This window comes from Streptomyces sp. NPDC093097, from assembly GCF_044754325.1.
Classification (GTDB): domain Bacteria; phylum Actinomycetota; class Actinomycetes; order Streptomycetales; family Streptomycetaceae; genus Streptomyces.
On record NZ_JBIVOW010000034.1, the window covers coordinates 1 to 57363 of the forward strand.

Annotated in this window: 49 protein-coding genes (1 of these 49 only partly in view); 18 read left to right on the forward strand and 31 right to left on the reverse strand. The window is 72.7% G+C overall.

From position 1 onward, the window contains the following. The first annotated feature begins 595 nt into the window (after positions 1–595). On the forward strand, positions 596–1645 hold the full coding sequence (trpS, locus tag ACIQE0_RS35985; RefSeq protein WP_402339881.1) for a tryptophan--tRNA ligase: 1050 nt from the start codon (positions 596–598) through the stop codon (positions 1643–1645). A 276-nt stretch (positions 1646–1921) separates the two neighbouring features. Here trpS and proC read toward each other — a convergent pair whose 3' ends face one another. Beyond that, positions 1922–2734 (reverse strand): pyrroline-5-carboxylate reductase, encoded by an 813-nt coding sequence (gene proC, locus ACIQE0_RS35990; protein ID WP_366332386.1) that lies wholly within the window; start codon positions 2732–2734, stop codon positions 1922–1924. A gap of 382 nt (positions 2735–3116) precedes the next feature. On the opposite strand from proC, the gene ACIQE0_RS35995 reads away from it, so the two are divergent. Continuing rightward, positions 3117–4535 carry a M1 family metallopeptidase gene (locus tag ACIQE0_RS35995; protein ID WP_402339884.1) on the forward strand — a complete coding sequence of 473 codons (1419 nt, stop codon included), beginning with the start codon at positions 3117–3119 and terminating at the stop codon, positions 4533–4535. A gap of 30 nt (positions 4536–4565) precedes the next feature. Here the strand turns inward: ACIQE0_RS35995 and sigJ are convergent, their stop codons facing one another. Next, on the reverse strand, positions 4566–5522 hold the full coding sequence (sigJ, locus tag ACIQE0_RS36000) for an RNA polymerase sigma factor SigJ (RefSeq protein ID WP_366332388.1): 957 nt from the start codon (positions 5520–5522) through the stop codon (positions 4566–4568). A gap of 347 nt (positions 5523–5869) precedes the next feature. Here sigJ and ACIQE0_RS36005 point away from each other — a divergent pair, with 347 nt between their 5' ends. Then, entirely contained in the window at positions 5870–6829 is a 960-nt protein-coding gene (locus tag ACIQE0_RS36005) for a hypothetical protein (protein ID WP_402339961.1), read from the forward strand. 25 nt (positions 6830–6854) lie between these two features. On the opposite strand, the gene ACIQE0_RS36010 is transcribed toward ACIQE0_RS36005, so the two are convergent. Next, the gene (locus ACIQE0_RS36010) at positions 6855–7370 is read right to left on the reverse strand and encodes a hypothetical protein (protein WP_366332390.1); all 516 of its coding nucleotides are present in this window, start codon (positions 7368–7370) and stop codon (positions 6855–6857) included. A 54-nt stretch (positions 7371–7424) separates the two neighbouring features. After that, on the reverse strand, positions 7425–7754 hold the full coding sequence (locus ACIQE0_RS36015) for an SH3 domain-containing protein (RefSeq protein ID WP_366332391.1): 330 nt from the start codon (positions 7752–7754) through the stop codon (positions 7425–7427). Between the two features lie 181 nt (positions 7755–7935). On the opposite strand from ACIQE0_RS36015, the gene ACIQE0_RS36020 reads away from it, so the two are divergent. Further along, complete coding sequence (locus ACIQE0_RS36020; RefSeq protein WP_366332392.1) at positions 7936–10194, forward strand: protein kinase domain-containing protein; 2259 nt, start codon at positions 7936–7938, stop codon at positions 10192–10194. Between the two features lie 173 nt (positions 10195–10367). Here the strand turns inward: ACIQE0_RS36020 and ilvD are convergent, their stop codons facing one another. The 3 genes from ilvD to ACIQE0_RS36035 form a co-directional block, all read right to left on the reverse strand. Next, positions 10368–12218, reverse strand: coding sequence for a dihydroxy-acid dehydratase (gene ilvD, locus ACIQE0_RS36025; RefSeq protein WP_366332393.1), 1851 nt, complete (start codon positions 12216–12218; stop codon positions 10368–10370). A 168-nt stretch (positions 12219–12386) separates the two neighbouring features. Continuing rightward, the gene (locus ACIQE0_RS36030; protein ID WP_366332514.1) at positions 12387–13199 is read right to left on the reverse strand and encodes a sugar phosphate isomerase/epimerase; all 813 of its coding nucleotides are present in this window, start codon (positions 13197–13199) and stop codon (positions 12387–12389) included. 226 nt (positions 13200–13425) lie between these two features. Continuing rightward, positions 13426–14352 carry a Ppx/GppA family phosphatase gene (locus ACIQE0_RS36035; protein ID WP_402339889.1) on the reverse strand — a complete coding sequence of 309 codons (927 nt, stop codon included), beginning with the start codon at positions 14350–14352 and terminating at the stop codon, positions 13426–13428. Positions 14353–14409: 57 nt separating this feature from the next. On the opposite strand from ACIQE0_RS36035, the gene ACIQE0_RS36040 reads away from it, so the two are divergent. Further along, positions 14410–15306, forward strand: coding sequence for a hypothetical protein (locus tag ACIQE0_RS36040; RefSeq protein ID WP_384103965.1), 897 nt, complete (start codon positions 14410–14412; stop codon positions 15304–15306). A gap of 105 nt (positions 15307–15411) precedes the next feature. Here the strand turns inward: ACIQE0_RS36040 and ACIQE0_RS36045 are convergent, their stop codons facing one another. Then, on the reverse strand, positions 15412–17259 hold the full coding sequence (locus ACIQE0_RS36045; protein WP_402339892.1) for a sigma-70 family RNA polymerase sigma factor: 1848 nt from the start codon (positions 17257–17259) through the stop codon (positions 15412–15414). 233 nt (positions 17260–17492) lie between these two features. Between ACIQE0_RS36045 and radA the strand changes: the two genes are divergently transcribed. Both radA and disA read left to right on the forward strand, forming a co-directional pair. After that, positions 17493–18905: a DNA repair protein RadA gene (gene radA / locus ACIQE0_RS36050; RefSeq protein WP_402339895.1), complete on the forward strand. Its 1413-nt coding sequence runs from the start codon at positions 17493–17495 to the stop codon at positions 18903–18905. A gap of 121 nt (positions 18906–19026) precedes the next feature. Next, on the forward strand, positions 19027–20151 hold the full coding sequence (disA, locus tag ACIQE0_RS36055) for a DNA integrity scanning diadenylate cyclase DisA (protein WP_366332398.1): 1125 nt from the start codon (positions 19027–19029) through the stop codon (positions 20149–20151). Between the two features lie 224 nt (positions 20152–20375). On the opposite strand, the gene ACIQE0_RS36060 is transcribed toward disA, so the two are convergent. Both ACIQE0_RS36060 and ACIQE0_RS36065 read right to left on the reverse strand, forming a co-directional pair. After that, the gene (locus tag ACIQE0_RS36060) at positions 20376–21185 is read right to left on the reverse strand and encodes a hypothetical protein (protein ID WP_402339898.1); all 810 of its coding nucleotides are present in this window, start codon (positions 21183–21185) and stop codon (positions 20376–20378) included. A 209-nt stretch (positions 21186–21394) separates the two neighbouring features. Continuing rightward, complete coding sequence (locus ACIQE0_RS36065) at positions 21395–21934, reverse strand: pyridoxamine 5'-phosphate oxidase (RefSeq protein WP_366332401.1); 540 nt, start codon at positions 21932–21934, stop codon at positions 21395–21397. A 168-nt stretch (positions 21935–22102) separates the two neighbouring features. Between ACIQE0_RS36065 and ACIQE0_RS36070 the strand changes: the two genes are divergently transcribed. The 5 genes from ACIQE0_RS36070 (at position 22103) to cseC (ending at position 27058) form a co-directional block, all read left to right on the forward strand. Then, complete coding sequence (locus ACIQE0_RS36070) at positions 22103–23062, forward strand: A/G-specific adenine glycosylase (protein WP_366332402.1); 960 nt, start codon at positions 22103–22105, stop codon at positions 23060–23062. A gap of 517 nt (positions 23063–23579) precedes the next feature. After that, complete coding sequence (locus ACIQE0_RS36075) at positions 23580–24131, forward strand: SigE family RNA polymerase sigma factor (protein ID WP_366332516.1); 552 nt, start codon at positions 23580–23582, stop codon at positions 24129–24131. 241 nt (positions 24132–24372) lie between these two features. After that, positions 24373–25026 (forward strand): hypothetical protein, encoded by a 654-nt coding sequence (locus tag ACIQE0_RS36080; RefSeq protein ID WP_402339903.1) that lies wholly within the window; start codon positions 24373–24375, stop codon positions 25024–25026. 8 nt (positions 25027–25034) lie between these two features. Next, on the forward strand, positions 25035–25745 hold the full coding sequence (gene cseB, locus ACIQE0_RS36085) for a two-component system response regulator CseB (RefSeq protein ID WP_366332404.1): 711 nt from the start codon (positions 25035–25037) through the stop codon (positions 25743–25745). 8 nt (positions 25746–25753) lie between these two features. Beyond that, entirely contained in the window at positions 25754–27058 is a 1305-nt protein-coding gene (cseC, locus tag ACIQE0_RS36090; RefSeq protein WP_366332405.1) for a two-component system sensor histidine kinase CseC, read from the forward strand. A 214-nt stretch (positions 27059–27272) separates the two neighbouring features. Here cseC and ACIQE0_RS36095 read toward each other — a convergent pair whose 3' ends face one another. Continuing rightward, entirely contained in the window at positions 27273–28880 is a 1608-nt protein-coding gene (locus tag ACIQE0_RS36095; RefSeq protein ID WP_402339907.1) for an MDR family MFS transporter, read from the reverse strand. A 204-nt stretch (positions 28881–29084) separates the two neighbouring features. Here ACIQE0_RS36095 and ACIQE0_RS36100 point away from each other — a divergent pair, with 204 nt between their 5' ends. Next, positions 29085–29672, forward strand: a complete 588-nt coding sequence (locus ACIQE0_RS36100) for a TetR/AcrR family transcriptional regulator (RefSeq protein WP_402339910.1) — start codon at positions 29085–29087, stop codon at positions 29670–29672. A gap of 11 nt (positions 29673–29683) precedes the next feature. On the opposite strand, the gene ACIQE0_RS36105 is transcribed toward ACIQE0_RS36100, so the two are convergent. Together ACIQE0_RS36105 and ACIQE0_RS36110 are read right to left on the reverse strand one after the other, a co-directional pair. Beyond that, positions 29684–30376 (reverse strand): M23 family metallopeptidase, encoded by a 693-nt coding sequence (locus ACIQE0_RS36105; protein WP_402339913.1) that lies wholly within the window; start codon positions 30374–30376, stop codon positions 29684–29686. 1330 nt (positions 30377–31706) lie between these two features. After that, positions 31707–34232: an ATP-dependent Clp protease ATP-binding subunit gene (locus tag ACIQE0_RS36110; protein ID WP_366332409.1), complete on the reverse strand. Its 2526-nt coding sequence runs from the start codon at positions 34230–34232 to the stop codon at positions 31707–31709. 497 nt (positions 34233–34729) lie between these two features. Here ACIQE0_RS36110 and ACIQE0_RS36115 point away from each other — a divergent pair, with 497 nt between their 5' ends. Beyond that, complete coding sequence (locus ACIQE0_RS36115; protein ID WP_402339917.1) at positions 34730–35410, forward strand: SCO3374 family protein; 681 nt, start codon at positions 34730–34732, stop codon at positions 35408–35410. Here ACIQE0_RS36115 and ACIQE0_RS36120 read toward each other — a convergent pair. The 10 genes from ACIQE0_RS36120 to ACIQE0_RS36165 all read right to left on the reverse strand — a co-directional run bounded on the left by ACIQE0_RS36120 (position 35341) and on the right by ACIQE0_RS36165 (position 44256). Then, positions 35341–35673 (reverse strand): Lsr2 family protein, encoded by a 333-nt coding sequence (locus tag ACIQE0_RS36120; RefSeq protein WP_067348362.1) that lies wholly within the window; start codon positions 35671–35673, stop codon positions 35341–35343. The genes ACIQE0_RS36115 and ACIQE0_RS36120 overlap by 70 nt on opposite strands. Positions 35674–35830: 157 nt before the next feature. Further along, the gene (locus ACIQE0_RS36125; RefSeq protein WP_366332411.1) at positions 35831–36349 is read right to left on the reverse strand and encodes an amino-acid N-acetyltransferase; all 519 of its coding nucleotides are present in this window, start codon (positions 36347–36349) and stop codon (positions 35831–35833) included. A 9-nt stretch (positions 36350–36358) separates the two neighbouring features. Continuing rightward, positions 36359–36829: a BlaI/MecI/CopY family transcriptional regulator gene (locus tag ACIQE0_RS36130; RefSeq protein WP_402339965.1), complete on the reverse strand. Its 471-nt coding sequence runs from the start codon at positions 36827–36829 to the stop codon at positions 36359–36361. Between the two features lie 169 nt (positions 36830–36998). Further along, the gene (locus ACIQE0_RS36135; RefSeq protein WP_366332413.1) at positions 36999–37178 is read right to left on the reverse strand and encodes a hypothetical protein; all 180 of its coding nucleotides are present in this window, start codon (positions 37176–37178) and stop codon (positions 36999–37001) included. A 60-nt stretch (positions 37179–37238) separates the two neighbouring features. Next, positions 37239–37970 carry a hypothetical protein gene (locus ACIQE0_RS36140; protein ID WP_402339922.1) on the reverse strand — a complete coding sequence of 244 codons (732 nt, stop codon included), beginning with the start codon at positions 37968–37970 and terminating at the stop codon, positions 37239–37241. Positions 37971–38096: 126 nt separating this feature from the next. After that, complete coding sequence (locus tag ACIQE0_RS36145) at positions 38097–38894, reverse strand: type III pantothenate kinase (RefSeq protein WP_366332414.1); 798 nt, start codon at positions 38892–38894, stop codon at positions 38097–38099. Between the two features lie 109 nt (positions 38895–39003). Continuing rightward, a complete protein-coding gene (nadC, locus tag ACIQE0_RS36150; RefSeq protein WP_402339925.1) occupies positions 39004–40035 on the reverse strand; it encodes a carboxylating nicotinate-nucleotide diphosphorylase in 1032 nt (343 codons plus the stop codon). Then, on the reverse strand, positions 40032–41843 hold the full coding sequence (locus tag ACIQE0_RS36155; protein ID WP_402339927.1) for an L-aspartate oxidase: 1812 nt from the start codon (positions 41841–41843) through the stop codon (positions 40032–40034). The genes nadC and ACIQE0_RS36155 overlap by 4 nt, the downstream gene beginning before the upstream one ends. After that, complete coding sequence (gene panC / locus ACIQE0_RS36160; protein ID WP_366332417.1) at positions 41840–43042, reverse strand: pantoate--beta-alanine ligase; 1203 nt, start codon at positions 43040–43042, stop codon at positions 41840–41842. Before panC ends, ACIQE0_RS36155 begins: the two co-directional genes overlap by 4 nt. Next, the gene (locus ACIQE0_RS36165; protein ID WP_402339930.1) at positions 43039–44256 is read right to left on the reverse strand and encodes a DUF2520 domain-containing protein; all 1218 of its coding nucleotides are present in this window, start codon (positions 44254–44256) and stop codon (positions 43039–43041) included. The genes panC and ACIQE0_RS36165 overlap by 4 nt, the downstream gene beginning before the upstream one ends. 293 nt (positions 44257–44549) lie before the next feature. On the opposite strand from ACIQE0_RS36165, the gene ACIQE0_RS36170 reads away from it, so the two are divergent. Then, positions 44550–45887 carry a threonine aldolase family protein gene (locus tag ACIQE0_RS36170; protein ID WP_402339933.1) on the forward strand — a complete coding sequence of 446 codons (1338 nt, stop codon included), beginning with the start codon at positions 44550–44552 and terminating at the stop codon, positions 45885–45887. Between the two features lie 371 nt (positions 45888–46258). Here the strand turns inward: ACIQE0_RS36170 and ACIQE0_RS36175 are convergent, their stop codons facing one another. Then, positions 46259–46597, reverse strand: coding sequence for a hypothetical protein (locus tag ACIQE0_RS36175; protein WP_402339936.1), 339 nt, complete (start codon positions 46595–46597; stop codon positions 46259–46261). A gap of 99 nt (positions 46598–46696) precedes the next feature. Between ACIQE0_RS36175 and ACIQE0_RS36180 the strand changes: the two genes are divergently transcribed. Next, positions 46697–47806, forward strand: coding sequence for a DUF5937 family protein (locus tag ACIQE0_RS36180; RefSeq protein WP_366332421.1), 1110 nt, complete (start codon positions 46697–46699; stop codon positions 47804–47806). A 275-nt stretch (positions 47807–48081) separates the two neighbouring features. On the opposite strand, the gene ACIQE0_RS36185 is transcribed toward ACIQE0_RS36180, so the two are convergent. From ACIQE0_RS36185 to ACIQE0_RS36200, 4 genes are all read right to left on the reverse strand, one after another. Beyond that, positions 48082–48792, reverse strand: coding sequence for a glycoside hydrolase family 75 protein (locus ACIQE0_RS36185; RefSeq protein ID WP_384103903.1), 711 nt, complete (start codon positions 48790–48792; stop codon positions 48082–48084). A gap of 304 nt (positions 48793–49096) precedes the next feature. After that, positions 49097–49765, reverse strand: coding sequence for a response regulator transcription factor (locus ACIQE0_RS36190; protein WP_366332423.1), 669 nt, complete (start codon positions 49763–49765; stop codon positions 49097–49099). 136 nt (positions 49766–49901) lie between these two features. Beyond that, positions 49902–50333 carry a hypothetical protein gene (locus ACIQE0_RS36195; protein ID WP_366332424.1) on the reverse strand — a complete coding sequence of 144 codons (432 nt, stop codon included), beginning with the start codon at positions 50331–50333 and terminating at the stop codon, positions 49902–49904. Between the two features lie 294 nt (positions 50334–50627). Continuing rightward, complete coding sequence (locus ACIQE0_RS36200; protein ID WP_402339940.1) at positions 50628–51833, reverse strand: sensor histidine kinase; 1206 nt, start codon at positions 51831–51833, stop codon at positions 50628–50630. Positions 51834–52109: 276 nt separating this feature from the next. Between ACIQE0_RS36200 and ACIQE0_RS36205 the strand changes: the two genes are divergently transcribed. Both ACIQE0_RS36205 and ACIQE0_RS36210 read left to right on the forward strand, forming a co-directional pair. Then, positions 52110–53306, forward strand: a complete 1197-nt coding sequence (locus ACIQE0_RS36205) for an SAM-dependent methyltransferase (protein ID WP_402339943.1) — start codon at positions 52110–52112, stop codon at positions 53304–53306. Positions 53307–53391: 85 nt separating this feature from the next. Next, positions 53392–54534, forward strand: a complete 1143-nt coding sequence (locus ACIQE0_RS36210) for an NADH-quinone oxidoreductase subunit D (RefSeq protein WP_366332427.1) — start codon at positions 53392–53394, stop codon at positions 54532–54534. Positions 54535–54796: 262 nt separating this feature from the next. Here the strand turns inward: ACIQE0_RS36210 and ACIQE0_RS36215 are convergent, their stop codons facing one another. The 3 genes from ACIQE0_RS36215 to ACIQE0_RS36225 all read right to left on the reverse strand — a co-directional run. Further along, on the reverse strand, positions 54797–55951 hold the full coding sequence (locus ACIQE0_RS36215) for a coiled-coil domain-containing protein (protein ID WP_402339947.1): 1155 nt from the start codon (positions 55949–55951) through the stop codon (positions 54797–54799). Positions 55952–56015: 64 nt separating this feature from the next. Then, positions 56016–56993: an ABC transporter substrate-binding protein gene (locus ACIQE0_RS36220; protein ID WP_402339950.1), complete on the reverse strand. Its 978-nt coding sequence runs from the start codon at positions 56991–56993 to the stop codon at positions 56016–56018. A 24-nt stretch (positions 56994–57017) separates the two neighbouring features. Further along, positions 57018–57363: the final stretch of an ABC transporter permease gene (locus ACIQE0_RS36225; RefSeq protein WP_402339952.1), read on the reverse strand. It continues 386 nt past the right edge of the window; only the last 346 of its 732 coding nucleotides appear in the window; the start codon falls outside the window, past its right edge; its stop codon occupies positions 57018–57020.

The window sequence follows — 57363 nt, forward strand, 5'->3', positions numbered from 1 at the left end:
TCGCCGGTGCGATCCGGCCTTTCGGCTTTCTCGCGGTTCCAACCGTACCAGATCCGTTTCCGTCTCCGGCCCCCTGTTGGAGCAGGGTTCGGCCGATTCGCTTTCGCTTCTCGACCTTTCCGACTTTATCAGATCTTCTTTCCGTTCCGGTCCACATCTCAGTGAGATGCGAGCGGTTCGAATTTCGATCCGATTCCCCGTCGGCGGGGTGTCCACTACGTTAGCGGAATTCCTCGGTGACGCCTAATCAGGCGCCCGGAATGAATTTCGACATGCGGAATTCGATCCCGTTGAGGGGCCGTGCAGTAGTGAGGTGCCGCGATGCGGCGGGATGGCTGCCCGGGGCCTTCGGCTCCGTGACAACTCGGAGAACCCTACACGAGGGCGCGGAGTGGTTCAAACGCATGCGGAGAGAGGGGCGGCCGGGTACGTTGGGGGCCATGACCGCGCATGTGCTCGTACAGCAGTGGTGGCCCGCCTGACGGCGGCCGCCCAGCAGCACATGCATGACTACGGCCGCCGCCTCGGCGGCCGTTCGCGTATCTCCTTCCGTAACCGGCCGGTACAGGCGGCGGTCTCGTTGAGAGAGGGACGGATGAGCGCGATGGTCGAGACGGCGGGGACGTTCGGCGAGGCCGCGACGCGGGTGTTCAGCGGGGTGCAGCCGACGGGGCACCTGACGCTGGGGAACTACCTCGGGGCGGTGCGGCAGTGGGTCGCCAGGGAGCAGCACCGGGCGGACGCGCTGTTCTGTGTGGTGGACCTGCACGCGTTGACCGTGGACCACGATCCTGCGCGGGTGCGCCGGCTCAGTCGTCAGGCGGCGACGTTGTTGCTGGCCGCGGGGCTGGATCCGGCGCGGTGCACGGTGTTCGTGCAGAGCCACGTCGGTGAGCACACGCGGCTGGCGTATCTGATGGAGTGCACCGCCGGCGTCGGCGAGATGCGGCGGATGGTGCAGTACAAGGAGAAGGCCGCGCGCGAGGAGGCGGCCGGGGTGCGGCTGTCGCTGCTGACGTATCCGGCGCTGATGGCGGCGGACATCCTGGCGTACGGGACGGACGAGGTGCCCGTGGGCGAGGACCAGGCGCAGCACGTGGAGCTGACACGGGATCTGGCGGAGCGGTTCAACCGGCGGTACGGGCCGGTGTTCGTGGTGCCGCGGGCGACGCTGCCGCAGGTGGCGGCGCGGGTGATGGACCTTCAGGATCCCCGGTCGAAGATGGGGAAGAGCAGCGCTGCGCGGAACGGTGGGGCCGGGGTGATCCATCTGCTGGACGAGGCGGATGTGGTGCGGCGGAAGGTGATGCGGGCCGTGACGGACGCCGGGACGGACGTGGTGTACGACCGGGAGGCGCGGCCGGGGGTGGCGAACCTGCTGGATGTGCTGGCGGCCTGCCAGGGGGATGCCGATCCGGCCGGGTTGGCGGCGGCGTACGGCTCGTACGGGACGCTCAAGCGGGACGTCGCGGATGCGGTGGAGGAGGTGCTGCGGCCGGTGCGGGAGCGGCATGCGGAGCTGGCGGCCGATCCCGGTTACGTCGACGGGGTGTTGCGGGCGGGGGCCGAGCGGGCCCGGGGCCTGGCGCGGCCGCGCGTGGACGCGGCGTATGAGGCGGTGGGGTTGTTGCCTGTTGGGGCGTAGGGGGTCACAGGGCCGTAAGGCTCCTTAAGGCCCCGTAAGGGGGAGGGGAACGGATCCCGTAGGGGTCAGGAGCGCCCCCTACGGGGCCACAACGGTGTGGGGAGGGGTGGTATTCCCGCTGGGGGCCGGGCTGTTGGCTGATCGCGGTCGGGCATCGGCCAACGGACGGCCGGCGGCTGTGGTTGCGGCCGGCGGTGGCGGCTGCCGGCCGTCGATGGTGACTAGCGGCGGGCGGTGGTGGCGGCCGGGGCTGGTGCCGGGCGCCGGTGCGGGCTGTCAGCCGCCGTTGCCCGTGGCCAGTTCGCGGCTGCGGTCGCGGGCGGCTTCGAGGGCGGCGATCAGGGCGGCGCGGACGCCGTGGTTCTCCAGTTCGCGGATGGCGTTGATGGTGGTGCCCGCGGGGGAGGTGACGTTCTCGCGGAGCTTGACGGGGTGTTCGCCGCTGTCGCGGAGCATCACCGCGGCGCCGATGGCGGCCTGGACGATGAGGTCGTGGGCCTTGTCGCGCGGGAGGCCGAGGAGGATGCCGGCGTCGGTCATGGCCTCGACCAGGAAGTAGAAGTAGGCGGGGCCGGAGCCGGAGAGGGCGGTGGCGGCGTCCTGCTGGGACTCCGGGACGCGCAGGGTCTTGCCGACCGTGGAGAAGATCTCCTCGGCGAGGGTGAGGTGCGCCGCGGTGGCGTGGGTGCCGGCGGAGATGACGGACATCGCCTCGTCGACGAGGGCCGGAGTGTTCGTCATGACCCGGACGACCGGGGTGCCGGGGGCCAGCCGCTCCTCGAAGTAGGAGGTCGGGATGCCGGCGGCGCCGCTGATGACCAGGCGGCCGGTGGGGATGTGCGGGGCCAGTTCGGTCAGCAGGGCGCCCATGTCCTGGGGCTTGACGGTGAGGATCAGGGTGTCGGCGGCCTCGGCGGCCTCGGCGTTGCTGACCGCTTCGACGCCGTAGCGGGTCCGCAGCTGTTCGGCGCGTTCCTGGCGGCGGGCGGTGACCAGCAGGTCGGAGGGTGCCCAACCGCCCCTGATCATGCCGCTGAGCAGGGCCTCGCCGATTTTTCCGGTGCCGAGTACGGCGACCTTCTGGGGCATGCGTTCACCTCGCCGGTGGTGCGTGGTCGGTTCGGGGCCATCCTCGCACTGGTGGTGGGGCGGGGTGCCGGGGTGTCCACGGAGCGGGCGGTTCCGTGGAGTGGGCGGTTCCACGGCGTGGACAGTTCAGCCCCCGCAGTTCGGTCCTCCCATGGCCCGGCGCTCCCATAGCCCGGCGCTCCCATGGCCCAGCGCTCCCGTGGTCCGGTCGTCGGACTGCTGTGGGGGCGTGCTCCGTTGGGGCGTGTTCCGTGTCGGGGGCGGGCCGTGGCAGGAGGGGGCGTTGGGGCCTTTGCCCGACGGGAGCGGTCGGTGCGGCGGAAATGACCGTAAGGTCAGGGAACTTGTGTTTGCACCATCCGTACTCGGCCCGAGGAGTGCCGTGCGTCGCCGTTCCCCGCGCAGATGCGGTGCCATAGCCGCGCTGTCCGTCGCCCTGCTGCTGTCGTCCTGCTCGCCCGGGGGCACGGTCGTCGAAGGGGCGGCGGGCAGCGGTGGGCTGGGCGATCCGCTGTTCCCCAAGCTGGGCAACGGCGGCTACCACGTCAGCCACTACGGGCTCGACCTCCGCTACGACGTGGCCCAGCGGCACCTGGACGGCACCGCCGCGATCACCGCCAAGGCCGGTGCGGACCTGCGGTCCTTCCAGCTCGACCTCCAGGGGATGACGGTGACCGGCGTCCGGGTCGACGGCGCGGACGCCGGGTTCAGCCGCAAGGGGCACAAGCTGGTGGTCCGGCCGGCCGCCGGGATCGGCAAAGGCAAGGTGTTCCGGACGACCGTCCACTACCGCGGGACGCCGCAGGAGATGCGGGACGCGGACGGGGCGTCGGAGGGCTGGGTGAAGACCGCCGACGGCGCGTTCGTCGCCGGGGAGCCGGCCGGGTCGATGACGTGGTTCCCCGGCAACAACCACCCCAGCGACAAGGCCGCCTACGACTTCTCGATCACCGTGCCGCGGCGCTACACCGCGGTCGCCAACGGGGAGCTGCGGGCGAAGCGGACGGCCGGCGGGTGGACCACCTACGAGTGGCACAGCGCGGAGCCGATGGCCAGTTACCTCGCCACCGCGACGATCGGGACGTTCGACGTCCAGGAGTCCCGTACGCCGCAGGGCCTGCCGCTCTACGTCGCGGTGGACCCCAAGGAGGCCGAGGCGAGCCGGAAGCCGCTGGCCCGGCTGCCGGAGATCCTCGGGTGGGCGACCGAGCTGTTCGGCCCGTACCCGTTCTCGTCGGCCGGCGCGATCGTGGACCACACCCCGGCCCGGGTCGACTGGGTGGCGCTGGAGACCCAGACCAAGCCGATCTACGCCGGGGCGCCGGACACCGTCACCGTCGTGCACGAGACCGCCCACCAGTGGTTCGGCGACTCGGTGACGCCGAAGAGCTGGCGGGACACCTGGCTCAACGAGGGGTTCGCGACCTACGCCGAGTGGCTCTGGGAGGAGCGCGAGGGCGGCGACAGCCCGCAGGACCGCTTCGACGCCCTCTACGACTCGGACGAGGACCACGCGCGCTGGGAGTTCCCCCCGGGCACACCGGACACCGCGGCGGACGTCACCGGGCAGCCGGTCTACGAGCGCGGCGCGATGGTCCTCCAGCAGCTGCGGAACGCCGTCGGGGACAAGGCGTTCTTCTCGATCCTCAAGGAATGGCCCGCGAAGTACCGGCACGCGGGCGCCGACACCGACGACTTCATCGCGTTCTGCCAGGACCGCACCGACGAGGACCTGACCGATCTGTTCGACGACTGGCTCTACGGGGACGGGCAGCCGGAGTGGGAGTACGACGCCGCCTGAGGCCGCCGGGGCCGGGGCCGAGGGCCGGGCTCATTCCTCGGCGAGGTCCAGGTGGCCGAGCTTGTCGGGATTGATCACGGCGTCCACCTCGGTGATCTTCCCGTCGTGGACGGTGAAGGCGAAGACCCCGGACGGGTAGCCGCCCGTGGTGTCCGCGAAGACCATCCCCAGGGCGCCGTTGACGTCCCTGACGACCAGCCGCATGGTCGCCGGGTCGAGCCTGCGGGTGACCATGCCCCAGACGTAGCGGGCGACCTTCTCCCGGCCCAGCACCGGCCGGCGGGCCGCGCTGACCTTGCCGCCGCCGTCCGAGCGCCACACCACCTCCGGGTCGAGGACGGCCAGCAGCGCCTCGAAGTCCCCGCCCGTGACGGCCGACAGGAACGCCTCGACGGTGCGCCGGTGCTCGGCCCGGTCGACGGTGCGGCGCGGCGCCTCGGCCCGCACCCGGCGGCGGGCGCGCGAGGCCAGCTGCCGGACCGCCTCCGGGGTGCGGCCGACCGCCTCGGCAATCTCCGGGAACGGCACGGCGAAGACGTCGTGCAGGACGAAGGCGGTGCGCTCGGCCGGGGTGAGCCGTTCCAGGACGGTCAGCAGGGCCATGCCCACGGACTCGTCGAGGGTCACCCGGTCCTCGGGGCCGACCGGAGCGCCGGCCGGGCCGGTGCCGGCGGCCCCGTCGAGCACCGGTTCCGGCAGCCACGGCCCCACGTACAGCTCGCGCCGGGACCGGGCCGAGCCCAGCAGGTCGTAGCAGATCCGGCTCACCACGGTGGTGAGGAAGGCGCGCGGGCTCTCCACGGGCGGGTCCTCGGGGAGGGCCTGCCAGCGCAGCCACGCCTCCTGGACGACGTCGTCGGCGTCGCTGACCGTCCCCGTGATCCGGTACGCCACGCCCCACAGCCGGGCCCGCTGCTCCTCGAACCGCGCCAGCCGCGCGGCCCCGCCCCGCACGTCCGCCGTCGTCCCGTGGTCCCGCTCCGCCATGTCCGCTCCCGCCTCTCCGGTCGCGGGCCGCGGTCCGTGCGCCGGCGGCCCCGGAAGGAGGACGACGCCGAGGGGCGGGGTGTGACAACCGGGCGGCTTCGGAGGCTGCACGGCGGCATCCTGCCCCGGAACGGTGCCGTCCGTGCCACTGCCCATGAGACCGGCGGCCCGCGGGCCCAACTGCCCGCGGGACGACGGCTGTCGGGGCGTTCCGCACGACCGCGATCGCGTGGATTCCGGCCCGGACGGGACCGCCCTGCTGGAGAATCGGCCCGATGGCCGGTGCGGACCCGGCCGGCGCCGTGGCCCGGCCCGCCGGCCGCACGACGGGGGAGACGAGGAGCGGCATGCGCGCACGCGGCATCAACTACGACACCGGGTTCCTGCCCGGGGACGAGCTCACGCGGAAGAGCTTCACCGAGGCGGTGGTGCGCCGGGACATGGGCGTGATCGCCGGGGAGCTGCACTGCGACGCGGTGCGGATCTCGGGCGGGCGGCCCGAGCGGCTGAGCACCGCGGCGCGCTGCGCGGCCGACGCCGGGCTGGAGGTGTGGTTCGCGCCGTTCCCCGTGGACCGCACGCCCGAGGAGCTGCTGCCGTTCCTCGCGGAGTGTGCCGAGCGGGCGGAGGAGGTCCGGCGGGCCGGGGCCGAGGTGGTCTTCGTCACCGGGTGCGAACTGAGCGCGTTCTGCGCCGGCTTCGTCCCCGGGGACCGCTACCGCGACCGGCTGACGGCGATGGCCACCGCCGACCTGGACTGGTGGATGGCGCTCGGCCCGGTGCAGGAGCGGCTGAACGCCTTCCTCGCCGAGGCCGCCGGGGTCGTCCGGGAGCGCTTCGGGGGCCGGATCAGCTACGCCGCGGGGCCCTGGGAGGCGGTCGACTGGACGCCGTTCGACATCGTCGGGGTGGACGCGTACCGGGCCGCGTACAACGCCGACACCTACCGGGAGGAGCTGCGCGGGCACGCGGCGCACGGGAAGCCGGTCGCGGTGACCGAGTTCGGGACGTGCCCCTACGAGGGTGCCGGCGCGCTCGGCGGGACGGCCTGGCAGCCGCCGGCGGACGCGGTGCCCGACGAGGGCGAACAGGTGCGGTACTTCGGCGAGCTCCTCGACGTCTTCGAGGAGGAGGGGGTGGACACCGCGCTGTGGTTCACCTTCGCCTCCTTCGGCAAGGTGGGCCCCGCCGACCTCTCCTCGTACGGCGTGGTGCGGATGCTCGACGAGGAGGCGCACTGGGAGCCGCACGCGGTGTTCGGCGCCCTGGCCGCGCGCTACGCCGCCGCCCGGCGGGCGGGGGCGTGACGCCCCGGGGCCGGTCAGAAGCGCCCTAGCGGCGCTTCTTCCCCTTGGGGGTGCGGGCCGCCGGGTTGCCCGCCCGGGTCTCCCGGCGGCGGGCGTAGCGCTCCCGCGCCGCCTCGTACTCGCCGCGGCGGAGCTTCTCGCCGGGCGCCTCGACCAGGCTGCGGCAGAAGTACGCCAGCAGCGAGCCGATGAAGCCGATCAGCATCAGGCTCTGCGCCGACCGCTCGGCGGCGCTGTCGGCGGCCAGGTCCGGGCGGCGCACGAACCCCTCCCAGGTGCGGCGGAAGGCCAGCGCGTTGCAGATCGCGAAGCCGGCCACCACCAGGATGTTGACGAACGAGCCGACGGCGGCGATCTCCAGGCCCTGGAAGGCGAACCGCAGCACCAGCGCGCCGACGGCGGCCAGGACCAGCGAGCCCACCGCGACCCCGGCCCGGCGCAGGCCGTAGCCGCCGTGGTGCTCGACCCAGGTGGTGCCGAAGAAGCGGATCTCCTCCGGCTCCGGGCCGCCCGGGGTCTCGGTCCGCTGCGCATCGCTCATGGCATCGATTATCCCCGGGGGCCCGCCGGCCCCGCCGTGCGGCCGACCGCCGCGTCAGCTCATGCAGCTGGGGGCGACCATGCCGCTACTGCCGGTGCGCACATAGGCGTCGGAGACGTACTGGCCGGGCCCGATGCTGTCCCAGAGGTTGGTGGTGCCGCAGGGGCCGGTGACCCACTCGCCGCGCTGCTGGCAGCGGATGGTGATCTGGGCGCCGACCGGCAGCTGGCGGACCATCGGGGTGTTGGTGCCGGGCCCCTGGCGGACGTTGACGCGGTAGCCGGCCGCGACGGGATAGCTGGACGCGGCGAGCGACGCACGAAGCGGTACCGGCTCCCCCGCGGTGTCCGCCGTGCCGTCCTGCTGGAATTCCTGCGTGGTCATGACTGTTCCCCCCGTGTCGGATGGCCGTCCGATGGCGTCGGACGGTGCGCTGCCGGGCGCCTGTTCGACTCCCTTGACGCGCACGCTAGCAAGCCTCCCCCGTCCGGGACGCGCCATCGACTAGGCTCCGCGCGTCGCACTTGCGACCGATTTGGTAGGGGACCGACACGGGGGTGGAACGATGCCGCCGCTGCGCGACTCCGGGCCCGGCCCGGAAGCGGAGCGTCCGGAATACGCCGGGCACTACCGCCTGGAGGCGCGGCTGGGCTCCGGGGGCATGGGCGTGGTCCATCTCGCCCGGTCCTCCTCCGGACTGCTGCTCGCGGTCAAGGTCATCCACGCCGATTTCGCCCAGGACCCGGAGTTCCGGGGGCGGTTCCGGCAGGAGGTGACCGCCGCCCGGCGGGTCAGCGGTGCCTTCACCGCCCCCGTCGTGGATGCCGACCCGGACGCCGACCGCCCCTGGATGGCGACCCTCCACATCGCCGGCCCGACGCTCTCCGAGCATGTGAAGCGGAACGGCCCGCTGGCCCCCGCCGAGGTGCGCCAGTTGGGCGCGGGCCTGGCCGAGGCGCTGCGCGACATCCACCGGGCGGGCGTGGTGCACCGCGACCTCAAGCCCGGCAACGTCCTGCTCGCCGCCGACGGGCCGAAGGTCATCGACTTCGGGATCTCCCGGCCGTCCGACAGCGAGATGCGCACCGAGACCGGGAAGTTGATCGGCACCCCGCCGTTCATGGCCCCCGAGCAGTTCCAGCGGCCGCGCGAGGTCGGCCCGGCGGCGGACGTCTTCGCCCTGGGGTCGGTGCTGGTGCACGCCGCCACCGGGCGCGGCCCGTTCGACTCGGACAGCCCCTACCTCGTCGCGTACCAGGTGGTGCACGACGAGGCGGACCTCTCCGGGGTGCCGGCGGAGCTCGTCCCGCTCGTCGAGAGCTGCCTGGCCAAGGACCCGGCCCGCCGCCCGACCCCGGACCGGCTGATGCAACTGCTGTGCACGGACGCGCCGATGACGGTGCCGGCCGACCTGGTGCCGGCCGCCGACGCGATACCGGACACGGTCCCCGGCGACACCCGGGTGCCCGGCCCGCGGCAGCCGCTGCGCGCCGAGTCCGACCCGCCGCGCGCCGAGACCACCCACGTCCGCGCCCGCACCCCGGACGCCGCCCGCGTGCCCGCGCCCTCCACGGAAGAGGCGCCCGCGGCCGGCCCGCACCGCACCCGCCCCCGCCGTCGTCTCCTGTGGGCCGCCACGGCTCTCGTCGTCCTCGCCGGCGCGCTCACCGCCGCCTGGGCCCTCACCCCCGGCTCCCCCGACGACCCCGCGCTCCAGACCCACGCGCCGACCGGCCCGCGTGCCGCCTTCCACCCCTGGCGCACCACGATCGTCAAGCGCCCCGCCGGTTCCGCCGCCGAGATGCCGTACTGCACGGTCGGCGCCGGCGCCGTCTTCTGCGGCCAGTCCGGTCTGCCCGCGGCCCGCCTCTCCCCCGGCTCCGGCGAGGTGGCCTGGCGCCACAAGGGCGCCCCCACGGGCCCGGTCGCCAACGCCCCGACCGCCCCGGTCCTCTCCGGCGGCCGGCTCTACGTCTTCGCCGACGGCGGCAAACGCCTGCTGGCCCTCGACCCGTCCGCCGGCGGCAACGGCGCGGTCCGCTGGAGCCTGGACGTCTCCGGCTACGCGGGCGGCGCGGCGGTGGTCGGCGACCGCATCCTCCTGACCGCCGGGGACGGCACCGTCACCGCCCTCGACTCCACCACCCACGCCACCCGGTGGCGCAAGCGCTTCCCCGACCACCGCTTCCCCCACTTCACCTCGTACGGCGACCCGCACACCGCGTACGCCGCCGAGACCCTCCCCACCGGCGCCGCCACCCGACTCACCGCCATCGACCCGGCCGACGGCTCGCTCCGCTGGTCCCGCCGGCTCCCCGGCCTCCTCACCCTGGCCGGCCGCGGCACCTCCGGCGCCGTCTACCTCACCGTCGGCGACCCCGTCTACGACAACGTCGCCTCCGCGGTCCTCCGCTACGACCCGGCCACCCACCAGACCCGCAGGCTCCCGCTCACCGCCCGGCTGCGCGGCGTCCTGGCCACCGTCCACGACGAGACCGTCTACCTCCTGGCCGAGGGCGGCACCCTCCAGGCCGTCGGCGGCCGCACCTGGGTCACCGAGACCTCCGTCAGCCGCGGTTCGGCCCCCGTCGTCGCCGGCAACCGCCTCTACTTCACCGCCGCCGACGGGCGCCTGCTCGCCGTCGACACGGCCACCGGCGCCCTCCTCGGCCAGACCTCGCCCCGCCTGACCGCCACCCGCCGCAACGGCTTCCTCCAGGCCGTCCCCGCCCCCGCCCTGGACGCCGCCCACGACCGCGTCTACGCGGCCTCCCCCGACGGCACGGTCTTCGGGGTGGCGACGACGGACCCGGGTCGGTGGTGAGGGTGCCCCTCAACTCACAGGTGATCACGCATCCTTGACGTCACGTCAGTTATCCAACGTCCTTCAAGAGGGGACGCGCGTCGGCACCCCGCGACCGCGGCGCACCGCTCGGAAACGAGTCGGCCGCCCCCGTCATCCGTGACAGGGGCGGCCGGTCGGTGTCCGGGCGGGGATCAGCCGAGCCTGCTCACGTCCCGTACGGCGCCCTTGTCCGCGCTGGTGGCCATCGCCGCGTAGGCGCGCAGGGCCGCCGAGACCTTGCGCTCGCGGTTCTTCGGGGCGTAGACGCCGCCGAGGGCCTCCCGGCGGGCGGCCAACTCCGCCTCGTCCACCAGGAGTTCGATGCTGCGGCGGGGGATGTCGATGCGGATGCGGTCGCCGTCCTGCACGAGGGCGATGGTGCCGCCGGAGGCCGCCTCGGGGGAGGCGTGGCCGATGGAGAGGCCCGATGTGCCGCCGGAGAAGCGGCCGTCGGTGACCAGGGCGCACGCCTTGCCCAGGCCCCGGCCCTTGAGGAACGACGTCGGGTAGAGCATCTCCTGCATGCCGGGGCCGCCCTTGGGGCCCTCGTAGCGGATGACGACGACGTCGCCCTCCTTGACCTGCTTGGCGAGGATCTTGTCGACGGCCTCTTCCTGGGACTCGCAGACGACGGCCGGGCCCTCGAAGGTCCAGATGGACTCGTCGACGCCGGCGGTCTTGACCACACAGCCGTCCTCGGCGAGGTTGCCCCTCAGGACGGCCAGGCCGCCGTCCTGGGAGTAGGCGTGGGCCACGTCGCGGATGCAGCCGCCGGCGGCGTCGGTGTCGAGGGTCTCCCAGCGCTCGGACTGCGAGAAGGCGGTGGCGGAGCGCCGGCAGCCGGGGGCGGCGTGCCACAGCTCGACCGCCTCGTCGGTCGCCGCACCGCTGCGCACGTCCCAGGCGTCCAGCCACTCCTTGACGGACCGGGCGTGGACGGTGTGCACGTCCTCGTTGAGCAGCCCACCGCGGTACAGCTCGCCGAGGATGGCGGGGATGCCGCCGGCGCGGTGCACGTCCTCCATGTAGTACGTGCCGCCGGGGGCGACGTTCGGGGCGACCTTGGCCAGGCAGGGGACGCGGCGCGAGACGGCGTCGATGTCGGTCAGGTCGTAGCCGACGCCGGCCTCCTGGGCGGCGGCCAGCAGGTGCAGGATCGTGTTGGTGGAGCCGCCCATCGCGATGTCCAGCGCCATGGCGTTCTCGAACGCGGCATGGGTGGCGATGTTGCGGGGCAGGACGGTGGCGTCGTCCTGCTCGTAGTGGCGCCTGGCCAGTTCGACGACGGTGGCGCCGGCCCGCTCGTACAGCGCCTTGCGGGCGGTGTGGGTGGCGAGGACCGAGCCGTTGCCGGGCAGGGACAGGCCGATCGCCTCGGTGAGGCAGTTCATCGAGTTGGCGGTGAACATGCCCGAACACGAGCCGCAGGTGGGGCAGGCGTTCTCCTCGATGCGGAGGATGTCCTCGTCGGAGACGTTCTCGTTGGAGGCGTCCACCATGGCGTCGATCAGGTCCAGCTTGCGGACGGTGCCGTTGACCAGAGTGGCGCGGCCGGCCTCCATGGGGCCGCCGGAGACGAAGATCGTGGGGATGTTGAGGCGGAGGGCCGCCATCAGCATGCCGGGGGTGATCTTGTCGCAGTTGGAGATACAGATCAGGGCGTCGGCGCAGTGCGCCTCGACCATGTACTCCACCGAGTCCGCGATCAGGTCGCGGGAGGGCAGCGAGTAGAGCATGCCGCCGTGGCCCATGGCGATGCCGTCGTCGACGGCGATGGTGTTGAACTCGCGGGGCACGGCGCCCGCGGCCTTGATCGCCTCGGAGACGATCCGGCCGACCGGGGCGAGGTGGGTGTGTCCGGGCACGAACTCGGTGAAGGAGTTGGCGACCGCGACGATCGGCTTGCCGATGTCCTCGCTCGCTACGCCCGAGGCCCGCATAAGGGCGCGGGCGCCCGCCATGTTGCGGCCGTGGGTAACGGTGCGGGACCTCAGCTCGGGCACGATGGTCACTCCCTCGGAAACGGGCGTACAGCCGGGATGCGGACGTACAGCGTCGGCGCCGTACGGCGGCTGGTTCCGAGATTACGCTGCCGATCCAGGATCTGGACACGGTCTCCGGGATGTGAGACGGCGGACCGGACTGCGGACACCCGCAGCGCGGGCACCGGGCTACGTGCCGGGAACCCAGGTCGGGGACGCCAGGTGGAGCCGGGTGAAGGCGAGCGCCTCGGCCAGATCGGCCTCGCGTTCGGCCGCGGACATCGCCCGGCGGGTGTTGACCTCCACGACGACATGGCCGTCGAAGCCGGTGGCGGCCAGCCGCTCCAGCAGCTCCGCGCAGGGCTGGCTGCCACGCCCGGGCACCAGGTGCTCGTCCTTGGCGGAGCCGTTGCCGTCGGCGAGGTGGATGTGCGCCAGCCGGTCGCCCATCCGCTCCACCATCGCCATGGCGTCGTGCCGCGCGGTGGCGGTGTGCGAGAGGTCGACGGTGAAGTGCCGGTAGTCGTCGTTGGTGGGGTCCCAGTCCGGGGCGTAGGCGAGCATCTCGCGGTCGCGGTACCGCCAGGGGTACATGTTCTCCACCGCGAACCGGACGTCGGTCTCGCCCTCCATCCGCCAGATGCCGCGGACGAACTCCCGGGCGTAGCCGCGCTGCCAGCGGAACGGCGGGTGCACCACGACCGTGGAGGCACCCAGCTTCTCCGCGGCGGTACGGGCCCGCTGGAGCTTGACCCACGGGTCGGTGGACCAGACCCGCTGGGTGATCAGCAGACAGGGCGCGTGCACGGCCAGCACCGGCACGCCGTGGTAGTCCGAGAGCCGGCGCAGCGCCTCGATGTCCTGGCTGACCGGATCGGTCCAGACCATGACCTCGACGCCGTCGTAGCCCAGGCGTGCGGCGATCTCGAAGGCCGTCGCCGTCGACTCCGGGTAGACCGAAGCCGTGGACAGCGCGACCTTCGCGTTCGGGATCCGCACCACTGGCTCTGTCACGAGGGACAGCGTAAGGGCGGACACCGCCCGCGGGGCAGGACGTCCACCACGCCGGGACCGCCCGCCGCAACCCCCGTGACGGGCCAGAACCCCTACGACGCAGGGGGCACGGCCGCTCCCCGGGGCCGGGTGTGATCTCCGCCGCATTCCGGAGCGCGGGCACCCGGCCACGCGCCCCTCGGGGCGCGACCGCGCAGCCGGCCGGCGCCGCTCCCTACGGCAGGTGGTCCAACCGCCGCAGAATCACGCCCTCCCGCAGCGCCCAGGGGCAGATGTCCAGCGCCTCCACCCCGAACAGGTCCATCGTCGCCTCGGCCACCAGCGCCCCCGCGAGCAGCTGCCGCGACCGCCCCTCGGACACCCCCGGCAGCCCGGCCCGCTCCCGGGCGCTCATCTGCGCCAGCCGCGGCACCCACTCCTCCAGCTTCTTGCGGGACAGCTCGCGCTGGACGTACAGGCCCTCCGAGGAGCGCGCCGCCCCCGCGAGCCGGGCCAGCGCCTTGAACGTCTTGGACGTCCCGACGACCTGGTCGGGCGTGCCGTAGCGGGCGTACTCGCTCACCACCCGGGCGATCCCGGCCCGCACCCGGCGCCGCAGCGCCCGGACGTCCTCCGGGTCCGGCGGGTCGATCCGCAGGTCGGCCCCGGTCAGCCGGCCGGCCCCGTACGGCAGCGAGACCGCCACGTCCGGGTCCTCGTCCAGCCCGTAGGCGATCTCCAGCGAGCCGCCGCCGATGTCCAGGACCAGCAGCCGGCCGGCGGACCAGCCCAGCCAGCGGCGGGCGGCCAGGAAGGTCAGCCGGGCCTCGTCCTCGCCGGAGAGGACCTGGAGGGTGACCTCGGTCTCCTTGGTGAGCAGGCGCAGCACCTCCTCGCCGTTGCTGGCCTCCCGGATCGCGGAGGTGGCGAAGGGGAGCACGTCCTCGACGCCCTTGTCCTCGGCGACCCGCATCGCGTCGCGGATGGTGGCCACCAGGCGGTGCACGCCGGCCTCGCTTATGGCACCCTCCCCGTCGAGGAGTTCGGCCAGGTGCAGCTCCGCCTTGTGCGAGTAGGCGGGCAGCGGGCGCGCGCCCGGGTGTGCGTCCACCACCAGGAGGTGGACCGTGTTCGAACCCACATCGAGGACACCGAGTCTCATACGGGGAAACCTACTGCTGCGACGGAAGAGGCCCGGCGCCGGCCGTACGCTGGACCCGTGGCAAAGACGAAGCAGGCGAAGCACGAAAAAGCCGAAAAGGCCCTGAAGAAGGAAGAAAAGCGGCGCGCCAAGGCCGCCAGGGCCGAGGCCGCCGCGGCCGCGGCCGCGCGGTCCGGCGACGGGGCCACGGCCGATGAGGTCGGCCTCGACTTCGCCCGTGCCTGGGTCACCTTCCCCGACCCGGGCGACGACGAGCAGCTCTTCCGCTGCGACCTGACCTGGCTGACCTCCCGCTGGACCTGCATCTTCGGCAGCGGCTGCCAGGGCATCCAGGCCGGCCGCGCGGACGACGGCTGCTGCACGCTCGGCGCGCACTTCTCCGACGAGGAGGACGAGGAGCGGGTCGCGCAGCACGTGGCGCGGCTCACCCCCGACCTGTGGCAGTTCCACGACGTCGGCACCGACACCGGCTGGATCGAGGAGGACGAGGACGGCGAGCGGCAGACCCGCCGCTGGAAGGGCTCCTGCATCTTCCAGAACCGCCCCGGCTTCAAGGCCGGCGCCGGCTGCTCGCTGCACATCCTCGCGCTCCGCGAGGGCCGCGAGCCGCTGGAGACCAAGCCGGACGTCTGCTGGCAGCTGCCGATCCGGCGCACCTACGACTGGCTCGACCGGCCGGACGACACCCAGATCCTCCAGGTCACGATCGGCGAGTACGACCGCCGCGGCTGGGGTCCGGGCGGCCACGACCTGCACTGGTGGTGCACCTCGGCGACCTCGGCGCACGGCGCCGGCGAGCCCGTCTACGTCACGTACAAGCCGGAGTTGACCGAGCTGATGGGCCCGGCCGGCTACGCCAAGCTCGCCGAGCTGTGCGAGCAGCGGCTGGCGGCGGAGCTGCCGCTGGCCCCGCACCCGGCCGACCCCGGGCCGCGGGCCGCCGGGGCGCAGTAGCCGACACCGGCGACGGCGGCGGCGCCGGCGCGGCCGGCATCCCTGCGGCCCCGCCCTCGGCGACCGACGACCCGCCACCCGACGTCCCGGCGGCGGCCCGGCGCCTCAGTCCGCCGGGCGCGCGGTGTTCCACGGTGTCATCGGCGGCCCGGACCCGCCGGCCGGCACCGCGCTCCCGCTCGGCCGCGGCGACGACCGCGTCGGCGCGGGCGAGGTGTGCGGGGGCGTGGGTGCGGGCGTCGGCGAGACGCGCGGGGGCGACGGTGACGGCGCCGGATGCGAGGGCGCCGGCCGCGTCGGCCCGGGGCGCGTCGAGCGCGGTGCCGGGCGGTGCGACGACGGGCGCGACGACAGCGGCACGGGCGCCGGGCTCCCCCGCTCCTCGTCCGACGCCGGGGCCGGCTCCGCCGTACCGTGCCCCTCCAGGGTCACGGTGGTGCCGCCGGGCCGGATGGCGATCGTGGAGCGCCAGGGCCCCTCGGGCTCCCGGTCGTGGTCCACGTAGACCGTGATCCGCGCCTTCTGGCCGGGCCGCAACTCCCCCGCGGTGTGGCTCAGTTGGAGCCAGGGGGCGCGCACCGCGGCCCGCCAGCGCACCGGGGTGCCGCCGGCGGCGCTGATCGTGATGACCGTGGTGCCGGCGGCCGGCCGCGCGGCGACCGTCAGCCGCCCCGGCCCCCGTTCCTCCCGGCCGGTGGGCGGCGTCGGGCCGGCGGCCGCGCTCAGCACCGCGACGGAGACGTCCGACGCCCCACCGGGCCGGGAGTCGATACGGGGCGCCGTCGAGCGGGAGTTGCCCGCGTTCTCGTAGCGGCTGCCGACGAGCTTGCCGCCGGTCACCGTTCCCGCGACCTCGTTGGCCGCCACCGTCGGCAGCACGTCCGTGCCGCCGGCCTCCGGGGCGCTGCGGTAGGCCGCCCACAGCGCGAGCACCGGCGCGGCCAGCACCGTCGCCACGACGGCGGTGGTCAGCGCGCGGCTGCGCAGCCGCCGGCGGCGGGCGGTCCGGTCGGTGGGGGCGAGCGGGAAACCCCTGCGGTCATAGCGTGGAGAACCGTTTACTCCACCGCTCCGACCGGCCGGTGCGGGAGCCGTACCGGGCACCCCTTCGGCCCGCCCCGACCGCGTCGAGCGGGCCGCCGCCAGGGCCCCGCGCACCGCCGTCCGGTCCGCGGTGACCAGCGGCAGCGAGCCCTGGTCGGCCGGCGCGGTGCCCGGCCAGGGCCCGGCGACGGTGGCCAGCTCGGCGGTCCGGCGGCACTCCGCGCAGTCGTCGACGTGCCGCACCAGCTCCCGGCGGAGCGCCGCGCCCAGCAGCATCTGGCCGTCGCCGCCGAGCCGCCCGACGTCCGGGCAGCGCCCGAACTCGACCACCGCCAGCGCCGCCCGGGTCCGCTCCACCTCGCAGGACGCGGTGGCCAGCAGCGTGCGGGTGGCGGTGGGGTCGGCGCCGGTCACCGCGGCGATACCGTCCGGCGCCAGCCGGTGGCGCGCCGACAGCTCCAGCACCTCGCGCTGCTCGGGGGTGGTGCCGGCCGCCTCCGGCCAGGCCAGCGTGGCCAGTTCGCGCCGGCGTGCCGGGGGCGGTCCCTCATCGGGCGGGCCGACTGCCTCCTGGGGGGCCTGGGCGGCCTGCTCGGCGAGCCGGCGCAGGCACGCCCAGCGGGCCAGGGCGTAGAGCCAGGGGCGGAAGAGGGCGGGGTCGGCGGGGCGCCGGCCGTGCTGGCGCTCGGCGAGCGCCAGCGCCTCGCCGAGCACGGCGGCGGCCGCGTCGTGCTCGCACAGCACGGACAGGCAATAGGTGAACAGCCCGTCCAGATGGGGCTCGTAGCGGTCCTGGGGCTCAGGGCGGGGAGGCCGCCCGTCGGTCTGCGGCCGGTGCCGGCGCGGTGCGGAGGTGCGCGACCGGAGTGCGCCGGTGGTGTGCGTCGGGTGCTCGGGCCTGCTGCTCATCACCCCGGCGACGGTAGGCCGATGATGCAGCCATGCCTGCGTAGCGGGGTCACTTTTAACCCTTACGGGTGACCATCTCCCTCAAAAGAGGACACACATCTGCTATTCCGCCGCCGCGCACGCTCGGCGCACGCCACCCGGCCGCCCCGCACGGCCCCCCGTCGCCGGCGGTCGCCCTGTCCGCCGGGGGCTCGGCAGGGCCCGCTGTCACACCCCGCCGCTACGGTGGCGTCATGGCAACTCGTAAATCGTCGGCCAAGGAGCGCCCCTCGTACCGCTGCACCGAGTGCGGCTGGACCACCGCCAAGTGGCTCGGCCGCTGCCCGGAGTGCCAGGCGTGGGGCACGGTCGAGGAGTTCGGCGGCACCCCCGCGGTGCGCACCACCGCGCCCGGCCGGGTCACCACCGCCGCACTGCCCATCGGCCAGGTCGACGGCAAGCAGGCCACCGCCCGCTCGACGGGCGTGCCGGAGCTGGACCGCGTGCTGGGCGGCGGGCTGGTCCCCGGCGCGGTGGTGCTGCTGGCCGGCGAGCCCGGCGTCGGCAAGTCCACCCTCCTGCTGGACGTCGCCGCCAAGGCCGCCTCCGCCGAGCACCGCACGCTCTACGTCACCGGCGAGGAGTCCGCCAGCCAGGTCCGGCTGCGAGCCGACCGCATCAACGCCCTCGACGAGGATCTCTATCTGGCCGCCGAGACCGATCTCTCCGCGGTCCTGGGCCACTTGGACAGCGTCAAGCCCTCGCTGCTCATCCTGGACTCCGTGCAGACCGTCGCCTCCCCCGAGATCGACGGCGCCCCCGGCGGCATGGCCCAGGTCCGCGAGGTCGCCGGCGCGCTGATCCGGGCCTCCAAGGAGCGCGGCATGTCCACCCTCCTGGTGGGCCACGTCACCAAGGACGGCGCCATCGCCGGCCCCCGCCTCCTGGAGCACCTGGTCGACGTCGTCCTGCACTTCGAGGGCGACCGGCACGCCCGGCTCCGCCTCGTCCGCGGCGTGAAGAACCGCTACGGCACCACCGACGAGGTCGGCTGCTTCGAGCTGCACGACGAGGGCATCACCGGCCTCGCCGACCCCTCCGGCCTCTTCCTGACCCGCCGCGCCGAGCCGGTGCCCGGCACCTGCCTGACGGTCACCCTGGAGGGCCGCCGCCCGCTGGTCGCCGAGGTCCAGGCGCTGACCGTCGACTCCCAGATCCCCTCCCCCCGGCGCACCACCTCCGGCCTGGAGACCTCCCGGGTCTCGATGATGCTCGCGGTCCTGGAGCAGCGCGGCCGGATCAGCGCCCTCGGCAAGCGCGACATCTACAGCGCCACGGTCGGCGGGGTGAAGCTCAGCGAGCCGGCCGCCGACCTCGCGGTCGCCCTCGCCCTGGCCAGCGCCGCCAGCGACACCCCCCTGCCGAAGAACCTCGTCGCCATCGGCGAGGTCGGGCTGGCCGGCGAGGTCCGGCGGGTCACCGGCGTCCAGCGCCGCCTGGCCGAGGCGGCCAGGCTCGGCTTCACCCACGCCCTGGTCCCCACCGACCCCGGAAAGATCCCCGACGGGATGCGGGTCCTGGAGGTCGCCGACATCGGCCAGGCACTGTCCGTGCTGCCCAAGCGGGTCCGCCGGGAGGCCCCGCGGGAGGAGGAAGCACGCCGGTAGACTTTGCCCCGGTCTACGCCCGTCACCGCCGTCCCCCACCGGCCACGTACGCTCCTTGTGGTACGCACCGCGGCACCGGCCGGGCGGCCCGGACCGACAGACCATGCGACGGAGGAGTGCAGTGGCAGCGAACGACCGGGCGTCGTCTCCCGGCAGGTCCGGAGGAAGCTCCGGCACCGAGAGCTTGATGCGCGCCTCCCTGAGCGCCGTCGCGCCCGGTACGGCCCTGCGGGACGGCCTGGAGCGCATCCTCCGGGGCAATACGGGCGCCCTGATCGTCCTCGGCTTCGACAAGACCGTCGAGTCGATGTGCACCGGCGGCTTCGTCCTCGACGTCGAGTTCACCGCCACCCGCCTGCGCGAGCTGTGCAAGCTCGACGGCGCGCTGGTCCTCGACAAGGACATCACCAAGATCCTCCGGGCCGGTGTCCAGTTGGTGCCGGACGCCTCCATCCCCACCGAGGAGACCGGCACCCGCCACCGCACCGCCCAACGGGTCTCCATCCAGACCAACTTCCCGGTGGTCTCGGTCAGCCAGTCCATGCGCCTGATCGCGCTCTACGTGGACGGCGAGCGGCGCGTGCTGGAGGAGTCCGCGGCGATCCTCTCCCGCGCCAACCAGGCGCTGGCCACCCTGGAGCGCTACAAGCTCCGTCTGGACGAGGTCGCCGGCACCCTCTCCGCCCTGGAGATCGAGGACCTGGTCACGGTGCGCGACGTCTCCGCGGTCGCCCAGCGCCTGGAGATGGTCCGCCGGATCGCCACCGAGATCGCCGAGTACGTGGTCGAACTGGGCACCGACGGCCGCCTGTTGGCCCTCCAGCTCGAAGAGCTGATCGCCGGCGTGGAGCCGGAGCGCGAACTGGTCGCCCGGGACTACGTCCCCGAGCCGACCGCCAAGCGCTCCCGCACGGTCGCCGAGGCGCTGGCCGAGCTGGACGCCCTCAGCCACACCGAGCTGATCGAACTCCCCATCGTGGCCCGCGCGTTGGGCTACAGCGGCTCCCCCGAGTCGCTGGACTCGGCGGTCTCGCCGCGCGGCTTCCGGCTGCTGGCGAAGGTCCCCCGCCTCCCCGGCGCGGTCATCGACCGCCTGGTGGACCACTTCGGCGGCCTCCAGAAGCTCCTCGCGGCCAGCGTGGACGACCTCCAGGCGGTCGAGGGCGTCGGCGAGACCCGCGCCCGCACGGTCCGCGAGGGCCTCTCCCGCCTGGCCGAGTCGTCGATCCTGGAGCGGTACGTCTAGGGCGCGTCGCCGAACCGGCGCCTGCCGTGCGGCCTCCGGCCGGACACCGCCAGTGTGACGACACGCCCTGGCGCACCCCGCTCGGACCGGTACGCGCAGGGGCGGCCCGTTCCCCGGCCAGTTCCACCGCCGGCCCCGCGGGCCCCTCCGGACCGGCCCTCCGCACCAGGCCGTCCGACGCCGGCCCGGCGCCCTGGACGCCCCTCGGCGGCCGGCCCCGGCCGTCAGTCCTTGGCCAGTTCGAACGTCGTGTGCACCGCCGTCAGCCCCGGCACCTTCGCCTCGATCAGGTACGTGCCGGCCGGCACCGTCGCCGCGCTCGGCGTCTCGCACTGGGGGCCGCTGGCCCGGCGGTCCCAGGCGACGGTGCGGGTCACCGTGCCCTTGGCGGGCACCTGGAGCAGCGCCGGGGAGCTGCTCGACGGACAGTCGCCGGAGGCCCACACCCGGTCGTCACCCGCGGTGTCGGTGATGGTGAGCACCGCCGCCTTGCGTCCGAGGTCCACCTTGCAGGCCGCGCCACCGGAGTTGTGCACGGCCAGCTCGAACTTCGGCTTGTCGTCCGGCCCGTAGGAGTCCTTGACGCTGCGCAGCTTCAACTCCACGGTGTCCGAGGCGCAGTTGGCGAGCGACGGGCCCGCCGCGACGGGGGAGTCGTCGCCCGCGGCCTGGCCGATCGGGGTGCCGCCGGAGCCGGCGCCGCCCGCCGCGGAACCGCCGCCTCCGCCGCCCGCGCCGCCACCGCCCGTGGAGCCGCCTCCGGAGCCCGAGGACCCGCCGCCCGACTCGTCGCGGCCACCGGGCTTTTGACTGATCGCCGGTCCGCTGGGCGCGGGTCCCGGTGTGATGGAGGCGGCGGGTCCGGATCCTTGCGCGCCCTTGCCCTCGGCCGCCGTCCTGTCCTCACCCCCGCCCATGGTGAGCACCCACACCACCAGGGCGGCCAGGAGGACGACGACGGCCAGCGCAACGGCCCTCCGCCGCCAGTAGATGGAGGAGGGAAGCGGCCCGATCGGATTGCGCAGTGATCCCACGCTGAAACTCTACGAGAGATCCGGACCGGCACCGGCCAGTACCCGCCGCATCGGACAGCAACTTTTCCCATCATCAGCCCGGTGACCGTGCGTACATGCCCACACCAGCGCTTTTCCGCAACGCGCCACCGCCCAACGCCGGCCGTGCCCGCGGCGCACGCCCCGCACCCCGCCGACCGCCGACGCGCCGTCCCGCCCCCTCAGGAGGGCTACGCCCGCCACTCCTCCTTGTGGCCAAAACCCTGCGCGTTGTCGATCAACCGCAGCCAGTCCGGGCGCAGTTCCCACAGCGCGGTCCGCTCCAGGGCCGCGCGCAGCCGCGCGTCGGCCGCGACGAAGGGGAAGCGGGCGGTGTAGACGCGCCATCCGGCGTCCCGCTCGTCCCCGCTCAACGGGCGGCATCCGCCCCGCCCCTGAATGCCGGTCAGCCCGCTCCACTCCTGGCCGTCCCGCTGCGCCGTGAACGCCACCCGCGCACCGGGCTCCCCCAGGGCCCGGCCGTGCCGGGTGCTCGCGGAGGTGACGAAGTACAGCACCGGCGCCCCGTCGGCGGCCTCCCCGGCGGCGTAGAGCACCGCGCACGCCTGCGGCCCGTCCTCGTCCGCGTACGCCAGCGTCACGGTGGTGTGCGTGTCCAGCGCCCGCCGGATGCCGGCCGGGCAGGCCCCGCCGCCGGCCGCGCCCCCGCTCGCTCCCCCGGTCTCTTCCGCCCGGCCCCCGGCGCCCTGTGTACCGCTCGTCTCCTCCATGACTGCATCCTCGTACGCCCCTGTCGCCTCACGCGCACCGGCCCGCGGCCCGGTGGCCGGTGCCGCTCCCTGGGAGCCCCGCCCCTTCCTGCGTGTGGGTGGGCGCACGGCGGGGCGGGGCGGGTGCGTTCCCCGGGGGCGGGCGGGCGTGCCAGGATCGGCAGTGCCATGACTTCCACGCCTGCCATTCCCAGTGCCATGACCGCCGTCGCCGAGAACGCCTCCGCCGCCGCATCGGCCGCGGGGGCCACGGACGGGACCGGGCTGCACGGCCCGGTCACCGACTGGTTCGCCGAGCACGCCCGCGATCTGCCCTGGCGCCGCCCCGAGGCGGGCGCCTGGGGCGTGATGGTGAGCGAGTTCATGCTCCAGCAGACCCCGGTCAGCCGCGTGCTGCCGGTGTACGAGCAGTGGCTGGCCCGCTGGCCCCGGCCCGCCGACCTCGCCGCGGAGCCGCCCGGCGAGGCGGTGCGCGCCTGGGGCCGGCTCGGCTATCCGCGGCGCGCGCTGCGGCTGCACGCCGCGGCCTCCGCCATACAGGAGCGCCACGGCGGCGACGTCCCCCGTGAGCACGCCCAGCTGCTGGCTCTGCCCGGCGTCGGCGAGTACACCGCGGCGGCCGTCGCCTCCTTCGCCTACGGGCAGCGGCACGCGGTACTGGACACCAACGTGCGGCGGGTCTTCGCCCGCGCGGTCACCGGCCGCCAGTACCCGCCGAACGCCACCACCGCCGCCGAGCGCAAGCTCGCCCGTGCCCTGCTCCCCGAGGACGAGGGCCTCGCGGCCCGCTGGGCCGCGGCCACGATGGAGCTGGGCGCCCTGGTCTGCACCGCGCGCGGCCCGGAGTGCCACCGCTGCCCGATCGTCGCCCAGTGCGCCTGGCGGCTGGCCGGTTCGCCGGCCCATGAGGGTCCGCCGCGCCGCACCCAGGCCTACGCCGGGACCGACCGCCAGGTGCGCGGCAAGCTGCTGGCCGTGCTGCGCGAGGCGGTCGCGCCGGTGCCGCAGGGCGTCCTGGACCAGGTGTGGGACGAGCCGATCCAGCGGGCCCGCGCCCTGGACGGCCTGGTCTCGGACGGTCTGGTGGAGCCACTGGGCGGCGGCCGCTACCGCCTGCCGCACTCCTGATCCACCGGACGGTTGCGTCACCTCGCGGTTCCGTCCGGGCGCAGTCGCCCAGGTCACGGTCCCGTCAGGTGACGCCGGCGGCGTTCCGTACGTCTTCACGGGCGCGGTCCCTCTCCAGGGGCCGCGCCCGTCGGCTTCTCCCCACCGGGGACGGGAGGCGGCACAACACATCGCCAGCAGAAACCGAACTCCCGCGGAACTGACCGAAAAGGCGCCCCAATAAGGCGCGTTCCCTCGCTCTTCGGCCGTCGCGGGCGCATGTCGCGCTCCGCCGTAGGACCTTCGCCCCCCTCGGCGGGGGTCTGCCGTCCGTCCGGAGTATGACGGCGTGGCGGCCCTTGTCCGCCCGAGGTATGACCCCCGGCGCGCTGTTACACAACCGACGGTCTTCCGTGCCCTCCTTGAGGGGCCGACGCACATTACGCCGCAACACCCCCTCCGTAGCGTCATTCCCGTGCTGGAGATGACCACCGGCACGGACAACGCGGGGAAACGTAAGCGGATCGGAGGCGTCGGAATGGCGACCAGCGGCGGCAAGGTACTGGACTTCGAAGAGTACGTGCGGACCCGGCAGGATGCCCTGCTGCGCAGTGCCCGGCGCCTGGTGCCGGATCCGGTCGACGCCCAGGACCTGCTGCAGACGGCCCTCGTCCGCACCTACGGCCGCTGGGACGGCATCGCGGACAAGTCGCTGGCGGACGCCTACCTCCGCCGCGTCATGATCAACACCCGTACCGAGTGGTGGCGCGCCCGCAAGCTGGAAGAGGTGCCCACCGAGCAGCTCCCGGACGCCAGCGTCGACGACGGCAGCGAGCAGCGCGCCGACCGGGCCCTGCTGATGGACATCCTCGGCGTGCTCGCCCCCAAGCAGCGCAGCGTCGTCGTGCTGCGTCACTGGGAGCAGATGAGCACCGAGGAGACCGCGGCCGCCCTCGGCATGTCCACCGGCACCGTCAAGAGCACCCTGCACCGGGCCCTGGCCCGCCTCCGCCAGGAGCTGGAGAGCCGTGACATAGACGCCCGGGTGCTGGAGCGCGGGGAGCAGGAGCGGGAGCGGTGCGCGGCCTGACCGGCGGCGCAGGGGGAAGCACGGCCGGCGGCCCGGTCCGCGGCGCACGCCGCGCCGGCGGCGGCCCGGCAGGCGACGTAACCAAGCCCACAGCCCGGCTCACAGCTTGGCGCGCGACAATTTCCACAGGAACAGCGGCCGGGGGCACGGCGACGACAGGATCGGCGGCTGTGCGAGCGGCACGGTGAGCGGGAGCGGATTGTCCAGATACAGGCTGACCAGAGGCCTGACCAGAGGCGGTTTGAGCAAGGGCGGCGCGGCCACGGCGGGGGTGGCCGCCGTCGGCCTTTTGCTGGCCGGGTGCACCCCCGGTGGCGAGGGCATCCGCAAGGAGGGCTCCGCCAGCCACACCCCCGCGCCCCGGGGCGCGATGAGCGCCACCCCGGCGCCCGCGCCGAGCACGCGCTACAAGAAGGTCAACGCGGTCCGGCTGCTCACCGGCGACCCCAAGGTCAGCGCGGATGTGAAGCGGGCCGTCGCCAAGCCCTGCGCGGCGCACGAGTACCCCATCGAAGTGACCTACGCCTCACTGACCGGCAACAAGTCCCCCGACGTGATCGTCAACGTCATGACCTGTGCGGACTCCGTCGGCCTCGGCGCGTACGTCTACCGGGAGCGGTCCGGTTCCCGGGGCGGGTATGACAACGTGTACGCGAACGAGCAGCCGTCGGTCTACGCCGGGGTGGACAAGGGCGAGCTGGAGGTCTCCAAGCAGACCTACGAACCGGGCGACAAGGTGTGCTGCCCGTCGGGGGAAGATGTGATGACGTACCGCTGGGCGAACGACCGCTTCGCCGAGTACGACCGTTACCACACCGATTACAGCAAGACCACCGTCGACGAGGCGCCGGACGACGCCGGCGCCGACCTCGGCGCCACGGCATCGGAGGGTTGAGAAACCGCATGGCCGACACCCACGTGCTCTTCGTCGAGGACGACGACGTCATCCGCGAAGCCACCCAACTCGCGCTGGAGCGGGACGGCTTCGTGGTCACCGCCATGCCCGACGGGCTCGCGGGCCTGGAGGCGTTCCGCGCCAACCGCCCCGACATCGCCCTGCTCGACGTCATGGTGCCGGGGCTCGACGGCGTGAGCCTGTGCCGCCGGATCCGCGACGAGTCCACCGTCCCCGTGATCATGCTGTCGGCGCGCGCCGACTCCATCGACGTGGTGCTCGGCCTGGAGGCCGGCGCCGACGACTACGTCACCAAGCCGTTCGACGGCGCGGTGCTGGTCGCCCGCATCCGGGCGGTGCTGCGCCGCTTCGGCCACGCCAGCGGGCCGGACCGCGCCGGCGCCGGCGCCGCGGAGGACGACGGCCTCACGGAGACGCTGCTGCGCTTCGGCGACCTGGAGGTCGACACCGAGGGCATGGAGGTCCGCAAGGGCGGCGTGACGGTGGCGCTGACGCCGACCGAGATGCGGCTGCTGCTGGAGTTCTCCACCGCGCCGAACACCGTCCTCTCCCGCGACCGGCTGCTGGAGCGGGTCTGGGACTACGGCTGGGGCGGCGACACCCGGGTCGTGGACGTCCACGTCCAGCGGCTGCGCGGCAAGATCGGCCAGGACCGGATCGAGACGGTCCGCGGCTTCGGCTACAAGCTGAGAGGCTGACGCCGCAGGTGGTCAGGCTGGCCCTGCGAACGGGCCTGAGATGGAAGCTCAGCGCCGCGATCGCGCTCGTGGGGGCGCTGGTCGCGGTGGCGTTGAGCCTTGTCGTGCACAACGCCGCGCGGGTCTCCATGCTCGACAACAGCCGTGACGTCCAGATAGAGCGCCTCACCTTCACGCAGAAGATCTACGAGTCCACCAACCGCCTCCAGTTCGGCGCGAAGATCGACGACCCGGCGCTGCCGCGGCCGCTCCGCAAGGAGGTCGGCGAGGGCGACCGGGCCACGTACCTGGAGGACACCGGCCACACCGCGCCCGAGGTGTGGGCCGCCTCGCCGCTCGGCAACGGGCGGGTGCTGTCGATCCACGACCGCTTCCCCGACCGGTTCCAGGTGCTGGACGACCTGGACCAGGCGCTGCTGCTCGGCTCCACGGCGGTGGTCGTCGGCGGGTGCGCGCTGGGCGTCCTGGTGGGCGGCCGGCTGTCGAAGCGGCTGCGGAAGGCCGCGGCGGCGGCCGGGAAGCTGGCGGACGGGGACACCTCGGTCCGGATCCGCGACGAGGTGGGCGGTGGCCGGGTCCGCGACGAGACGGACGATCTGGCATGGGCGGTGGACGCCATGTCCGACGCCCTCCAGCAGCGCATCGAGGCGGAGCGGCGGGTGACCGCGGACATCGCGCACGAGCTGCGGACGCCCGTGACGGGGCTGCTGACGGCGGCCGAACTGCTGCCGCCCGGGCGGCCCTCGGAGCTGGTCCGGGACCGGGCGCAGGCGATGCGGACGCTGGTCGAGGACGTGCTGGAGGTGGCCCGTCTCGACGGCCATGCCGAGCGGGCCGAGCTCCAGGACGTGGCGCTGGGCGAGTTCGTCACGCGGCGGGTCCGCGCCCTCGACGCCGGCGTCACCGTCGAGGTGATCCGCGACGCCGACGTCTCCACCGACCCCCGCCGCCTCGAACGCATCCTGGGCAACCTGATCGCCAACGCCTCCCGGCACGGCAAGCCGCCCATCGAGGTCACGGTCGAGGGCCGCGTCATCCGGGTCCGCGACCACGGCTCCGGCTTCCCGGAGGCCCTGCTCCGCGAGGGCCCCAGCCGCTTCCGCACCGGCAGCAGCGACCGGGCCGGCGTCGGCCACGGCCTCGGCCTGACCATCGCGGTCGGCCAGGCCCGCGTCCTGGGCGCCCGGCTCACCTTCCGCAACGCCGACGAACTGACGGACGGCTCGACGGGGGCGGTGTCGGTGCTGTGGCTCCCGGAGAACGCGCCTACGGCCACCGGGAGTTTCCCGGTGATCCAGCTGCCGGAGCGCTGACGACTCGGGGCGGCCCCGCCGGCCTGCGACCCCGCCCCCTCCGCCGCCACTTGGGGCCCATGGGCCCCGGCCGGCGCTCGCACCCCCGGCCGCCGACCGATCGGCGTCCGTCGGGGCCGTCGCGGACGGGCCATCGATCGGCGCCTGAACGGCGAACGGCCCCCGGCGCGCGCAACGGGGCGCGTACCAGGGGCCATTCGTATGCCGTAGGTCGTCAGACGGCCTCGGGGACCGCCACCCGCTCCTCCGGAGCCTCCGGCTCCGTCGGCTTGGCGGCCGGGCCGCCGCGCAGCGGGATCTCCTTGAGGAACCACGCCGCGGCGAAGCCGATGACGCTGATGAGCGCGCCCCACAGGAAGACCTGGTGGGCACCGTTCGCCACCGCGTGCGCGTAGGCGTCCTTCACCGGCGCCGGCAGCTTGGTCAGGGCCTTGGGGTCCATCTGGGCGCCGCCGCCGGTCATCTTCTGGCCGGCCACCGCGCCGAGCTTCTCGATCATCGTCGACTTCACCTGGTCGGCGAAGACCGCGCCCATGATCGCGACGCCGAACGAGCCGCCGATCGTACGGAACAGGGTGGCCGACGAGGAGCCGACGCCCATGTCCCGCAGTTCGACGCTGTTCTGGGCGATCAGCATCGTCGTCTGCATCAGGAAGCCCATACCGGCGCCGAGGACGGCCATGTAGAGGCCGGACGTGAAGCGCGTGGTCGTGGTGTCCATCAGGGACAGCAGGAACAGGCCCACGGTGATCAGGGCGCCGCCGCTGGTGACGAAGATCTTGTACTTGCCGGACGTGGTGGTGACCCGGCCCGCGACCAGCGAGACCGCCATCATCGACAGCAGCATCGGCAGCAGCAGGAGGCCGGAGTTGGTCGCCGAGGCGCCCTGCACGGTCTGCTGGTAGAGCGGCAGGAAGGTCATCGAGCCGAACATCACGAAGCCGACCAGGAAGCCGATCACGGTGACCAGCGAGAAGTTGCCGTTGCGGAAGATCCGCAGCGGCACCACCGGGTCGCTGACCTTGCGCTCGACGAGGACGAAGGCGACGAGCGCGACGACGGCCAGGACGCCCAGGCCCACGATCTGCTTCGACAGCCAGTCGTACTCGGTGCCGCCCCAGGTGGTGAGCAGCACCAGCGAGGTGATGCCGATGGTCAGCAGGGCCGCGCCCGCGTAGTCGATCCGGGTCTGGGACCGCTTCTTCGGCAGGTGCAGCACCGCGCCGACCGCGATCAGGGCGATCGCGCCGAGCGGCAGGTTGATGTAGAAGCTCCAGCGCCAGCCGAGGTGGTCGGTGATGGTGCCGCCGACCAGCGGGCCGCCGATCATCGCGACGGCCATGACGCCGGCCATCATGCCCTGGTACTTGCCGCGCTCCCGCGGCGGGATCAGATCACCGATGATCGCCATGACGCCGACCATCAGGCCGCCCGCGCCCAGACCCTGGACGGCGCGGAAACCGATCAGCTGGCCCATGTCCTGCGCCATACCGGAGAGCGCCGAGCCGATCAGGAAGATCACGATGGACGTCAGGAAGACGCCCTTCCGGCCGTACATGTCGCCGAGCTTGCCCCAGATCGGGGTCGAGGCGGCGGTGGCCAGGGTGTAGGCGGTGACGACCCACGACAGGTGGGACAGTCCGCCCAGTTCACCGACGATCGTCGGCATCGCGGTGCCGACGATCATGTTGTCCAGCATCGCGAGCAGCATCGCGATCATCAGCGCGAAGAGCACCGTGCGTACGCTGGCGGGCTGTTTGCCCGTGCTCTGCGCTGGTTCCTGTGCTTCCCCCGTCGGGGTCGCGGTGCGCGACGTCCCCATTCTTACCCCATCCGTTCTTACTTACTTGCCGCCCGGCTAGTTTTTTGTGCGGTAAGAAGGTAGAAGAGTTACTAGCCGGGCGTCAAGTAAGTTTCTGACGCCAGGGGTGGGTAGGTCACTGACCAGCGGGGCAGCAGATGATTGCTGGGGAAAACGGGCCGTCGCAGGCCCCGCACCGACAACGCCGTCACGCAGGAGAACAGCATGAGCAGCGCATCACAGCCGCGCAGGAGGAACACCCGCCAGCGCATCCAGGACGTCGCCCTGGAGCTGTTCTCCGAGCATGGCTACGAGAAGACCTCGTTGCGCGAGATCGCCGAGCGGCTCGATGTCACCAAGGCCGCGCTCTACTACCACTTCAAGACCAAGGAAGACATCGTCGTCAGCCTCTTCGAGGACCTGTGCCGGCCCATCGACGAGCTGATCGCCTGGGCGCAGGAGCAGCCGCGCACGCTGGAGACCAAGCAGGAGGTCATCCGCCGCTACCACCAGTCGCTGCGCTCCTCGGAGTCCCTCTTCCGCTTCATGCAGGAGAACCAGGCCACGGTGCGGGACCTGACCATCGGCCTGCGCTTCAAGGAGCGGATGCTGACCCTCTACGACCTGCTCAAGGACGACGACGCCGATCTGGTCGACCAAGTGCGGTGCATCACGGCGCTGTTCGCCATGCACGCGGGGATGTTCGCCATGCAGAACGTGCTCGGCGACCCTGAGGAGAAGCGCGAAGCCATCCTCAGGGTCGCCACAGAACTGGTCACGGCGGCCAACCCGCCGAGCCGCCGGCCAGCTTGACCGGACTCAGCTCAGACAGCGCCGCCGTGAGCCCGCAGGAATCCGGTCGGCTCGATGCCCGACCCGTAGTTGGGGCCGGTGCGGACCTCGAAGTGCAGGTGCGGGCCGGTGGAGTTGCCGGTGCTGCCGGACAGACCGATCTGCTGGCCGGTCGACACCTGCTGACCGACGTGGACGTGGATCTGTGACAGGTGCGCGTACTGGGTGTACATGCCGTTGGGGTGCTTGATCACGATCGCGTTGCCGTAGGCCGGACCGTCACCGCCACCGTTCGGACCGGCCTTGACGACCGTGCCCTGGTGGACGGCGTTGACCTTGGTGCCGGTCGGCACGACGAAGTCCTGACCGCTGTGCTTGTGCGCCCAGTGGCTGCCGTTGATGCCGAACGGCTGGCCGATGACGTAGTCCTCGACCGGCTTCACCCAGCCGTTGGCCTTCACGGCCTCGCGCTTCACGGCGTCGCGCTTGGCCTTCTCGGCGGCGGCCTTGGCGTCCTTGGCGGCCTTGGCCTGCGCGTCGGCCTGCGCGGCGACGGTCTTGCCGGTGTCCGCGGACAGACCCAGCAGCCCGCCGTCGGCGGCGACGGCGACACCGGCGCCCAGCGCGGCGGTCAGACCGGCACCGGCGGCCACGACGGCCACGCGGTTACGCAGCGCGGACTTGGCGGCCTTCTTGGAATTGCGTATCGCGGCAAACTTCGACATGCGGGTTTTCCTCCAGGGAGAAGAGAGTGGTTTTCCCGGCTGCGGACCGGTATCGCCATTCCTTGGTAACCCGCCTCAACCCTGACGCCAAGCCCCCCTTTCTACTACCGCCACCCATAAGATCCGGAGTCCCCCGAAGGCCACCCCACCCCTACCTCGATCACCCCACACACCCACCCTCACCAGCACCTTCACCCCTCCCCACCCTCCTCCTCCCCCACCCCGCAATTCCCCTAAGCGCACTAGTAGAGGCCAAATTCCTGTGCGCCATGTCACGAGATTCCGCCGCCTTGAAGTGACCCGGACTACACAATCCCAAAGGGCAATGTGACCCGCGTTACCGGAAATACTGTGACCCGGGTTACGTAAATTCGGATCACCTCCGATCGGTTCCTATCGACCGGGCACCACGAAATCCAAAAACGCCTGACCGGGGTCCGTCCACCCCTCTGACCCGATCCGGCCATACGAGCCTGGCGGCCACCTGCGACCGGCCACCGACCCCCCGCCACGAAGAACGCCCCTCTCAGGCCCTCCCGCCCCGTGCCCCTCCCCACCCCCCTGACGGCTCCCTGTCCGCCGGCTGCCCACACTCCGGCGCCCAACCCGGCCGCCTCGGACACCGTCGCCCCCGGCCGCCTGGACGCCTGGCCGCCTACGAGCAGCCCCCAGGCACCACCGTCTCCGCCGCCGCCCCCAGGGCCCCGCCCCGACCGCCTTCCGCCCCTCCACCGCAGCGGCTCCTCCACGAACCCGCCCGGCGGAAGGACCTGGTCCGCATAACGGTGACACAGGCCCGCCCAAGCGAACGGGCGGAACTATTACGGGGGTTGCTCGCCAGGAACGAACTCCGCACCGACCTGCCGGCCAAGGCACGCCTGGAACATGCGACAAAGATCGACCCGACAGCACGGAAGGAGACCATGAACGAGCACGCGCGATTTTTCCGCCACGCGATCACGAGAAGTCGGAACTGCTCATCGAAGGGGGACCCACCGTCCTGGAACTGCTCCCCCGCCCTTGCGGATTGACTGACGACGAGGCCCAGGAAATCGTGCACACTGCTGCCGCCCTCGGCGCAGACACTGCCGTTGAATGCGTCAAGCGGTTCCGCGATCGCTCTTCATCGACTGCCCGCCTCACACCAGGAACCAGTCGGCAGCAATTCGACACCACCCGCTACGCGGAAGAAGTCATCCGACGCCTCATTACCACCACGAATGTCACGGTCACCTCACCCGCCGAACCGTCCCCGCTCGCGCATGAGTGGCCAAACGCAAAGCCGCCCCGGAACCTGCGAGAGGTTCCGGGGCGGCTGCGTATCTCGGGACTACGCGTCCTTGCTCAGGTTGGGACCCGAGCCGCCCGTCGCGGACTCCACCGGCGGGGCGCTCGGCACCGCCGACTTCTCCTCGCCGCGGAAGGTGAACTTGGCGGACTCGCCCTCGCCCTCCACGTCGACGACCACGATGTGGCCCGGACGCAGCTCGTTGAAGAGGATCTTCTCCGAGAGGGCGTCCTCGATCTCGCGCTGGATCGTGCGGCGCAGCGGACGGGCGCCGAGCACCGGGTCGTACCCGCGCTTGGCCAGCATCGACTTGGCCTCGCCACTGAGCTCGATGCCCATGTCGCGGTCCTTGAGCCGCTCGTCCACCTTGGCGATCATCAGGTCGACGATCTGGATGATGTCTTCCTGCGACAGCTGGTGGAAGACCACCGTGTCGTCGACACGGTTGAGGAACTCGGGCCGGAAGTGCTGCTTGAGCTCTTCGTTGACCTTGGCCTTCATCCGCTCGTAGCCGGTCTTGACGTCGCCCTGGGCGGCGAAGCCCAGGTTGAAGCCCTTGGAGATGTCCCGGGTGCCGAGGTTGGTGGTCATGATGATGACCGTGTTCTTGAAGTCCACGACCCGGCCCTGGGAGTCGGTCAGACGGCCGTCCTCCAGGATCTGCAGCAGCGAGTTGAAGATGTCCGGGTGGGCCTTCTCGACCTCGTCGAAGAGGACGACGGAGAACGGCTTGCGGCGGACCTTCTCGGTCAGCTGGCCGCCCTCTTCGTAGCCCACGTAGCCGGGAGGCGAACCGAAGAGCCGGGAGACCGTGTGCTTCTCGCTGAACTCCGACATGTCGAGGGAGATCAGCGCGTCCTCGTCGCCGAAGAGGAACTCGGCGAGCGTCTTGGACAGCTCGGTCTTACCGACACCGGACGGACCGGCGAAGATGAACGAACCACCGGGACGCTTGGGGTCCTTCAGACCGGCACGCGTACGACGGATGGCCTGCGAGAGCGCCTTGATGGCGTCCTTCTGGCCGATGACGCGCTTGTGCAGCTCGTCTTCCATCCGCAGGAGCCGGCTGGACTCCTCCTCGGTGAGCTTGAAGACCGGGATACCCGTCGCCGTGGCCAGGACCTCGGCGATCAGCTCCTCGTCGACCTCGGCGACGACGTCCATGTCGCCGGCCTTCCACTCCTTCTCCCGCTTCGCCTTCGCGGCCAGGAGCTGCTTCTCCTTGTCGCGCAGGCCGGCGGCCATCTCGAAGTCCTGCGAGTCGATCGCGGACTCCTTCTCGCGGCGCACGTCGGCGATCTTCTCGTCGAACTCGCGGAGGTCCGGCGGCGCGGTCATCCGGCGGATGCGCATCCGGGAGCCGGCCTCGTCGATCAGGTCGATCGCCTTGTCCGGGAGGAAGCGGTCGGAGATGTAGCGGTCGGCCAGGGTGGCCGCGGCGACCAGCGCGGCGTCCGTGATGGACACCCGGTGGTGCGCCTCGTAGCGGTCCCGCAGGCCCTTGAGGATCTCGATGGTGTGCGGCAGCGACGGCTCCGCGACCTGGATGGGCTGGAAGCGGCGCTCCAGGGCCGCGTCCTTCTCCAGGTGCTTGCGGTACTCGTCGAGCGTCGTCGCACCGATGGTCTGGAGCTCGCCGCGCGCCAGCATCGGCTTGAGGATGCTCGCCGCGTCGATGGCGCCCTCGGCGGCGCCCGCGCCGACCAGGGTGTGCAGCTCGTCGATGAACAGGATGATGTCGCCGCGGGTGCGGATCTCCTTGAGGACCTTCTTCAGGCGCTCTTCGAAGTCACCGCGGTACCGGGAGCCGGCGACCAGCGCGCCCAGGTCGAGGGTGTAGAGGTGCTTGTCCTTGAGGGTCTCGGGCACCTCGCCCTTGACGATGGCCTGCGCCAGGCCCTCGACGACCGCCGTCTTGCCGACACCGGGCTCGCCGATGAGGACCGGGTTGTTCTTGGTGCGGCGGGACAGCACCTGCATGACCCGCTCGATTTCCTTCTCGCGGCCGATGACCGGGTCGAGCTTGGTCTCCCGGGCGGCCTGCGTGAGGTTGCGGCCGAACTGGTCCAGGACGAGGGAGGTCGAGGGCGTGCCCTCGGCGGGACCGCCGGCGGTGGCGGCCTCCTTGCCCTGGTAGCCGGAGAGCAGCTGGATGACCTGCTGCCGCACCCGGTTCAGGTCGGCACCCAGCTTCACGAGGACCTGGGCGGCGACGCCCTCGCCCTCGCGGATCAGACCGAGCAGGATGTGCTCGGTGCCGATGTAGTTGTGGCCGAGCTGGAGGGCCTCGCGGAGCGACAGCTCCAGGACCTTCTTGGCACGGGGCGTGAAGGGGATGTGGCCGGACGGGGCCTGCTGGCCCTGGCCGATGATCTCCTCCACCTGCTGGCGGACCGCCTCAAGCGAAATGCCGAGGCTCTCCAGGGCCTTAGCGGCGACACCCTCACCCTCGTGGATCAGACCCAGGAGGATGTGTTCGGTGCCGATGTAGTTGTGGTTGAGCATCCGGGCTTCTTCCTGAGCCAGGACGACAACCCGCCGCGCACGGTCGGTGAACCTCTCGAACATCGTTAATCGCTCCTCAGAGCGGTCAGGCAGTTAGGGGTCGGTCCCCTCCCTGTCCTTCCGCATGCTAGTCCCGCAGGGCGGGACAGCTCATTCCAACTGCCGACACCCGTCCGGATCACCCCGCTCCGACGGGGAAATTTACTGCCGAACAGCTGACATCTGCTCCAACTCGATGGTGCGAGACGATGTTCCCGCAGGCCAGGCATATACGCATGCCACTACTACGCCCGTGGCGAACGCGGCCCCGGCCGACACACCGTCCGTCGCCGGCCAAAGGCGACGGCGAACTGCGGAGCGCGCCGGTCACAGCGCCTCTTCCCACTGAGACTTTCTTACCCGCTGCCGCTGACACTCCATGCGGCGCGAGCCTTTCCCCTCCGCTACGGGCGAACACCCGCACACCCCGAAACGCTCCCGCACACCCCGCCGCAATATACGGAATGCATTCATCCAAATACCGAGCGTAACCTTCCTTGGTGCCGGGAGTTGCACCGGACATGGCACGCGCGCTTCCGCGACCCCGCCCCCCGTTCGCCGCCGTCCGCCAGTGGTACGAGGACGAGCTGGGCTGGCCGACCACCGGCACCGAGCCGGTGGAGCTGCTCACGGGGCCGCGCTTCGACGTCCTGGAAATGCCCGCCGGCGCGGGGCGCGCCGTACTGCGGCGGATGCCGCGCACCGGCCCGGTAGCACTGCTACGGCCCGAGCGGGGCGACAAGCCCGCGGGGGATCGGCCGAAACTGCTCATGCTCATTGCGGCCGGCGGCGCGGAGGAGCTCCCAGAAATCCTGGAGTGGCTGGAGTGGGGCACGCTCGCGGCGGACCTCACTGCACGCGGGGCCGGGGGGCGGATGCCCGCGCCGGCGATCCCCGCCGAGCACCGCGCGTCAGGCGGCTGCGGCACTCGGGAGGCCGCCGGATGGGTGCGGCCTCCCCAGCCTGGATACGAGGTGGAGGATTTCCTGCCCGCCACGGGGTTCGGGGCAGGAATCGGGGACGGTGGGGGCGCCCCCGACCTCGTACGGCTCGTGAGCACGGCGGCGACTGAGTGCCACCGGGCCCGGTTGGTACGTGCTCGTAATGGCCAATCGGATCGCGCGTGCGGCGCTCAGCCGTTGGCCTTCTCGAATGCCTCACGAATGTCGGCGGGGACGCGGCCACGGTCATTCACGTTGTAGCCGTTCTCCTTCGCCCAGGCACGGATCTTCGCGGTGTCCGGGGAGCCGGCAGAAGCCGCACGGGCCTTGCCGCGGCCGGCGGAACGGCCACCGGTCTTGCGACCGGCCTTCACGAAGTCGGCCAGCGACTCACGGAGCTTGTCCGCGTTGGCGTCGGAGAGGTCGATCTCGTAGGACTTACCGTCGAGAGCGAACGTCACGGTCTCGTTGGCCTCGCCACCGTCGAGGTCGTCGACAAGAAGAACCTGAACCTTCTGTGCCACCAGGATTCCCTTTCATCGAATGTGGATTACGACGGAAAGCAAACCGCCTTTCCGGGAAAAACACAAACCCTTGGGTAGGGTTCACTTGCCCACAGAGCGGGGAACGCATGCTTCCACAGCCATGAGATAGGGGAGCGATTCGGACATAGAACACTGATCACAGGTGCAGAAGCATGCGGCTGTTGCCCAGGGTGTTGGGCTTCACTCGTTCGAGACCGAGGAACTCCGCTACGCCCTCGTCATAGGAACGCAGCAGTTCACTGTAGACATCCCCGTCTACGGGAGTCTCGCCGATCTCCACGAAGCCGTGCTTGGCGAAGAAGTCCACTTCGAAGGTGAGGCAGAAAATTCGCCGCACTCCGAGCCATCGTGCGGTAGCCAGCAGCTTGTCCAGGACGTGGTGTCCGACTCCGGTACCGCGCAGCGTCCGGTCCACTGCCAGGGTGCGGACCTCCGCCAGGTCTTCCCACATGACGTGCAGTGCGCCGCAGCCGACGACCTCGGCGTCTTCGTCCCGCTCGGCGACCCAGAACTCCTGGATGTCCTCGTAAAGCGTGACGGTGGCTTTGTCTAGCAGGATCCCGTCGCGCGAGTAGGCGTCGATGAGGCGACGCACGGCCGGTACATCGCTGGTCCGGGCACGGCGGACGGTGAGCCCTTTTGAATGCGCTGACATGCCCGGACGCTATCGCCCCTTGCCGCCGGGCTCCGCTCCGGGTTCATCTCCTTCGCCGGCCGGCGCTTCATCCGCGGCTTGTGGCTCTTCTTCGCCGGCCCGTTCCGCGGGCTCTTCCCCGGTCGCGGACTGTTCTTCCTCGGCTACAGGACGATCGTCGACCTGCACCATCCGTACGGCATCGCGGAGGGCTTGCCGTTGTTCCGGCGACATCATGCCGAAGAAGGCCACTAGTGCGGCCGCGGGGTTGTCGCTGGCGGACCACGCTTCGTTCATCAGTGCGGCCGAGTAGGCGGCGCGAGTGGAGACTGCCTCATATCGATAGGCGCGGCCTTCCGCTTCACGGCGGACCCAGCCCTTCTGATGGAGGTTGTCCAATACGGTCATGACCGTGGTGTAGGCGATCGACCGTTCCTTCTGGAGATCCTCCAGAACTTCTCGAACGGTGACCGGTCGGTTCCACTCCCAGACCCGCGTCATCACCGCGTCTTCCAGATCACCCAAGCGTCTCGGCACACAAGAAGAATAGTGGGAGATGTCGCGAATGCCGGTTGATCTCGTTGCGTTTGGTCCGGAAAAAGGAAGTACGGCCCGGGACGGTCAATCCCGGGCCGCACTGAAGGGGCGAGCCGCCATAAATGGCGGCGGTTCAGGCGCCGGAGGCCTTGGGCTCCTGCCCGGCGGCTTCGGCGCGGGCGAACGCCGCGTCGACGGCCGCGTCCTCCTTCGACTTGTTCTGCCCCCCCTGGCTCTTGATCATCGTGACGATCAGGCAGGTAAAGGCGACCGCCATCACTACGGGCGGAAGCAGCGCGGCGACGTAATCCATGGCAGGGGCCTCCTTCAAGGCGTAAGCCCGCGACAAGTACCCAGCCAGGGTACGCAGCGATCAGGCGGTGCGTGTCTCCGGGGGCGGGGCGGGCTTCCGTCGGGGCGGAAACACCTCGCCGGGCGTCGGGATGGGCCGGTCGGGGCGCGGCGCCTTGGGGCGCGGCGCGGGCTTGGGCGGCTCCCGGCGCGGCTCCCTCCGGGGCTCCTGCTGGGGGTCCGCCCCGGGGTCCGATCCGGCGCCCGGTCCACTCAGGGGGGCCGCGGCGGCAGGGCCCCGGTGTCCGCCGGTGCGGCCGGCCGGCAGGACGTCCGGTACGGCGCCTGAGCGCCCGCCTGGCAGCGCGCGCAGGCGGGCCCGCACAGATTGTTCGGCCAGTCGCTCGCAGTGCCGCAGCAGGGCGCTGCGGCGCTTGCGTTCGGCCTCGACGGCGGGGCGGGTCAGCAGCGCGCGCAGCGCGGCGAGGTCGTCGGGGCCGGGCACGTGGCCGGCCGCCAGCGCCTCCTGGAGCCGCGTGAGGTAGCCGGTGGCGGCACCCGGCAGGGCGTCGCGGTAGCGGGCGAGGTCGGCGAGCAGGAAGGCGCGCAGGCGGGCGCCCTCACGAACCGCCTCGTCCACCGCCTCGGCCAGCCGGAGGTATTCCTGGACGTCCTGCGACCGGTCCGCACCGAGGGCGCCCAAGGGCACGGTGGAGGAGGTCGTCTGGAGGGCATGGGCGAGGGCGCGACGGAGGACACGCAACTCATCGGCGCCGAAGGCCATGCCGCCGCGGGATCCGTAGGGCGTTGGCATGCCGCGACTTTACGACCGATTCGGACAAAAGCCGCTTAATTCGCGAACGGTGGCGCGGCCGCGGAGTGCGCGTCACACGGGCGCGCCAGTACGGAACCGGCGCCGCCCTTTTCCTCCGTCGCCCGGTTACAGCCGCCCGACGTTCCGCTCGTACACCAGCCGCAGGCCGATGAGGGTCAGCCAGGGCTCGTGCTCGTCGATCACCGAGGACTCGCCGAGCACCATCGGCGCCAGTCCGCCGGTGGCGATCACCGTCACGTCGTCCGGGTCCTCGGCCAGCTCACGGGCCATCCGGTGCACCACACCGTCCACTTGGCCGGCGAAGCCGTAGAGGATGCCGGACTGCATCGCCTCGACGGTGTTCTTGCCGATGACGCTGCGCGGCCGGGCCAGCTCGATCTTGCGGAGCTGGGCGCCCTTGACGCCCAGCGCGTCCACGGAGATCTCGATGCCCGGGGCGATCACGCCGCCCACGTACTCCCCGCGGGCGCTCACCGCGTCGAAGGTGGTCGCGGTGCCGAAGTCGACGACGACGGCCGGGCCGCCGTAGAGCTCGACGGCGGCCAGCGCGTTGATGATGCGGTCGGCGCCGACCTCCTTGGGGTTGTCCATGAGGATCGGCACGCCCGTCTTGACGCCCGGCTCCACCAGGACGGCCGGCACGTCCCCGTAGTAGCGGCGGGTCACCTCGCGCAGCTCATGGAGCACCGAGGGGACCGTGGAGCAGATGGAGATCCCCTCGATGTTGTCGCCCAGGTCTTCCCCGAGCAGCGGGTGCATGCCCATCAGGCCCTGGAGGAGCACCGCCAGTTCGTCGGCGGTGCGGCGGGCGTCGGTGGAGATCCGCCAGTGCTCGACGATCTCCTCGCCGTCGAACAGGCCGAGGACGGTGTGGGTGTTGCCTACGTCGATGGTCAGGAGCATGGGGCGCACCGCCTCCGGTTCACGTCGCGCACGAAGGGCTCGCCTGGGGTGGTCGGTGGGGAGACCGGTGGGCTGGTGTTGCCCGCTTCGATGGTCGGCAGCATGGTGGTCAGCGGCCCTCGTCGTCGCTCGCGCGCAGGTCCAGGCCGATGTCGAGGACCCGGGCGGAGTGGGTGAGCGCCCCCACCGCCAGGTAGTCGACGCCGGTCTCCGCGTAGGAGCGGGCGTTGTCCAGGGTGAGTCGGCCGGAGGACTCCAGGGACGCGCGGCCGGCGACCAGTTCCACGGCCTCTCGGGTCTGCTCGGGCGTGAAGTTGTCCAGCAGGATCAGCTCGGCGCCCTCGGCGAGGATCGGCGGGATCTGGTCGATCCGGTCGACCTCCACCTCGATCGGCACGCCGGGGAACTCGTTCCGTACGGCCGTGAACGCCTCGGCGACGCCGCCGGCCGCCACCACGTGGTTGTCCTTGATGAGCGCCGCGTCGGACAGCGACATCCGGTGGTTGACGCCGCCGCCGCAGCGCACCGCGTACTTCTCCAGGGCGCGCAGGCCCGGCGTCGTCTTACGGGTGTCGCGGACCTTGGCCTCGGTGCCTTCGAGGGCGTCCGCCCAGGCACGGGTCAGGGTGGCGATCCCGGAGAGTCGGCCCAGGAGGTTGAGGGCGCTGCGCTCGGCGGTGAGCAGGTCGCGGGTCCGGGTGGTGACGGACAGCAGCTTCTGCCCGGCCACGACCCGCTCGCCGTCCTCCACGTGCCGCTCGACCGCGAACTCGTCGGTGCAGACGATGGACAGCACCGCCTCGGCGACCCGCAGGCCGGCGACCGTGCCGTCCTCCCGGGCCGTGAAGTCCCCGGTGGCGACGGCGTCTTCGGGGACCGTCGCCACGGTGGTGACGTCCACGCCCTGGTCGAGGTCCTCCTCGACGGCCAGGTGCGCGATGTCCTCCACCTGGACGGGGTCGAGTCCGGCGGTCACCAGGAGGGCGGCCAGGTCCGGGTCGAGCCCACAGGTCAGCGGGTCCAGCTCGTAGGCGTCGCCGTCCCCGGCGGCGCACCCGCAGGCGTCGCCGCAGCCCCCCGTGGGGGTGGCGCCGGGGCGGCCGATCTGGAGGAGGGGGAGGTCGTCGGGGGTGCTGCTCACGGGGTGGGCTCCGTATCGGGGAGGGGTGCGGGTTGCGGGGCGGGGCCGGCGGTCGCGGGGAAGCCGGCGGTCCGGGTCGTATGGATGCTCAGGGTGTGGTCGGCACCGAGGGTGATGCGGAAGTGGCGGCGCCAGGAGGCATCGTCGCGGTCCGGGTGGTCCTCGCGCCAATGGCAGCCGCGGGTCTCCTCCCGGCGCCGCGCGGCGGCGACCAGGACCCGGGCAACGCACAGCAGGTTGGTGACCTCCCACGCCTCCACGCCGGGCTCCGGGGCCTTGGTGGCGCCGGACGCGGGGTCCGCGGCGGCAGCGACGGCCTCCCGCTGGAGGCGGTCGAGGCCGTCGGCCGCCTCGGCGAGGCTGGTGGCGCTGCGCAGCACACCGGCGCCGGCGGTCATGATCCGTTGGATGGCGGTGCGGGCCTCGGGCGCCAGGAGGGGCAGCGGGGTGCGGGCCTCCAGGGGGACGGGGGCCGGGGCCGCCGTCCCCCTGGAGGCGATGTCCGCGGCGATCCGCTCCGCGAAGACCAGGCCCTCCAGAAGCGAGTTGGAGGCCAGCCGGTTGGCGCCGTGGACGCCGGTGCAGGCCACTTCACCGCACGCGTACAGCCCGGGGACGGTGGTGCGGCCGTGCAGGTCGGTGCGGACGCCGCCGGACGCGTAGTGGGCCGCCGGGGCGACCGGGACGGGCTCGGTGACCGGATCGATGCCATGCGCGCGGCAGGCGGCCAGGATGGTCGGGAAACGGTGCTCCCACATGTCCGCGCCGAAGTGGCGGGCATCCAGGTACATGTGATCGGCGCCCTGCTCCTGGGCCCGGCGCATGATCGCCTTGGCCACGATGTCGCGCGGGGCCAGCTCGGCGAGTTCGTGCTGCCCGACCATGAAGCGGGTGCCGTCGGCGTCGACCAGGTGGGCGCCCTCGCCCCGTACGGCCTCGGAGATCAGCGGCTGCTGGCCCTCCGCTTCCGGCCCCAGGTAGAGCACCGTCGGGTGGAACTGGACGAATTCGAGGTCCGAGACCTCGGCGCCGGCCCGCAGCGCCAGGGCGACCCCGTCCCCGGTGGAGACCGCGGGGTTGGTGGTCGCGGAGAACACCTGGCCCATGCCCCCGGTGGCGAGCACCACCGCCGGGGCGTGTACGGCACCGACGCCGTCGTGCTGGCCCTCCCCCATGACGTGCAGGGTGACGCCGGCCGTCCGGCCCTCGGCGTCCGTGAGGAGGTCCAGGACCAGCGCGTTCTCGATGGTGCGCAGGTCCCCGATGCGCCCGCCCTTGGACGGGAGCGCTCCGTGCTCGCCCCTCCCGGCGGCGCGCACCGCGGTCACCAGGGCGCGGGAGATCTCCGCCCCGGTGGCGTCGCCGCCGGCGTGCGCGATCCGGCGGCGGTGGTGGCCGCCCTCCCTGGTGAGCGCGATCTCCTCGCTCCCGGGGGCGGTGTCGAAGCGGGCGCCGGCCGCGATCAGCCGGTGGACGGCGTCCGGGCCCTCGGTCACCAGCGTCCGCACGGCCTCCTCGTCGCACAGGCCGGCGCCCGCGACGAGGGTGTCGGCCAGGTGCTGCTCGGGGCTGTCGCCGTCCCCCAGGGCAGCGGCGATCCCGCCCTGCGCCCAACGGGTGGAGCCGTCGTCCAGCTGGGCCTTGGTGACGACGACGGTCCGACGGCCGGCGGCGGCGCAGCGCAGCGCGGCGGTCAGCCCGGCGACGCCGGAGCCCACGACGACGACGTCCGCCGTGATGGACCACCCGGGGGCGGGGGCGGTGAGGCGTATGCCGGTGGGGCCGGCGGCGGTTCCGGTAGCGGTCATCGGGTCGCTCCCAGGGGGCCTTGGGGTGGGGTGGACTTCCTGGACTTCCTGGAGGGCTCCCGGGCCGTCCCGGGTGCGGGCTTCGCCTGGGCGCCGGTGTGCTGCCCCTGTGCGACGGCCGGATGCGGTGCCCCGCTCGCGGTGAACAGGAGCCGGATGTTGTCGATGAGCCGGGTGGTGCCGACCTTGGCGGCCACCGCCAGGATCGCCTCGCCCTCGAACCCGTCCGGGACCTCGGTGAAGTCCCGGGGGTCGACCAGGGCCAGGTAGTCCAGGCGGAGCGGCGGGTCCAGGTGGGCGGCGTCCTCCAGGACCGTACCGGCCGCGGCGCGGGCCACGGACGGGCCATGCGGCGGCTCCGCGGCGGCGTAGGCGACGGCGTGCGCGTCGGCGGCCGCCCGGTCCTCACCGAGGGCGGCCAGCGCCGCGGAGCGGTCCTGGACCGGGTGCCCCGTGGAGGCGGCGCGGGCGCGCAGCGCCTCTTCCGCGGTGAGCCGGTCGCGGGCCGCGAAGAGCGCCGCGGACAGCGCGAGCGCGGTGTGCCGCTCCGGTCCGGACAGATAGCGGTTGCGGCTGGAACGGGCCAGCCCGTCGGCCTCCCGGACCGTGGGGACGCCGACGATCTCGACGGGGAAATTCAGGTCCGCGGCCATCCGCCGGATGACGGCGAGCTGCTGGGCGTCCTTCTCCCCGAAGAACGCCAGGTCGGGCGCGGTCAGATGGAGCAGCTTGGCAACGACGGTGAGCACCCCGTCGAAGTGCCCGGGGCGGCTGGCGCCCTCCAGGACGGTGCCCATGGGGCCGGCGGAAATACGGACCTGCGGTTCGCCGCCCGGGTATACCTCGTCGACGGACGGCGCGAAGACGGCATCGGCGCCCGCTCGGGCGGCCAGCACCACGTCCTCGTCCAGGGTCCGCGGGTAGCGGTCGAGGTCCTCGCCCGCCCCGAACTGCAACGGGTTGACGAACACCGTGACCACGACCTGGCCGTGCGGCCCCACCCGCTCCCGGGCCGCCCGGACCAGGGCGGCGTGCCCGTCGTGCAGGGCGCCCATGGTCATGACGACGGCTCGTCCGCCGTCGCGGCGGGGCAGCGCGCGCAGTTCCGCGGCGGTCCCCACCAGTTGGGGACCCGACGTCGGCCGGGCGGTATCCGGGCGGGCGGCGTCCGGGGGCGGGCTGACGGGCGAGGAGGTCATGAGTCGCCTCCGTGGGAGCCGGGGTCGGGGGCTTCGGAATCAGGGGCGGCGGGGCCGGCGGATCCGGGGCCTGCGGGCCCGTTGCCGCGGTGGTCGTCAGGCGCTCCGGTGCCGGCGGTCCCGGGGGCGGTGTCTTCCGGCTGGGCGGGGCCTGCGGGCCGGGCCGGCCGGTCCGAGGCTGCGGTCCCGGCCTCGTGCGCGGGCTGGTCGTGGTCCCGGTCGGCGTCGCCGGGGCCGGTCGAGGGGGCTCGTTCACCGTTCCTGGGCGCCGGCTCCCCGGAGGACGCGGCCGGGTCGGCGGCCCCGTCCGGAGCCGGTCCCGCGAGAGCGTCCAGCAGTTCGGCGGCGAGTTCCGGCTTGAGCAGACCGTGCGACAGCGCCCGGTCGGCCGTCATACGGGCCATGGCCAGATAGCCGGCGACGGCCTGCGGGGCGTGCTGACGCAGCTCCGCCACATGGGCCACGACGGTCCCGGCGTCCCCCCGGGCGACCGGGCCCGTCAGGACGGCGTCACCGGACCGCAGCGCGTTGTCCAGGGCCGCGCCGAGCAGCGGGCCGAGCATGCGGTCCGGGGCCTGCACACCGGCCTTCTCCAGCAGCTCCATGGCCTGCGCCACCAGCGTGACCAGGTAGTTCGCGCCGATGGCAAGCGCCGCGTGGTACAGCGGACGAGCAGATTCCAAAATCCACTCGGGCTCCCCGCCCATCTCGATGACCAGCGCTTCCGCGGCCATCCGCAACTCCTCGGGAGCGGTCACCCCGAACGGGCAGCCGGCCAGCCGCTGCACGTCCACGGACGTCCCGGTGAACGTCATGGCCGGGTGCAGCGCCAGGGGCAGCGCACCGGCCCGGGTCGCCGGGTCCAGCACCGCCGTCCCGAAGCGCCCTGAGGTGTGCACCAGCAGCTGGCCCGGCCGTACGGCACCGGTCTCGGCGAGACCGCTCACCAGGTCGGCCAGGGCGTCATCGGGGACGGTCAGCAGCACGAGGTCCGCACGGGCGAGCACCTCGGCCGGGGAGACCAGGGGGACGCCGGGCAGCAGCTCGGCGGCACGCCGTACGGAGGCGTCGGAAACCCCCGAGACCGCGACCGGGCGATGCCCCGCGAGCTGCAACGACGCGGCGAGCGCGGGCCCTACGCGGCCTGCCCCGACGACTCCGACAGTGAGCCGAGCGGGCCGGTCCTGGGCCTCGATGGATGGATGTGGATTCACGTGGCAACGGCCTTCCGTTCCAGTCCGCGAGGGGTACCGGACGATTCGTCGCCATGCTACGCGAGTGCTTCATCCCGGCTTCGGAACCGTACGCGGGTGAGACGAGGGTCTCGAAGGGGTGGCGGAGAGGGGCTTCGAAGGGGGAAGGCGAGGGGCTCGAAGTGGGGCTGGAAGGCCCGTCCCCGCGCCGGATCGCGGAGTTGTCCACAGGGCTCGCGGCGCCGCCGGCCGCTGCGCGATGATCGGTCCGACACCACGCGCGGACGGCGCGGGACGAGGCGAGGGCGGGGGCCATGGCGGACGACGGGAAGTACACGGCCGAGAGCCGGGAATCGACGGGCGGGAAGCCGACGGACCAGAGGCGGGCGGACCGGAGGCCGCGGGACGAGAAGCCGACGGTCGGGGGAGGAAAGCACACGGCCGAGGACAGCGGTCCGGAGAACGGCCTGGGCGGTCCGGAGAACGGTCTGGACGGCGGTCCGGAGAGCGCGCTGGACGATCGGGAACGGCGGTTCGCCGCGTACCGCGGCTCGGTGCGGACGCTGTCCGGCACCCGCCCCCCGGAGACGGTCGGCGAGCGGCTGTCCCGCCTCGCGGCCGAGGCCCCGGGCGCCTACGACCTCGGCGACTGGCTCGACATCTACGGCAACGACGACGGCATCGTGGGCGCACTGGAGCGGCGGACCGCCGACGCCTTGGGCACCGAGGCCGCCGCGTTCTTCCCGACGGGCACCATGGCGCAGCAGGTGGCGCTGCGCTGCTGGGCGGGCCGCACGGGCAACGCAACGGTCGCCGGCCATCCGCTGTCCCATATGGAGGTGCACGAGCGCGACGCCTACGCGGTGGTCAGCGGGTTGCGCATGGTGCATCCGACGAACGCCCCGCGCCTGCCGACGGCCGCCGAGGTCTACGAGCTCCAGGAGCCGTTCGGCACCCTCGCGCTCGAACTCCCGCTGCGCGACGCCGGATACCTCCTCCCCAGCTGGGAGGAGCTGACGTCGGTGGTGGCCGCCGCACGCGACCGGGACGCGGTGGTGCACTTCGACGGCGCCCGCCTATGGGAGAGCGGTCCGCACTTCGGCAGGTCGCTCCCGGAGATCGCCGCCCTCGCGGACAGCGTCTATGTCTCCTTCTACAAGTCGCTGGGCGGCATATCGGGTGCCGCCCTGGCGGGCACCGAGGAGTTCGTCGAGGAGGCCCGTGCCTGGCGGCACCGCTACGGCGGGCAGTTGTTCCAGCAGTGGCCGACCGCGCTCGCCGCCCTGGCCGGGCTGGACCGCGAACTGCCCCGGCTGCCCGCGTATGTGGCCCATGCCAAGCTCGTCGCCCGGGCGCTGCGGGAGGGGCTGGCGGAGGCCGGTGTGCCCTGGTTCCGGGTGCACCCCGAGGAGCCGCACACCCATGAGTTCCAGGTGTGGCTGCCCCATGATCCGGAGGTCCTGAACGAGGCCGCCACGCGTCAGGCCGAGGAGACCCGGACGACCCTGTTCCGCAGGTGGTTCGAGCCGGGCCTGGCCGCCCCGCCGGGTGTGGCGATGACGGAGGTGACGGTTGCCTCCCCCGCGCTGGAGTGGACGGCGGAGGAGATACGCACGGCGGCGCGCGAGTTCGTCCGCCGCATCGAGGACTGAGGGGTGAGAGGTGAGAGGTGAGAGGTGAGGGCCGAGAGCTGAGGGGTGAGAGGTGCGGGCCGAGGGTTGAGGACTGAGGACTGACGTCGTCGGTGGCACGGGACGCGGGCGACGGCGGCGTGGTGGGGCCAGGGCGTCGGCGCGGAGTGTCGGCGCGGGGCGTCGGCGTGCTGGTGCCAAGGCGCTCTCCCAGGGCGTCGGCGTCGCGGGGCTCGCTCGCCCACCAGCGGGCTTGGCCAATTCACGTTCCGGCACGGGCTGTTCTCGTGCGGTGCGGTCTGTGCGGTCTGTTCCCACAGGGCCTGCTCACGTCCCACAGGGCCTGCCCACGCGGGGTCCGTCCCCCACGGCGTCCGTTACCGCGGGGTCCGTTACCGCGGGGTCCGTTCCTGGGCGTCCCGGGCACGCGTGGTGTGCGCTCTCACGGTGAGGGGTGACGGTGCCGCGGGGCGGGACCGGGTCGGTGCGGGGCCGCCTTGGTCATCCAGGGGCCGGAGATATCGGGCCAGCAGCGTCGCGGTGCGTCGCGCCAGGCGTCCGTTGCGCCCCCACCAGCGCTCCGCGGGATCGGTGACCACGGCCTGGAAGCGCCGCCATTGCCGGATCTCCCGGGCGGTGCGAACGGTGGCTGCGCCCGGTGCGGGCGGGGCGGCCTCGCCCCGCTGGGCGGCACGGTAGCTGTCGAGGAGGTACTGCTGTGTGAGGTCCATGGCCTCACTGTGCGGCGGCCGGGCGGGCTCTGGCTCGTCGATTGACGAGAGCCGTCAATCGACGGCACCGCAGGTCAGGGCCTCGCGCATGATGGCGGTATGGCCAACGTCATCGACATCACCGGGCTGCCGCTGGAGCGCGTGGTCTTCGCGCCCTCCCCGCTGGCCGAGCTGAGCGCGGCGCTGCACGCGCTGTCCGAGCCGGGACACCACCCCGGGCTGCACGGCTGGGTCACCGCGACCAACGCCGGGCTGAAGACCGACCTGGCGGACCGGCTGTGCGAGGCGGACTTCCTGTGGCGGTCCGCCCGCTCCGACATCCTGCTGCCCGCCCACCCCGGCGCGACGCTGGCCGAGGAACTGGACAAGCTGGACGAGATCGACGACGAGCGGTTCGTGGCCGCCGCCTTCGAGATCAGCTGCTCGCCGCGGTACACCCGTCGTACGCCGTCGCCCCTGGTCGACGCGGAGGAGCGGGCGCGCGTACGGGAGATGGCGGCGGCCCGCGGCCCGCGGCAGGCGGCGTTCACCGACCGGATGCTGACCGACCCCGACGGCCTGCGAGTGTGGCTGCGCCGCCTCTTCGAGGACTGCGAGAAGGCGTTCTTCGGCGACATCTGGCGGCGGGTGAGCATCGAACTGGCCGCCGACGCCCGGCACAAGACCGAGTTGCTGCGTCGCAAGGGCCTGGCCGAGACGCTGACCGCGACCTCGCGGGCGCTGACGTTGGACGAGGCCCAGGACGGCAGCGGCCGCACCCGGATCCTGGTCGACAAGCTGGCCAGCGCCCGCACCACGGCGTTCGCCGACCCCGCCGACCCCGGCGTCACCTTCCTTCCGACGTCGTTCGGCTGGCCGCACCTGCTGTTCAGCTACGCTCCCGGCTGGCGCCCGGTGTTCCAATACCCGGTCGCGAGCCCGGAGTTGCCCGCCCCCGCCACGCTGGAACTCGTCCAGCAACGGCTGGAGGCGCTCGGTCACCCGATGCGCATGCAGCTGTGCCGCACCCTGTCGCGAGGGCCGCATACGACGGGGGAGCTGGCGACCACGTTCGGCATCACGGCACCGGAGGTGTCGCGGCACATCGCGGTGCTGAAGAAGGCGGGGCTGCTGCAGACCCGGCGCCGCGGGCGCTATGTGCTGCACCAGCTGGACCTCCAGGTGGTGGCCCGGCTGGGCAGCGACTTCCTTGAGGGCGTACTGCGCTGAGCGAACCGGCCGGCCGGCGAACCAACCCGTGAACGAACCGACCGGTGAACGAACCGACCAGTGGACGAACCGGTCGGTGGACGAACCGGCCGGCGGGCGAAAACCGACCGGTGGACGAACCGGCCGGCGAGCGAACCGGCCGGTGGGCGAAGGCAGTTGGGGGCGGAGGCGGCTGGCCGGCCATGCCCGCTCCTCCCTGCCCGTTGGGGACGAAGGCGGTTGGCTCGCCATGCCGGCTCCTCCCGCCCGTCGGTCGCTGCCCCGCCCACCGCCGGTCAGTTCTCCTGGAGGAACTTCTTCGCCAGGGCGTCACCGCTGCTGACCGCGGCGGAGTGGCTCTCGATCGGCGACGCCTGGGAGTTCTTGAACAGCAGGTAGGTGACACCGGAATCCGCGCCGCCGGTCTCCGGGTCGGGGTCGATGCCCAGCCCCTTGGCGGCCGCGTAGGACGCCTCGCCAATGATCTTGTTGGGCCCGGTGTCCCCGACCACGGCGTACTCGACCTGGTTGTTGTAGATGATGGCCACGACGCCGCCGCCCTTGATGCCGGCGGACTCGTAGTTCCAGATGCTGCTGACGCTCGGCACCACGACGTAGGGCAGCTTCGCGGCGTTCAGCGGCTTGTCGTCGGACTGGTGGAACCTGGTGTCGTCCTGGAACCACGGGTCGGTGTCGGCACTGCACTGCGAGGTGATCTGGCCGTCGCAGTCGATGTCCATATCGGCCTTCCAGAACACGGCGCCGTTCTTGCCGCAGACCGGGACGGTGGCCGGGGTCCCCTCGTCGGTGCTGTATTTGCCCTTCGATACTTGCGTACAGTCCTTGAGTTTGGCGAGCAGTTGGGCCGCGGAGACCGAGCCCTCCTGAAGGGCTGCGTGGGGTGCGGCGGCCCGGTGGGCGGCCGGTTGGGCGGTGGCGGGAAGGGCCGCGGCGGCGAGGAGGGCAGCGCCGGAGGCGGTGGCGAGAGCAAGTGTTCTTCTGCGCACGGGGAACCCTTCTGTTAGGAAAGCTTCCTTACGGCGCGCCAATCTGCTCTTTGTTACATGTCCCCGTCAAGATGGGTATCGGCCATCGCCCCGGCACTGCGCGAAGGAACGGAACGTCCCCGCGCGGCACGGGAGGACGGAAGGACGGAAGGTCCCCGCTCTCCCCGGAGGGGCGAAATGAACGAGGACGAGGGTCAGGGGGACAGGGCCGGAGGGCGCACCGCGCAGAGCCGGCCAGGTCGGCCCCTCGGCCGTCCCCTCAGCCCGGCATTCCTGCTGGCCCGCCCCCTCCCCCATCGCCCCGCTACGCCCCCGCGCCCCCGGCCCGCACCAGCCCGGTCTCGTACGCGAGCACCACCGCCTGGACCCGGTCCCGCAGGCTCAACTTCGTCAGGATCCGGCCCACATGCGTTTTGACCGTGGCCTCGGACAGCACCAGCCGCGCCGCGATCTCACCGTTCGACAGGCCCTGCGCGACCAGCAGCAGAACCTCCCGCTCGCGGTCGGTCAGCCGGTCCAGCTCGGGCCGCGCGGGCTCGCCGGAGGTGGCGGGCAGCATGGGCGTGAAACGGTCCAGGAGGCGGCGCGTGGTGGACGGCGCGACGACCGCGTCACCGCTGTGCACCGCCCGGATAGCGGCGAGGAGTTCGTTCGGCGGCACGTCCTTGAGCATGAAGCCGCTGGCGCCGGCCTTCAGCGCGGAGAAGGCGTACTCGTCCAGGTCGAAAGTGGTCAGGATGAGGACCTTCGGGGCCCCTTCCTGCTGTCCGCCCCCGCAGATGCGGCGGGTGGCCTCGACCCCGTCGAGGACGGGCATCCGGACGTCCATCAAGATCACGTCCACCTCGGCGGTCCGCAGCACCTCCAGGGCCTGCGCCCCGTCGCCCGCCTCGGCGACGACCTCCATGTCGGGCTGCGCGGCGAGCACCATCCGGAAACCGGTGCGCAGCAGCACCTGATCGTCGACGAGCATGACTCTTACACATGAGGAAACCGGGGGCGTCTGAGGCGAGTCCATGAGCCCAGGGTAAGTACCGGAAGACGGCCCCGCCCTCAGCTTTCAGGGGTAGAGCCGTCATCCCGGAGTATGACCCCGACGGTGCGCACCGTCAGTGGCAGAACGACGCCTTCACCGCGTCCACGATCCGGCGGGCCTGATCGTCTGTGACGTTCGGCAGGGTGCCTGGCGTGGTCCCTTGGAAGCGCAGTTTCGCCCCCTCCTGCACATCGGCGTCGGCCTGGCCCGCCCGGATGTCCGCGCAGATGGTCTTGGCCCCCGTAACCGCCCACGCCTGGTTGCCGCCCAGGGCCGGGTCCACGGCTTTGAGAGCGCTCACCAGGGTGCGGGTCTGCTGTGCGTCGGGCGACACGGCCGGCTCCGGCGGCGTTTCGGAGCTTGCGGACGAGGTGGATTCAGCGGGCTTCGTGCTCGTCGACGCCGGCTTTCCGCCCTCATCGCTGGTCGTGGCGTTGCACGCGGACAGAGCCAAGGCGGCAGCGATGACAGCGATAGCGGCGCGTCCGCACTGTTTGTTGATCACGTGGACACCATAGGTGGGAACGCGGAAGCCCCGTTCACCGTGGCTGCCGAACGGCACCGTCTCGTGCGCGACGGGGTCAGGACGGAAGCAGGCGGGCGGCGCGTGCGGGAGGCGACCGGAATCCAGACGTACCGATGACCGGCGGGGCCGGCGGGGAAAGACGCCCAACGTCCGCCCCGGCCGACGGGCGGATGCGGCCACTGGACGGATGGCGCCTGCGCCCGGCCGACGGGCGGCCTCACCCCTCGGCGGGCCGGGCCCGCCCTCCGCACCGCGCCGGTGAAACCGTGCCGCTCACCGCTCCGCCTTGAGCGGCAGTACCGCGTTCACCCGGAAGCCGCCGCCCGGCCGGGGGCCGGCGTCGAGGAGGCCGCCGACCATGCCGACCCGCTCGCGCATGCCGATCAGGCCGTGGCCGAGCCCGTCCGCACCGCCCGACTCGTAGAGCTCGTGCTGTGCGCCCCGGCCGTCGTCCTCGACGAGCAGATCGAGGTCGTCGTCCCGGTAGGTGAGGCGGACAGTGGCACTGACTCCGGGGCCGCCGTGCTTGCGGGTGTTGGTCAGCGCCTCCTGAACGATGCGGTACGCGGTCAGCTCCACGCTGCTCGGCAGCGGGCGCGGTTCGCCGACCACCCGGAAGTCGACCGGCAGTCCGGCGCCCCGGACCTGGTCTATGAGGTCGGCGAGCTGCTCGACGCCGGGCTGGGGCACATACTCCTCGCCCTCGGCCTGCTCGCCGGTGCGCAGCACGCCCAGCAGCCGGCGCATCTCGGCGAGCGCCTGCCGGCCCGTGCCGGAGATCGTCTCCAGGGCCTGCCGGGCCTGGTCGGGCGAACCGTCGAGGACGTAGGCGGCGCCGTCGGCCTGGACGACCATCACGGAGACGTTGTGTGCGACGACGTCGTGCAGCTCGCGGGCGATCCGGGCGCGCTCGGCCGCGACCGCGATCCGCGCCTGGGCCTCGCGCTCCTTCTCCAGGCGGGCGGCCTTCTCCTCCAGCTGCGCCCAGTAGGCACGGCGGGTGCGCACCGAATCGCCGAGCACCCAGGCCAGGACGAACGGGACGGTGAACAGCACGGTGAAGAACAGCGCCGCCCACACCGGCACGTGAACGGGGCTTTCCTGGAAGCGGAGTTGGGACACGGCGGGGCCGAGCAGTGCGGCGCCCAGTGCGAAGCGTGAGGCCCAGCGGCGCGCCGAGGTCTCGGAGGCGACGGTGTAGATGATCACCAGCGTCGCGAAGTCGGCGACGTTGGGGCCGACGCCCAGGGCCAGCTGACCGATGCCGAGGGCGGCGGCCAGCAGCAGCATCTTGACCGGATACTTGCGGCGCAGGGCGATGACCAGGCACAGCCCGATGCTGAAGACCAGGGCGATGATCTTGCCCGAGACTCCGGAACGGGAGATGACCCACAGCCCGCTGAGCCCGAAGAGGAGGAAAGCCCAGAAGCTGTCCACTCCCGTCGGGTGCCTGCGGAAGAAGTCATAGAGGCGCTGCACGTAACCCAGCGTAGGCAGCGCGGGGAGGCAACGGAGTCAACCGGAGGAGCGATCCTTTCGGGAGGGTCTACTCCCCTAGGTGGAGGCCGTATGCGCCATATGTGTCGCCGCCAGGGTCGATCCCCGGACACGCGCCGCGGACGAACCCGCGCCGTCCTCTGACACCACCTCTGCGACCAGCGGTTTCCCTGCCCGCTCCGGCTCATACCGTGGGTCGACCGCCCCACCACGGGTCGACGCCCCGCGCCGCGAGTACGTCCCCGTACGGTGGTCCGTGTGACGACAGAGGGACGTGCGGACGTGGCGAACGGGCAGCAGGACGCCAAACGGAACGCCGGGCGAAGCGCCGGACCGAGCGCCGGACCGAGCGCCGCCGATGATCATCGCGCCGACGACCGCCGTCCCGCCACACCAAGCACCGCCTCCACCCCCACCCCCACCCCCAACGGCACCTGGCGCGGCTGGCGGGAGGCGGCCGAGCAGGCGCTCTACGGCCCCGACGGCTTCTACACCCGCCCCGGCGGCCCCGGTCCCGCCGGCCACTTCCGCACCTCCGTCCACGTCTCCCCGCAGTACGCCGGCGCCGTCGCCACCCTCCTCCGCCGCGTCGACGCCGCGCTCGGCCACCCGGACGAGCTGGCCCTGATCGACGTCGGCGCGGGCCGCGGCGAGCTGCTGAGCGGCGTGCTGGCCGCGCTCCCCGAGGAGGTGGTCGCGCGGGTGCGCCCCTGCGCCGTCGAACGCGCCGCCCACCCCCAGGGCCTCGACCCCCGCATCGCCTGGCGCGCCGAACTGCCCGCGCCGGGCTCGCTCACCGGGCTGCTCTTCGCCAACGAGTGGCTGGACAACGTGCCGGTGGACGTCGTCGAGACGGACGCCGCCGGAGTGCCGCGCCGGGTCCTGGTCCGGGCCGACGGCGCGGAACTTCTCGGCGCACCGGTCGACGGCCCGGACGCGGAGTGGCTCGCCCGGTGGTGGCCGCGGGCCGCACCGGACGCCCCCGACCCCGTCCCCGGGCTGCGCGCCGAGATCGGCCGCCCCCGGGACGCCGCCTGGGCGCGCGCCGTCCGCACCCTCAGCGCCGGGCTCGCGGTCGCCGTCGACTACGCCCACCGGCGCGCCGACCGGCCGCCCTTCGGCACCCTCACCGGCTTCCGCGAGGGGCGCGAGGTGGCGCCCGTCCCCGACGGCGGCTGCGACCTCACCGCGCACGTCGCGCTGGACGCCTGCGCCGGCCCCGCGGCCGAGCAACTGACCCAGCGCGCCGCGCTGCACGCCCTCGGCGTGACCGGCCGCCGGCCGCCGCTGTCCCTGGCCACCGCCGATCCGGCCGGCTACGTACGGGCGCTCGGCGCGGCCGGCGACGCCGCGGAACTGACCGATCCGGCCGGTCTGGGCGGTTTCGGCTGGCTGCTGCAACCGGTCGGCGGCGCCGCCTGCGCCGGTCTGCTCGCCCCCGAGTCCACGGCCTGACGGCACCGTTCGCCCCTCGGTACGGGGCCGTCCGCACCCCGGACCGCCCCGTTCCGCCCCCGTCCCGCCCTGCGACACTGTCCCCATGACGGAGACGACGGTCGGCATCGGCGGCGCGGCGGAGAGCACCGACATGGTGCTGAACATCGGCCCGCAGCACCCCTCCACGCACGGCGTGCTGCGGCTGCGCCTCGTCCTGGACGGCGAGCGCATCCGGCACGCCGAGCCGGTGATCGGCTATATGCACCGCGGCGCCGAGAAGCTCTTCGAGGCGCGCGACTACCGCCAGATCATCATGCTCGCCAACCGCCACGACTGGCTGTCGGCGTTCTCCAACGAGCTGGGCGTGGTGCTCGGCGTCGAGCGGATGCTGGGCATGGAGGTCCCCGAGCGCGCGGTGTGGACCCGTACGCTGCTCGCCGAGCTGAACCGCGTCCTGAACCACCTGATGTTCCTCGGCTCGTACCCGCTGGAGCTGGGCGGCATCACCCCCGTCTTCTACGCCTTCCGGGAGCGCGAGGAGCTCCAGACCGTCATGGAGGAGATCTCCGGCGGCCGGATGCACTACATGTTCAACCGGGTCGGCGGCCTCAAGGAGGACCTGCCGGCCGGCTGGCTCGGCCGGGCCCGGCAGGCCGTCGCCGACGTCCGCTCCCGTATGGACGTCTTCGACGACCTGGTCCTCGGGAACGAGATCTTCCGCGGCCGCACCCGTGGTGTCGGCGTGCTGACCCGGGAGGCGGTGCACGCCTACGGCGTCTCCGGGCCGATCGCCCGGGCGTCCGGCGTCGACTTCGACCTGCGGCGCGACGAGCCGTATCTCGCCTACGGCGACCTCCAGTCCACGCTGAAGGTCGTCACCAGGCAGGAGGGCGACTGCCTGGCCCGCTTCGAGTGCCTGCTTGAGCAGACCCACAACGCCCTCGAACTCGCCGACGCCTGCCTGGACCGCATCGCCCAGCTGCCGCCCGGCCCGATCAACCAGCGGCTGCCCAAGGTCCTCAAGGCCCCTGAGGGCACGACCTATGCCTGGACCGAGAACCCGCTGGGCATCAACGGCTACTACCTGGTCTCCAAGGGCGAGAAGACCCCCTACCGCCTCAAGCTGCGCTCCGCCTCGTACAACAACATCCAGGCGCTGACGGAGCTGCTGCCGGGGACGCTGGTGGCCGACATGGTGGCCATCCTGGGGTCGATGTTCTTCGTGGTCGGGGACATCGACAAGTAGGGCGGAGCCGGGCCAGGGCGGGCCACCGGGCCGCGCGGGCGCGCGGTACGTGAAGGCGGCGCGGGCGCGCGGGCGTTCGCGCACGGTGCCCGCACGGTACCCGCACACAGTGAAGCGGCGGGGCGCCCGTCCACAGGTTGTGGACGGGCGCCCCGCCGCTTTGTACGTCGTTCCCGCCTTGTACGCGTCGTCCCCGGTCTGCAGCTCGTCCCCGGTCTGTACGTCGCCTACGGACGTCGCGGTCGGCCCCGGCTGCGCGCGCTCAGGAGAGGGCGGTGCGGAGTTCGGCGAGGTCGAGCTGCTCGGTCTCGTCGTGCGCGGTCAGGTCGATGACCTCGCCGGCGCCGTGCGTGGTCTCCCCGTCGGCCGGCGCGCCGTCGGGCGTCGCGCCGTCGGGCGTCGCGCCGTCGGGCGTCGCGCCGCCGGCCGGCTCATCGTCCGAGGCGGCGTTCTCCGCGCCGTCGGCGGCCGGCCGGAGCGCCGCGCGGGCCTCCGCCCGGGCCGACTGCTCGGCGACCGCCTCGTCGCCGACGACGTCCGCCAGGTCCTCCTCCAGAGGGGCCGTCAGCTCGCGGCGGGGGACGGAGGTGTTGCCGAAGAAGTCGAATCCGCCCAGCGTGCGGGGCACGGCCTGGCGGGGCGGGACGATCGCGGCGGCGGCCGGCACCGGGCGGAGCGCGGGCCCGCCCACCCCCTGTGCGACGGCCGCCCCGGACTTCCCCTCGGGGGTGGCCTCGGACTTCTCCCGGAGGCCGGCGCTCGGGCTGCCGCCCTCTGCGGCGGCGCGCTGCCGGGCGGCGTTGCGGGCCAGCTCGCACAGCGCCCGGTCCGCCTGCGCGAACGTGGCGGCCGGCCGGGCCGGGGACGTCTCGCCCGCGCCCCGGCCGGCCGGCGCGGGACGGCCGTCGCCGGTCGCCGGCTCCCGCCGGGCCGGGACGAGTTCACCACTGGTGGGCGGCTGTCCGGCCTCGATGGCGAGCAGCCGGCGGCCCTCCAGGGCGCTGGCCCGCTCGGTCTCGGCGGTGGCGTAGCGGCGCAGCAGGGCGGCGTGCTCGCTGCGCAGCCGGGCGAGTTCGGCGCGCTTGGCGCGGAGCTTGGAGTCCAGGGCGGCGCGGATCTCGCGCGACTCCTCGACGTCCGTCTCCAGTTCGGCGATCCGCTCCTCGGTGCGCCACTGGTCGCGCGCCCGGGCCCGGGTCAGCTCGGCGACCCGCTTGCCGGCCTTGCGGTCCCACGTGCGCAGCAGGACGGCGCCGGTGACCGCGGCGGCCGCGGCACCGGCGGCGAGCACCCGTTGCACGAGGTCGTCGCCGACGAACCAGGCACCCGTGGCACAGGCAATTGACGCACCGGCAACCGTCGAAGGAGGAAGCAGCCGGTGGAGGGGTGGGGAATGGCGGTGGCGTCCTCGTGGCATGGCCAGAAACTTACCGTGCGTGCGAGACCTATGGGGCCCCGCATACCGATCCGTTTCAGGGTGGTTACTTCTGGACCAGCCCCTTGGACTCCAAATACGCCTGGGCGACATCGGCGGGCTTCAAGCGCTCGGCGTCGACCTTGCGGTTCAAGTTGATCAAGTCCTCGGTGGTGAGCACCTTCGTGATCTTGTTCAGCGCGGTCTCGATCTCCTTGTCGCCGGCCTTCTTGGCATTCAGCACCGGCAGGACATTGTCGGCGTTCTGGAGCTTCTTGTCGTCCTCGAGAAGCACCAGACCGAAGGTGTCGAGAGTGGCGTCCGTGGTGGTGGTGAGCACCAGTTGGTCGGTGCCGTCCTTGACCGCCTGCTTGGCCTGCGGGGTCCCCACGCCCTTGGGATCGATGCCCGCGACGGTGATGTCGTAGGTCTTCTCCAGGCCGGGCTTGCAGAACACCCGCGTCTCGCACTCCTCCCCCGCCGCGAGTTTGATCTTCTTCTGCGAACGTCCCAGGTCCGAGAGCGTCTTGAGCTTGTTCTCGGCGGCGAATTCCTTGGTGACCGCGAACGCGTTCTGGTCCGTGGCCGCGCCGGCCGCCAGCACCTTCAGACCGCGCGGCTCGGCGAGCTTCTTCAGCTCCGTCACCGTCGTACCGATGTCACTGGACGCCACGGGCTTGGCCTTGGCGCCGTTCTTCTTCGCGTTGAGGAATTCCGCGAGTGTGGAGGCATATTCCGGAACGACATCGATCTGGCCCTTCTCCAGGGCCGGTTCATACAGCTCGCGATTGGTCAGCGTCTGCACCCGCGGGTGGTAACCGGCATCGGCGAGGACCCGCGAATAGATCTCGGCCAACACCTTCGACTCGGTGAAACCCGCCGCGCCGATGACGAGCTCGCCCTTCCCGCCGCCCTTGCCGCCCTTCTCCTCCAGGCTCTGCCCGCCGCACGCGGCCAGTCCGGCCGCCAGGGCCACCACCGTCCCCGCGGCGAACGCGGTGCGTATGGTGCGTGCTCTGCCTGCTCTGCGTGCTGTGCTGCTCATGGAATTCCACTCCGTCCGTTCGGATCAGGTCGGTTGAGACGTCTCGGCGCGGGACCGGACCGGCGCCGGGCCCTTCGTACGCGGCCCCCGCCGCCGGCCCCGCATCGGATCGAAGGCCCGGTCCACCAGCACCAGCACCCCCTCCACCGCCAGGGCCAGCAGCGCCACCAGCACCGCCCCGGCGACCACTTGCGCGGTGTCGTAGTTGCCGAAGCCGGCCGTGATGATCCGGCCCAGGCCCCCGCCGCCGGCCAGCGCGGCCAGCGTCGCCGTGGCCACCACCTGGACCGCGGCCGAGCGCAGTCCCGTCATGATCAGCGGGTAGGCGAGCGGTATCTCCACCCGCCGCAGCAGCTGCGGACCGGACATC

Coding starts and splice junctions, on each gene's coding strand:
- trpS (WP_402339881.1), top strand. CDS start 596: ATGAGCGCGATGGTCGAGACGGCGGGGACGTTCGGCGAGGCCGCGACG.
- proC (WP_366332386.1), bottom strand. CDS start 2,734: ATGCCCCAGAAGGTCGCCGTACTCGGCACCGGAAAAATCGGCGAGGCC.
- sigJ (WP_366332388.1), bottom strand. CDS start 5,522: ATGGCGGAGCGGGACCACGGGACGACGGCGGACGTGCGGGGCGGGGCC.
- ACIQE0_RS36005 (WP_402339961.1), top strand. CDS start 5,870: ATGCGCGCACGCGGCATCAACTACGACACCGGGTTCCTGCCCGGGGAC.
- ACIQE0_RS36010 (WP_366332390.1), bottom strand. CDS start 7,370: ATGAGCGATGCGCAGCGGACCGAGACCCCGGGCGGCCCGGAGCCGGAG.
- ACIQE0_RS36015 (WP_366332391.1), bottom strand. CDS start 7,754: ATGACCACGCAGGAATTCCAGCAGGACGGCACGGCGGACACCGCGGGG.
- ACIQE0_RS36020 (WP_366332392.1), top strand. CDS start 7,936: ATGCCGCCGCTGCGCGACTCCGGGCCCGGCCCGGAAGCGGAGCGTCCG.
- ACIQE0_RS36035 (WP_402339889.1), bottom strand. CDS start 14,352: ATGAGACTCGGTGTCCTCGATGTGGGTTCGAACACGGTCCACCTCCTG.
- ACIQE0_RS36045 (WP_402339892.1), bottom strand. CDS start 17,259: ATGAGCAGCAGGCCCGAGCACCCGACGCACACCACCGGCGCACTCCGG.
- radA (WP_402339895.1), top strand. CDS start 17,493: ATGGCAACTCGTAAATCGTCGGCCAAGGAGCGCCCCTCGTACCGCTGC.
- ACIQE0_RS36065 (WP_366332401.1), bottom strand. CDS start 21,934: ATGGAGGAGACGAGCGGTACACAGGGCGCCGGGGGCCGGGCGGAAGAG.
- ACIQE0_RS36070 (WP_366332402.1), top strand. CDS start 22,103: ATGACTTCCACGCCTGCCATTCCCAGTGCCATGACCGCCGTCGCCGAG.
- ACIQE0_RS36075 (WP_366332516.1), top strand. CDS start 23,580: ATGGCGACCAGCGGCGGCAAGGTACTGGACTTCGAAGAGTACGTGCGG.
- cseB (WP_366332404.1), top strand. CDS start 25,035: ATGGCCGACACCCACGTGCTCTTCGTCGAGGACGACGACGTCATCCGC.
- ACIQE0_RS36095 (WP_402339907.1), bottom strand. CDS start 28,880: ATGGGGACGTCGCGCACCGCGACCCCGACGGGGGAAGCACAGGAACCA.
- ACIQE0_RS36100 (WP_402339910.1), top strand. CDS start 29,085: ATGAGCAGCGCATCACAGCCGCGCAGGAGGAACACCCGCCAGCGCATC.
- ACIQE0_RS36105 (WP_402339913.1), bottom strand. CDS start 30,376: ATGTCGAAGTTTGCCGCGATACGCAATTCCAAGAAGGCCGCCAAGTCC.
- ACIQE0_RS36110 (WP_366332409.1), bottom strand. CDS start 34,232: ATGTTCGAGAGGTTCACCGACCGTGCGCGGCGGGTTGTCGTCCTGGCT.
- ACIQE0_RS36115 (WP_402339917.1), top strand. CDS start 34,730: ATGGCACGCGCGCTTCCGCGACCCCGCCCCCCGTTCGCCGCCGTCCGC.
- ACIQE0_RS36125 (WP_366332411.1), bottom strand. CDS start 36,349: ATGTCAGCGCATTCAAAAGGGCTCACCGTCCGCCGTGCCCGGACCAGC.
- ACIQE0_RS36130 (WP_402339965.1), bottom strand. CDS start 36,829: ATGACGCGGGTCTGGGAGTGGAACCGACCGGTCACCGTTCGAGAAGTT.
- ACIQE0_RS36135 (WP_366332413.1), bottom strand. CDS start 37,178: ATGGATTACGTCGCCGCGCTGCTTCCGCCCGTAGTGATGGCGGTCGCC.
- ACIQE0_RS36140 (WP_402339922.1), bottom strand. CDS start 37,970: ATGCCAACGCCCTACGGATCCCGCGGCGGCATGGCCTTCGGCGCCGAT.
- ACIQE0_RS36145 (WP_366332414.1), bottom strand. CDS start 38,894: ATGCTCCTGACCATCGACGTAGGCAACACCCACACCGTCCTCGGCCTG.
- ACIQE0_RS36155 (WP_402339927.1), bottom strand. CDS start 41,843: ATGACCGCTACCGGAACCGCCGCCGGCCCCACCGGCATACGCCTCACC.
- panC (WP_366332417.1), bottom strand. CDS start 43,042: ATGACCTCCTCGCCCGTCAGCCCGCCCCCGGACGCCGCCCGCCCGGAT.
- ACIQE0_RS36170 (WP_402339933.1), top strand. CDS start 44,550: ATGGCGGACGACGGGAAGTACACGGCCGAGAGCCGGGAATCGACGGGC.
- ACIQE0_RS36175 (WP_402339936.1), bottom strand. CDS start 46,597: ATGGACCTCACACAGCAGTACCTCCTCGACAGCTACCGTGCCGCCCAG.
- ACIQE0_RS36180 (WP_366332421.1), top strand. CDS start 46,697: ATGGCCAACGTCATCGACATCACCGGGCTGCCGCTGGAGCGCGTGGTC.
- ACIQE0_RS36190 (WP_366332423.1), bottom strand. CDS start 49,765: ATGCTCGTCGACGATCAGGTGCTGCTGCGCACCGGTTTCCGGATGGTG.
- ACIQE0_RS36210 (WP_366332427.1), top strand. CDS start 53,392: ATGACGGAGACGACGGTCGGCATCGGCGGCGCGGCGGAGAGCACCGAC.
- ACIQE0_RS36215 (WP_402339947.1), bottom strand. CDS start 55,951: ATGCCACGAGGACGCCACCGCCATTCCCCACCCCTCCACCGGCTGCTT.
- ACIQE0_RS36220 (WP_402339950.1), bottom strand. CDS start 56,993: ATGAGCAGCACAGCACGCAGAGCAGGCAGAGCACGCACCATACGCACC.